Source organism: Collinsella sp. AF38-3AC (assembly GCF_003474365.1).
In the GTDB taxonomy this organism is placed as follows: domain Bacteria; phylum Actinomycetota; class Coriobacteriia; order Coriobacteriales; family Coriobacteriaceae; genus Collinsella.
In genome coordinates, this window is the sequence record NZ_QROM01000001.1 from 190,683 (window position 1) to 248,353 (window position 57,671).

The 57,671-nt window shown below is 60.4% G+C and carries 42 protein-coding genes (2 of these 42 cut by a window edge); 31 read left to right on the top strand and 11 right to left on the bottom strand.

Annotation, left to right across the window (positions count from 1 at the left end):
- From DW029_RS00730 to DW029_RS00765, 8 genes are all read left to right on the top strand, one after another.
- On the top strand, window positions 1-569 hold the 3' portion of the coding sequence (locus DW029_RS00730; protein WP_199582423.1) for a hemolysin III family protein. It extends 115 nt beyond the left edge of the window; 569 of the gene's 684 nt are visible here — the last part of the coding sequence; its start codon lies beyond the left edge, outside the window; its stop codon occupies window positions 567-569.
- A gap of 113 nt (window positions 570-682) precedes the next feature.
- Window positions 683-2,056 (top strand): hemolysin family protein, encoded by a 1,374-nt coding sequence (locus DW029_RS00735; protein ID WP_118098220.1) that lies wholly within the window; start codon window positions 683-685, stop codon window positions 2,054-2,056.
- 24 nt (window positions 2,057-2,080) lie between these two features.
- Window positions 2,081-2,914: a hypothetical protein gene (locus DW029_RS11610; protein ID WP_233543753.1), complete on the top strand. Its 834-nt coding sequence runs from the start codon at window positions 2,081-2,083 to the stop codon at window positions 2,912-2,914.
- 136 nt (window positions 2,915-3,050) lie between these two features.
- Window positions 3,051-3,440: a YtxH domain-containing protein gene (locus DW029_RS00745; RefSeq protein ID WP_117742967.1), complete on the top strand. Its 390-nt coding sequence runs from the start codon at window positions 3,051-3,053 to the stop codon at window positions 3,438-3,440.
- Window positions 3,440-4,195: a PRC-barrel domain containing protein gene (locus DW029_RS00750; protein ID WP_117735636.1), complete on the top strand. Its 756-nt coding sequence runs from the start codon at window positions 3,440-3,442 to the stop codon at window positions 4,193-4,195. Before DW029_RS00745 ends, DW029_RS00750 begins: the two co-directional genes overlap by 1 nt.
- Window positions 4,196-4,267: 72 nt before the next feature.
- Window positions 4,268-5,674 (top strand): polysaccharide deacetylase family protein, encoded by a 1,407-nt coding sequence (locus tag DW029_RS00755; protein WP_233543754.1) that lies wholly within the window; start codon window positions 4,268-4,270, stop codon window positions 5,672-5,674.
- Between the two features lie 435 nt (window positions 5,675-6,109).
- Window positions 6,110-7,954 carry a magnesium transporter gene (locus DW029_RS00760; RefSeq protein WP_118345023.1) on the top strand — a complete coding sequence of 615 codons (1,845 nt, stop codon included), beginning with the start codon at window positions 6,110-6,112 and terminating at the stop codon, window positions 7,952-7,954.
- A gap of 74 nt (window positions 7,955-8,028) precedes the next feature.
- On the top strand, window positions 8,029-9,225 hold the full coding sequence (locus DW029_RS00765) for an Nramp family divalent metal transporter (protein WP_055252163.1): 1,197 nt from the start codon (window positions 8,029-8,031) through the stop codon (window positions 9,223-9,225).
- Window positions 9,226-9,735: 510 nt separating this feature from the next.
- On the opposite strand, the gene DW029_RS00770 is transcribed toward DW029_RS00765, so the two are convergent.
- A complete protein-coding gene (locus DW029_RS00770) occupies window positions 9,736-11,952 on the bottom strand; it encodes an acyltransferase family protein (protein ID WP_118345024.1) in 2,217 nt (738 codons plus the stop codon).
- A gap of 186 nt (window positions 11,953-12,138) precedes the next feature.
- Here DW029_RS00770 and DW029_RS00775 point away from each other — a divergent pair, with 186 nt between their 5' ends.
- The 9 genes from DW029_RS00775 (at window position 12,139) to DW029_RS00815 (ending at window position 21,730) form a co-directional block, all read left to right on the top strand.
- A complete protein-coding gene (locus DW029_RS00775) occupies window positions 12,139-13,134 on the top strand; it encodes a ribokinase (protein ID WP_118345025.1) in 996 nt (331 codons plus the stop codon).
- A gap of 4 nt (window positions 13,135-13,138) precedes the next feature.
- Window positions 13,139-14,113, top strand: a complete 975-nt coding sequence (locus tag DW029_RS00780; RefSeq protein ID WP_118345026.1) for a nucleoside hydrolase — start codon at window positions 13,139-13,141, stop codon at window positions 14,111-14,113.
- A gap of 203 nt (window positions 14,114-14,316) precedes the next feature.
- Entirely contained in the window at window positions 14,317-15,327 is a 1,011-nt protein-coding gene (locus DW029_RS00785) for a LacI family DNA-binding transcriptional regulator (RefSeq protein ID WP_117763308.1), read from the top strand.
- 257 nt (window positions 15,328-15,584) lie between these two features.
- Window positions 15,585-16,985: an L-fucose/L-arabinose isomerase family protein gene (locus tag DW029_RS00790; RefSeq protein WP_117763309.1), complete on the top strand. Its 1,401-nt coding sequence runs from the start codon at window positions 15,585-15,587 to the stop codon at window positions 16,983-16,985.
- A 2-nt stretch (window positions 16,986-16,987) separates the two neighbouring features.
- Window positions 16,988-17,824: a transketolase gene (locus DW029_RS00795; protein ID WP_199568381.1), complete on the top strand. Its 837-nt coding sequence runs from the start codon at window positions 16,988-16,990 to the stop codon at window positions 17,822-17,824.
- Complete coding sequence (locus DW029_RS00800) at window positions 17,817-18,758, top strand: transketolase family protein (protein WP_117735643.1); 942 nt, start codon at window positions 17,817-17,819, stop codon at window positions 18,756-18,758. The genes DW029_RS00795 and DW029_RS00800 overlap by 8 nt, the downstream gene beginning before the upstream one ends.
- A gap of 56 nt (window positions 18,759-18,814) precedes the next feature.
- On the top strand, window positions 18,815-20,305 hold the full coding sequence (locus DW029_RS00805; protein ID WP_118345027.1) for a glycerol kinase GlpK: 1,491 nt from the start codon (window positions 18,815-18,817) through the stop codon (window positions 20,303-20,305).
- Between the two features lie 147 nt (window positions 20,306-20,452).
- Window positions 20,453-20,941, top strand: a complete 489-nt coding sequence (locus DW029_RS00810) for an S-ribosylhomocysteine lyase (protein ID WP_117758595.1) — start codon at window positions 20,453-20,455, stop codon at window positions 20,939-20,941.
- A gap of 144 nt (window positions 20,942-21,085) precedes the next feature.
- Entirely contained in the window at window positions 21,086-21,730 is a 645-nt protein-coding gene (locus DW029_RS00815) for a DUF4867 family protein (protein WP_118345028.1), read from the top strand.
- Window positions 21,731-21,846: 116 nt separating this feature from the next.
- Here the strand turns inward: DW029_RS00815 and DW029_RS00820 are convergent, their stop codons facing one another.
- On the bottom strand, window positions 21,847-22,953 hold the full coding sequence (locus DW029_RS00820) for an ATP-binding protein (protein ID WP_118345029.1): 1,107 nt from the start codon (window positions 22,951-22,953) through the stop codon (window positions 21,847-21,849).
- 617 nt (window positions 22,954-23,570) lie between these two features.
- Between DW029_RS00820 and DW029_RS00825 the strand changes: the two genes are divergently transcribed.
- From DW029_RS00825 to DW029_RS00865, 9 genes are all read left to right on the top strand, one after another.
- A complete protein-coding gene (locus tag DW029_RS00825; protein WP_158572579.1) occupies window positions 23,571-24,422 on the top strand; it encodes a PRD domain-containing protein in 852 nt (283 codons plus the stop codon).
- Between the two features lie 82 nt (window positions 24,423-24,504).
- Window positions 24,505-25,872, top strand: a complete 1,368-nt coding sequence (locus tag DW029_RS00830; protein ID WP_118345031.1) for a PTS transporter subunit EIIC — start codon at window positions 24,505-24,507, stop codon at window positions 25,870-25,872.
- A 146-nt stretch (window positions 25,873-26,018) separates the two neighbouring features.
- Window positions 26,019-28,244 carry a beta-glucosidase BglX gene (bglX, locus tag DW029_RS00835; RefSeq protein WP_118345032.1) on the top strand — a complete coding sequence of 742 codons (2,226 nt, stop codon included), beginning with the start codon at window positions 26,019-26,021 and terminating at the stop codon, window positions 28,242-28,244.
- Window positions 28,245-28,291: 47 nt separating this feature from the next.
- A complete protein-coding gene (locus DW029_RS00840) occupies window positions 28,292-29,743 on the top strand; it encodes a family 43 glycosylhydrolase (protein ID WP_118345033.1) in 1,452 nt (483 codons plus the stop codon).
- Between the two features lie 393 nt (window positions 29,744-30,136).
- A complete protein-coding gene (locus DW029_RS00845; RefSeq protein WP_118345034.1) occupies window positions 30,137-31,567 on the top strand; it encodes a 6-phospho-beta-glucosidase in 1,431 nt (476 codons plus the stop codon).
- 135 nt (window positions 31,568-31,702) lie between these two features.
- Window positions 31,703-32,971: an ATP-binding protein gene (locus tag DW029_RS00850; protein ID WP_233543755.1), complete on the top strand. Its 1,269-nt coding sequence runs from the start codon at window positions 31,703-31,705 to the stop codon at window positions 32,969-32,971.
- A gap of 368 nt (window positions 32,972-33,339) precedes the next feature.
- Window positions 33,340-35,223 (top strand): histidine kinase N-terminal 7TM domain-containing protein, encoded by a 1,884-nt coding sequence (locus DW029_RS00855; RefSeq protein ID WP_118345035.1) that lies wholly within the window; start codon window positions 33,340-33,342, stop codon window positions 35,221-35,223.
- Between the two features lie 2 nt (window positions 35,224-35,225).
- On the top strand, window positions 35,226-36,719 hold the full coding sequence (locus DW029_RS00860) for a sensor histidine kinase (RefSeq protein ID WP_118345036.1): 1,494 nt from the start codon (window positions 35,226-35,228) through the stop codon (window positions 36,717-36,719).
- Window positions 36,716-37,339 carry a response regulator transcription factor gene (locus tag DW029_RS00865; RefSeq protein ID WP_118273255.1) on the top strand — a complete coding sequence of 208 codons (624 nt, stop codon included), beginning with the start codon at window positions 36,716-36,718 and terminating at the stop codon, window positions 37,337-37,339. Before DW029_RS00860 ends, DW029_RS00865 begins: the two co-directional genes overlap by 4 nt.
- Before the next feature lie 193 nt (window positions 37,340-37,532).
- Here DW029_RS00865 and DW029_RS00870 read toward each other — a convergent pair whose 3' ends face one another.
- The 4 genes from DW029_RS00870 to DW029_RS00885 all read right to left on the bottom strand — a co-directional run bounded on the left by DW029_RS00870 (window position 37,533) and on the right by DW029_RS00885 (window position 41,824).
- Window positions 37,533-38,372: a hypothetical protein gene (locus tag DW029_RS00870; protein WP_118345037.1), complete on the bottom strand. Its 840-nt coding sequence runs from the start codon at window positions 38,370-38,372 to the stop codon at window positions 37,533-37,535.
- An 80-nt stretch (window positions 38,373-38,452) separates the two neighbouring features.
- The gene (locus tag DW029_RS00875) at window positions 38,453-39,691 is read right to left on the bottom strand and encodes an SPFH domain-containing protein (RefSeq protein WP_117798884.1); all 1,239 of its coding nucleotides are present in this window, start codon (window positions 39,689-39,691) and stop codon (window positions 38,453-38,455) included.
- 48 nt (window positions 39,692-39,739) lie between these two features.
- Window positions 39,740-41,062, bottom strand: coding sequence for a hypothetical protein (locus DW029_RS00880; RefSeq protein WP_118345038.1), 1,323 nt, complete (start codon window positions 41,060-41,062; stop codon window positions 39,740-39,742).
- A 24-nt stretch (window positions 41,063-41,086) separates the two neighbouring features.
- Entirely contained in the window at window positions 41,087-41,824 is a 738-nt protein-coding gene (locus DW029_RS00885) for a DUF4428 domain-containing protein (protein ID WP_117763326.1), read from the bottom strand.
- A 405-nt stretch (window positions 41,825-42,229) separates the two neighbouring features.
- On the opposite strand from DW029_RS00885, the gene DW029_RS00890 reads away from it, so the two are divergent.
- Both DW029_RS00890 and DW029_RS00895 read left to right on the top strand, forming a co-directional pair.
- Window positions 42,230-43,558, top strand: a complete 1,329-nt coding sequence (locus DW029_RS00890; protein WP_118345039.1) for an ATP-binding protein — start codon at window positions 42,230-42,232, stop codon at window positions 43,556-43,558.
- Between the two features lie 250 nt (window positions 43,559-43,808).
- The gene (locus DW029_RS00895; RefSeq protein WP_233543756.1) at window positions 43,809-45,344 is read left to right on the top strand and encodes a helix-turn-helix domain-containing protein; all 1,536 of its coding nucleotides are present in this window, start codon (window positions 43,809-43,811) and stop codon (window positions 45,342-45,344) included.
- 99 nt (window positions 45,345-45,443) lie between these two features.
- Here DW029_RS00895 and mgtA read toward each other — a convergent pair whose 3' ends face one another.
- Window positions 45,444-48,212 carry a magnesium-translocating P-type ATPase gene (gene mgtA / locus DW029_RS00900; RefSeq protein ID WP_118345041.1) on the bottom strand — a complete coding sequence of 923 codons (2,769 nt, stop codon included), beginning with the start codon at window positions 48,210-48,212 and terminating at the stop codon, window positions 45,444-45,446.
- 439 nt (window positions 48,213-48,651) lie between these two features.
- Here mgtA and pyrE point away from each other — a divergent pair, with 439 nt between their 5' ends.
- The gene (gene pyrE / locus DW029_RS00905) at window positions 48,652-49,332 is read left to right on the top strand and encodes an orotate phosphoribosyltransferase (protein ID WP_117640525.1); all 681 of its coding nucleotides are present in this window, start codon (window positions 48,652-48,654) and stop codon (window positions 49,330-49,332) included.
- Between the two features lie 397 nt (window positions 49,333-49,729).
- Here the strand turns inward: pyrE and DW029_RS00910 are convergent, their stop codons facing one another.
- Window positions 49,730-51,241 carry a nucleoside hydrolase-like domain-containing protein gene (locus tag DW029_RS00910; RefSeq protein WP_118345042.1) on the bottom strand — a complete coding sequence of 504 codons (1,512 nt, stop codon included), beginning with the start codon at window positions 51,239-51,241 and terminating at the stop codon, window positions 49,730-49,732.
- Window positions 51,242-51,506: 265 nt separating this feature from the next.
- Window positions 51,507-52,844, bottom strand: coding sequence for a prolyl oligopeptidase family serine peptidase (locus tag DW029_RS00915; protein WP_118345043.1), 1,338 nt, complete (start codon window positions 52,842-52,844; stop codon window positions 51,507-51,509).
- A gap of 487 nt (window positions 52,845-53,331) precedes the next feature.
- Here DW029_RS00915 and DW029_RS00920 point away from each other — a divergent pair, with 487 nt between their 5' ends.
- A complete protein-coding gene (locus DW029_RS00920; RefSeq protein WP_118345044.1) occupies window positions 53,332-54,759 on the top strand; it encodes a PTS transporter subunit EIIC in 1,428 nt (475 codons plus the stop codon).
- A 225-nt stretch (window positions 54,760-54,984) separates the two neighbouring features.
- Window positions 54,985-56,298, top strand: a complete 1,314-nt coding sequence (locus DW029_RS00925; protein WP_118345045.1) for a DUF4038 domain-containing protein — start codon at window positions 54,985-54,987, stop codon at window positions 56,296-56,298.
- Between the two features lie 150 nt (window positions 56,299-56,448).
- Here the strand turns inward: DW029_RS00925 and DW029_RS00930 are convergent, their stop codons facing one another.
- Complete coding sequence (locus tag DW029_RS00930; RefSeq protein WP_118345046.1) at window positions 56,449-57,303, bottom strand: MurR/RpiR family transcriptional regulator; 855 nt, start codon at window positions 57,301-57,303, stop codon at window positions 56,449-56,451.
- A gap of 100 nt (window positions 57,304-57,403) precedes the next feature.
- Window positions 57,404-57,671, bottom strand: partial view of a glycosyl hydrolase gene (locus DW029_RS00935; RefSeq protein WP_158572580.1) — the 3' portion only. The gene runs 2,348 nt beyond the window's last position; the window shows 268 of its 2,616 coding nt (coding positions 2,349-2,616); its start codon lies off the right edge, out of view; the stop codon is at window positions 57,404-57,406.

Below are 57,671 nucleotides of genomic sequence, written 5' to 3' on the forward strand. Positions count from 1 at the left end.
GCATTGCGGGCCTGGTGCTCCTGATCGTATTCGCTGCCCTGCGCGGCGGCGGCCCGGCCCACATGGCTGCGGCAATCGTCTATGGCGTCAGTATTATTCTCGAATACCTCGCTTCCACGCTCTACCACGCCATCGCTCCGCAGGCCGCCAAGCGCGTCTTCCGCGTGATCGACCATTGCGGCATTTACGTGCTCATCGCGGGCAGCTACACCCCGTTTTGCCTCATCACGCTCGCAAACGACGGCGGCCCCGCGCTGTTCTTTGCCGTGTGGGCCATCGCCATCATCGGCATCGCCCTCGAGTGCTTTATGCGCGAGCGTCAACCGCACTGGGTATGCGGCCTGGTCTACCTGCTGATGGGCTGGCTTGTCGTCTTTAAGTTGCCCGAGCTTGTGGCGCTGCTGAATCCCGTGGCGCTTGCCCTGCTCGCCGTCGGCGGCGTGTGCTACACCGTGGGCGTGCCGTTCTATATCGCCAAAAACGTGCGCTATCTGCACAGCGTGTTTCACCTGTGGGTGCTCGCCGGCAGCATCTTCCAGTTCATGGCGGTGATTCTCTTCGTAATCTAGCGATCGCGTCTGTGCCCGCGGACCCATCCAGGCGGCCACCGGGCGCAACTGCCCTATCCGTTACCAACGTTTTAACCTGACGTCCCGAATCTTGGAGGTTCGAGAAACTCCCGATGGACATAACCATCTCCCTTATCACCACCCTCGTTTTGACCCTCATCAACGGCTACTTCTCCATGTCGGAGATGGCGCTCACCACGGCCAAGCGCGCCGTGCTGGAGCACGAGGCCGAGGAAGGCGACAGGCGCGCCGAGCGTGCCATTAAGCTGGCTGCCGACTCCGACCAGCTGCTCGCCACTATCCAGGTCGCCATCACGCTCGTGGGATTCGCCTCGTCCGCCGTCGCCTCGACGAGTCTGTCCGACCCGCTCGCCACGTGGCTCATGAGTTTTGGCATCGCGCCGCTCTCCGCCATCGCGCGCGGCCTGGCGCCGGTCATCATCACCGTCGCGGTCGCCTTCGTGTCCATCGTGATTGGCGAGCTTGTGCCCAAGCGCATCGGCCTGGCCAATGCCGAGGGCGTGTCCAAGCAGGTCGTGGGGCCGTTGTCGTTTTTCCAAAAGATCGCCCGTCCGCTCGTGTGGCTGACTGGCGCTTGCTCCGATGGCCTAGCCCGCATCCTGCGCATCAAGAGCGCCGACGACCGTCAGAACGTCTCGGAAGAAGAGATCAAGTACATGGTCTCGGAGCAGGACGACCTGCTCGACGAGGAAAAGCGTATGATCCACGAGATCTTTGACTTGGGCGACACCGTTGCCCGCGAGGTCATGGTGCCGCGCGTGGACACCACCATGTGCGAGGATGACGAGACGGTCGCCAGCGTGCTATCCACCATGCGCCAGACCGGCTTTAGCCGCATCCCCGTCTATCACGAGGACCCCGACAACGTCGCCGGCATCGCGCATATCAAGGACCTGATTCAGCCCGCGCTCGACGGCAAGGGCGACCAGCCCATCGCCGGCTTTTTGCGCGACGCCACCTTTGTGCCCGACACCAAGGACATCCTGCCGCTGCTGTCCGAGATGCAGACCTCGCACGACCAGATCGTAGTGGTCGTGGACGAGTACGGCGGCACGGCCGGCATCATCACCATCGAGGACATCGTCGAGGAGATCGTGGGCGAGATCGAAGATGAGTTCGACCCCGACAACAAGTACCTCACGCGCCTTTCGCGCCGCGAGTGGCTCGTCGATGGGCGTTTTTCGTGCGATGACGCAATTGAGCTTGGTTGGCCGCTCGAGGAAAGCGATGATTATGAGACCATCGCCGGCTGGATTTTGGAGCTTTGCGACTCGGTGCCCGACATCGGAGAGGTGTTTGAGGTCGCGGGGTACAAGTTTAAGGTGCAGTCGATGCGTGGCCAGCGCATCTCGCTCATTCGCGTGATCGCTCCGGCCGAAACCGAAAAGAAGGATTCCGAGTCCTCGGCAGATAAGCCGGCAGCGTCGGGTGCGGGTTCTGCGAATCCGCACGACGGCGACGAGTAGGGCAAGGAAGAGTAGGGGAGAGTTATGGCAGGCCTGTTCAACATCCTTAAGGTCACCGTCAGCGAGGACAAGATCTGCGCGCATGTGCTGGTGAACCCCGGCATGCCGCTGATGACCTCGGAGGATATCGAGGCCACGGCGCGCGTGTACTACCTGGTGCCGGCGATTGCCAAGCACCTGTGCCTGGGCGATTCCGGCCGCGAGTTCCAGGATTGCATGGGTCAGACCGAGCTTTGCCACCTGCTGGAGCACGTGACGGTCGAGCTCATGGACGAGACCGGTCTTGCCGGCAGCATCTCGTGCGGTCGTACGCGCGTAAGCGAGCACGACGAGCGCGTCTTTGAGGTTGAGCTTTCGTGTCCCGACGACGCGCTGGCCATTGGCGCGCTGTCTTCGGCCACCTTTATGATGGACTGGGCCTATCTGTACGCCGACCAGCCGGCTCCCGATGTGGACGGTACGGTCGCGGGCCTGCGCAACCTGGTGCTGGGCATGCGCGCCGAGGCCGAGGGCAAGGATCCTCACGAGGCCGTCGCCGCCGCGAATGGCGAAGATGCTGCCGAGGACGAGGGCGCTGACGAGGGCGATGTGCCGGTCGACGCCGAGCCTGTTGCCGATGCGACCGCCGAGCCCGTTCCCACCGAGCCCCAGGGCGTCCCCAACTTTGACGACGAGCCCCAGGTGGCGATTGATACCGAGGGTGCGGTTGCCGAAAACCACGAGGCTTCCGCTGCCGTCTTTGGCGGTGCGGCGACGGTTCCGGCGGGACCTGCGCATGAGGGCGGCCTGCCGCTCGTAGACGGCGCCGGCGAGGACCCGGGTGCCACGGTGGCCATGCCGGCTATGCCTCAGGAGTAGGCCTACGCGTTTATTACCATCACGGACCTGCGCCTTTGCCGTACGCAGATGAGCGGAGCGGCAAGTGATGCGCTGCGGGTATAATGGACAGCATTCAAACGGTGGGCACCGACGTGCCCGCAGGAGAGGAATGATCATGGGTAAGACTTTCAGCTTTGTCTCCGGCGCACTTTTTGGTGCCGCTGCCGGCGCTATTATCGGCGTTGCTCTGGCCCCGCGCTCGGGCGCCGAGACCCGCGCCATGGCTGCCGATATCGCCAACGACGCCTGGGACAATATGCGCGACACCTACGAGCACGGCGCCGAGGAGGCCCGTGCTGCGGTCAACGATTTTGGCCCGATGGTCGACGCCAAGACCGACGACCTGCGCGCCAAGGTCGACCTGGCCCGCGAGCGCATGGACCAGCTGCGCGAGCAGCTCAACGACGCCATTTCGGGCGGCAACGTGACGCCTGCCGCCGACGTCGTGGTCGAGAACGCCGTCGAGGCTGATACCGAGGCTGCGGAGCCCTCGACCGAGGCATAATGCGCGCCGGGGATTTTGTCGGCGCCAAGATCTATCGCAAGCCTACCGAGGACAAGCGCATCAAAAAGGACGGCACGCCGCGCAGCCCTAAAAAGCTCGGAAAGATTCACTTTCCGGTTTTTACCCCGGGCGGTACGCGCGTGGTCGGCTTTATGGTCCGCCAGTCCGATATCGCGGGCATGATCGAGCGTCCCGACCGATTCGTAGCGCTCGACGCCATTGGTGTCTACGAGGGCGCCATTGCGGTCGATGACGTCAAGGACACGTACGATGCCGCCGCCGCCAAGCGCCTCGACATCAACCTGGACGATTGCATCATCTGGGTCGGTATGGACGTACGCACGGAATCGGGCGACGTCGTGGGCTATTGCTCGGACGTTGAGTTCAAGCCACGCTCGGGCATCGTGCAGGCATTCTATGTGACCGCCGGTGCTGCTTCGAGTGTTTTGGTTGGTGACACGCAGGTGCCGCCGACGATGCTGCGCGGCTACGAGAACGGCGCGATGGTCGTCTCGGACGAGGTCAAGTCGCTCGGGTATTCGGGCGGTGCGGCTGCCAAGGCCGCTGAGGCCAGCGTCGTGGTGGGTGACAAGGTCAAGAAGGGCGCCAAGGTGCTCGATGACAAGGGATCGGTCGCCGTGGACAAGGGCAGCCGCGCACTGGGCAAGCAGCTCGGCAAGACGCGCGGTATGTTCAAGGCGTTTAAGGACGAATATCAAAAGGCGAGCGGGGGCTCGTCAAAAGCTAGCAAATAGCGACGTACCAAATGATGGGAGGCGAGCCGGAGACCTGTTGCTCCGGCTCGCTGTGTTTATGGGGGAGGGCACATGCGCCAAAACGGATCTAACTTAAACGGGCGCTCGGGTGCGCGTCCGACGGCGCGCCGCGACCTGGGGCAGCTGCCCAGCGGTCAGCGTCGACGTCGCCGTAAGCCAGGCGCGATGTACCTCAACCATAGCCGTGGGTTTAGCGATCGCAGCGCGCGTATCGGCAACGGGCGCTCACCGCGCCGACCGTCCCGCCTGCCCTATGCGCTCATCGCCGTGGGTTGCGCGCTCGTACTGTTTATCGCTGCCGTCGTGGGCTACGTAAACCGCAGCGTGGACGTGGAACTCAACGGGCAAAAGACCGCGGTGCGCGTGGGCTCTACGTTGCAGAATCTTATCGACGACCAGGAGTTGGCTGACACCTACGACGCAGGCGACCTGTTGGCCGTCGACGACAGCGTGCTCAAGCGCCATGGGGGCGAAAAGCTGTCGGTGAAGGTCGACGGCAAGCGCGTGAAGCAGGGCAAATGGGATAGCCGCGAACTTGAGGGCGGCGAGAAGGTGACGGTCAAGGATGGCCGTAACACCTACGAGAAGCACGAGGTTCAGGCTACGGTTATCGAGCCCAAGCTCAAGGTCGAGGGCACGGGTGCTATCGAGTATGTGCAGACGTGGGGTGTCCAGGGCCGCTCCGAGGTGTGGGTTGGTGAGCGGTCGGGCAAGACGCAGGACCGCGGCGAGGTCGTGCCCGCCACCGACTGCGTAGTCGAGTGTGCAAGCGTGGCGCCCAAGGGCAACGAAAAGTACGTGGCCCTGACATTTGACGAGGGTCCGAGCGGCGCCACCAAACAGATTTTGCAGGTGCTCAAGGAAAAGGGCGTCACCGCGACGTTCTTCCTTTCGGGCGATGCCACGGAAGCCTCGCCCGCTACTGCCAAAGCGATTGCCGATGCCGGGTGCGAGATTGGCTCCAACAGCTACAGCGATGATTCGCTCAAGGGCGAGGATCGCGAGACGGTGCGCAAGCAGATCACGAAGGGCACCGAGGCGATTAAGTCGGCGACCGGCGTCGAGACGATGTTGCTGCGTGCCCCCTACGCCGCGTTTGACGAGCAAAACTGGATCGACTCGATGGACCTGGTCTCCGCCGTGGTCTCGTGGAATATCGATTCGGGTGACTGGCTGCTCAACGGTGCCGACGAGCAGGTCTCGACGGTGCTCGATTCGGTGACGCCAGGCAATATCGTGCTGCTCACCGATAGAGACGAATGCGCCGAGCAGACGCTCGAGGCGCTGCCGCAGATTATCGACGGGCTTATTGCCGACGGCTACAAGATCGTGACGCTCAGCGATCTGGTCAAGACGGACACAGCGCTGAGCAAAAAGCTCACCTCGCTCACCAAGGTTTCCATGCCCAAAAACGCTGTGTTCCCCCAACTCCCCGAGGACGACGACACCACAGAGTAGCTCAAACGAGTGGCACGGTGGGACAAAATTATCAGTAGTGTTTGTCCCAGGTGCGAAAGGCGCATCGGGCTTGTCGTCGCAAGCGACCCTGGGACAAACACTACTGATAATTTTGTCCCACCACTTCGCTGCGGACGACTATGTCACGGATGCGTCAGCGTTTGGTATGCCTGCAATGTGCAGCGCATAAATTCGGTGCCGCAGCGCGATGCTGATGCTATAGTTACTGCGGTTAATAAGGGTCAAGAGAAAGGTTACAGGTGAAATCCAAACCTCGACCATACAGTCGATGACCCCATGCAGGTGCTTTCTGCGCATGCACGGGGTGTAAGCGTCGAGCGGCGTGCCGCCCGCGCATGCGTATACATATCAAACAGTCCACGGATAGCGTGCCCGTCCGGCCGCGGTCCGCAGGGATAATGATGGGGAGCACCATTGAATTATCTGAGTGAGATGCTCAAATTGCCGGTCTTGGACATCGACGGCGAAAAGCTCGGCGTTGTGAACGATTTTGGCATTGCAACCGGCGAAGTTTTTCCGCACGTGACGTCGCTTGCGTTCCGTGGTCCCGGCAAGACGCCGTTTATGATCAGCTGGCGCAAATGGGTCGACCGTATCGACGAGACGGGCGTGTATCTCAATACGTCTGCCACCAACATTCGCTTTTCGTACCTGCAGCCGACCGAGCTCCTGCTGGCGCGCGATGTTCTCAATAAGCAGATCGTCGATACGCAAGGCATGAAAGTCGTGCGTGTCAACGACATCAAGTTCTCCATGTCGGGCGAAAATCAGCTGCGTCTGCTGGGTGCCGAGGTCGGCGCCCGCGGTCTGCTGCGTGCAATCGGTCCCGCGCTCGAGCATATCGTCGAGGGCTTTATGAAGCACTTGGGCAAGCCGCTCAGCGAGGACATTATCGCCTGGTCTTACATGGACCTGCTCGACCGCTCGACTAAGAACATCCAGCTCTCGGTGTCACACAAGACGCTTGGCGAGCTGCATCCTGCCGACATCGCTGACATCATCGAGCAGCTCGACCCGCGCCTGCGCGCGCAGGTGTTCGCGCAGCTCGATACGGCGCAGGCCGCCGAGGCCATCTCGGAGTTCGATGATGACGAGCTCATGACCGAGATGCTCGAGGGCCTGTCCGATACCGACGCATCGTCGATGCTGGCCATGATGGACCCGGACGACGCTGCCGACCTGATCGACGAGCTCGATTATGAGAAGGCCGAGAAGCTCCTGCGCCTGATGGGCGTCAAGGAGGAGAAGGCGATTCGTAATCTGTTGGGCTACGAGGACAACACCGCCGGCCGCATCATGACCTCGGAGTTTGTCTCGCTGCCCGCCACGGCGACGGTCGGCGATGCCATCGAGGCAATTCGCAAACTCGACGAGGATTTTGAGAGTGTCTATTACGTCTATACCGAGGATCCGAGCGGCATGCTGACGGGCGTGCTTTCGCTGCGCACGCTGATCGTGGCCGACCGCGACGCCACGCTGGGCCAGCTGGCCTATCGCGACCTGGTCTATGTGTCGCCCGACGAGGACCAGGAAGACGTGACGGATGAGATGACCAAGTATGACCTGGTAGCTATCCCCGTCTGTGACGAGAACCGCCACATCCTGGGTATCGTGACCTTCGACGACGCCATGGACGTTATTGCCGAGGAGCACCAGGAGGACCTGCAGATCGCCGGTGTCGGTTCGGGCGATAGCGCATCGGACGACTCGACGAACGTGCTCAGCTGGTTTGTGCATCGCCAGTACTGGGTCGTCGTGTGGGGCATTGCCTCGTGCATCATGGCGACGGTGCTGGGGACGGCGCTGGGCTCCGCGTATCTGGTGGTGTTCCCCATGTGCGCCATGCCGCTCGTGCTGCTGGCTGCCTCGCGCATGGTGTCGTTCGTCAAGAACTACTTCCTGGAGTACGACGGCCATGACGATGAGCCCAAGCCGTATCTGGGGTTCTTCTTCCAGAGCACGGGTATGGGCCTGATCCTTTCGCTTGTTACTTATCTGTGCGCGCAGCTGGTGCGCACCGCCGCGTTCCCCGATGCCCCTATGTTTGAGGAGCAGCTCTTTACCGGCTGCTTTAACATTGCTGCCATCATCTGCCTGGTGGGCAACATGAGCGCCGTGATTTATCTGATGGTGCTGTTCTGGCGCGATGAGCACGACCTCAACACGTCGGGTACCGCTATGAACGTCATCGCCGTCATGATCTCGTGTGTGGCGTACTGCATCGCCGCGGTGCTGCTCACCATGTCAGTCATGGGTTAGGTGGTCTCGTGGAAAACACGAAACAAAAGGCGAGCGCCAAGCAAAAGCTGACCATCGCCGCCATCTTTGGCGCTATGGGCCCCGGTCTGCTGGCGGCGCTTTCGGGTAACGACGCCGGCGGTATCGCCACGTATTCCAGCGCGGGCGCCAGCTATGGCTATAAGATGCTCTGGATGCTTCCCGTCATGACCGTGCTGCTTATCGTGACGCAGGAGACCGCGGCGCGCTGCGGCTGCGTCACGGGCAAGGGCCTGGCGTCGCTCATTCGCGAGCGCTTTGGCGTGCGCAAGAGTGTACTTGCTATGGCGGCGCTGTTGATCGCCAACACAGCTGTGACCATTTCGGAGTTTGCGGGTATCGCCAGCGGCCTTGCCCTCTTTGGCGTGCCGGCGAGCATCTCGGTGCCGTTGGTGGCGCTGCTGGTGTGGATGCTTACCATGTCGGGTAGCTTCCAGCGCATCGAGAAGATTCTGCTGCTGGTAAGCTGCGTCTTCGTGACCTATATTGTCGCCGCGTTTATGGCCGGTCCCAACTGGGGTGAGGTCGCGGTCGACTTGGTCGTCCCCAATATTCAGAACGATCCCAGCTACGTGTCGCTCGTGGTCGCAACGATCGGTACCACCATCGCGCCGTGGATGATTTTCTTGGCGCAGAATAACGTGGTCGATAAGAATGCGGGCGAGGACGATATCGTGCTGCAGCGTATTGATACCGTGAGCGGCTCGATCGCTGCTGATATCATTGCGGGCTTCATTATCATCACGACCGGTACGGTGCTGTTCCCGGCGGGTATTCAGATTAGCGATGCCGCCGATGCCGCCCGCGCGCTGGAGCCCATCGCGGGTCAGTGGTCCACGGTGCTGTTTGCCTCGGGCCTGGTCGCAGCGAGCTTTTTGGCTGCCTGCGTGCTGCCGGGCGTTACGTCGAGTGCCATCTGCGAGGCTTTTGGTTGGGAGCGCGGCGCCGATCGCAGCTGGGACGAGGCTCCGGTATATCGCGGCATCATTACGGCCATCATCGGTATCTCTGCCGTACTAGTGCTTATGCCTGGTGTCGATCTGTTCCAGATTATGATGACCTCGCAGGTCATCAACGGCGTGCTGTTGCCCGTGGTTTTGGTGTTTCAGGTGGTTATTGCCGCCGATCGTCACATTATGGGCGCCAACCGCAACGGCCGCGTGTGGAATGTGCTTACGTGGGCGACTATCGGCGTGATCACGGTGCTGACGGTTGTCATGTTTGTCCTGCAGGCGATGGGTTACAGCGCTTAGCGCCTCTTTTGGACTCCAAACAGGCCGCCGCCATGGGTTGCGGCCTGTATTTTGCCTGTTATAGGGGGTTAGTAATATGCGGGTGGACAAAAAATGCCAAATATGAGTACTGTTGCCTGGCCGATAGCATTTACAACTAAGAAAATAATAAACATATCTAAAAATCTGTTCATTAAAAGCGGAGCTCCAAGTCCTAAGCCGGCCATTCTGGTCAACTGGAAGGGTCGCGCGCTACCGCATGGGCGCCATTTTGGGTGGTTTTGCCTGCTATTAAAATTGTAACAGTACTCATATTTGCCTCTTTTTGTCCACGACCTCTTGGAGCCGGCTCGAAAAGAGTGATTTTGGGTTGTTTGCTGCGGGTGTGGGCTTGGAAACAACGCTCGGGGTGGCGAGGCGTCCAGAATTCGGTCGCAAGGAGGGCGTTCCTCGGCTGTGTCAGGAGTGTCCCTAGGTGCCGGCACATAAGGAACGTCCCTAACTGCCGGAGGGGGGAGTTTGCGCTGCAGGTTACTTGTCGGTGCCCAGCTTGTGCGGCTTGAGAGCGAGGGCATTGACGAGTGTGTCGGCGGCGGACTTGACGGCTGCCGGCTGCGGATCGTTGACGTGGTCCTCGGGATGCACGGGCAGGTCCTTCTTGACCGCATCGTGGATCAGGTTGAGGTACTCGGTCACGCCGGTAGTCGACAGGTGCGTGCCGTCGCCATCGAACAGGTCGTTGCGGTTGGCACTGTGCCCGTACCAGTCGATAACGCGTACATTCTTGTAGCGCGTGGCGGCGTTGGCGATGGCCTGGTTCGTGGACCCGACCCACGGCTGCGGGCTACGCGTGTTTACAAACACGACAATACGCTTATCTCCCGCATCGGCCATGATGGCGTCGACCTGGGCGTCCGTTACCAAACCGTTTGTGCCCAGCGCAAAGACCACGATCTTGCCGGCAAGATTCTGCTGGATATAGCCCTCAAATGTCGCGCGGCCCGCATCAAACTGGCGGCCCTTTTCGGCATCGATATGGCTGTGAGGAAACACGCTGTCAAAGGAATCAACGGCGCGCAGCGACACGGAGTCACCGATCATCAACAGGTCGTAGGAGCCATCGGGGAAGCCGTCGTTGTCCTTGTCGGTGTCCTCGGCCGCCTGCTGGTCGGTGGGCGCGGTGTTTTTGGCTTCCTTGTTGAGGACTTCGGCGCCCTCACCGCTCAGCGCGGAGGTCTCCGGCACAAAGATCAGGCCGCCCAGCGCGATGACAAGCACGATCCCGCAAGTGGCGCACACAGGAATATGCGCGCGCACCCAGTTGGCGGGTGTGGTGGTGCCGTCGCGGAACTCGGCGACGGTACGGCCGAAGGCGCCCTTTCTAAACGGCGTCTCGATAAAGCGATACGAACATTCGGCCACGGCGATCACCAACAACACCTGCAAGATGTACTGCCACCAGGGCGTGTCGTTGATGTTGGCGACCGGGTTCATGAGCAACAGCAGCGGATAGTGCCACAGGTAGATGCTGTACGAGCGCTTGCCAACCCACACGAGCGGTTCGGCGGACAGCGCGCGGGCAACCATTCCCTGGGGCTGCACGCAGGCGGCAATGACCATGAGCGTGAGGATCGAGCACAGCAGCGTGCCGCCGCGATACTGGAACGCGGTGTAGCCGTTGGTGAGCGCGACCATGGCGGCAAGGCCAACCAGACCCACGACGCCCAACACATCGATGGATGCGGGCGAGGACCAAAAGCGCACGAGGGCGCTCGGCTGTGCCGGGGCGGTCTCGGCTGCTTCGTCGGCCTTCTCGCCAGACTTGCCCTCGGCGTTCTTGCCGTGCTTGGCGGCGCCAGCCAGGCGATTGAGCCCCAAACGATGAGCGAGACGCACCGGCGCCAGGTCGCGATCGGGGATAAAGGCCATCCAGGCACCCAGCAGCAGCGAGAACACGCGGGTGTCGGTGCCGTAGTATACGCGGCTGGGGTCGGCGGCAGGGTTGTAAAGCGCCATCATGGCGAGGGCAGATACCGCGGCAAGGCCCAGAACCACGCGGCGCGTGTTGGGCTTGCTCACATGCATGGATACCATGGCAAACGGCAGTGACGGCCAAATCAGGTAGAACTGTTCCTCGATGGCAAGCGACCAAAAGTGCGTGAGCGGCGAGGGGTCGCCCAGAGCATTGAAGTACGAGACGTTTTGGGCAATCTGCCACCAGTTGTTGAAGAACAGCAGCGACGGCAGGATGTCGGGGCGCATCTTGGTGAGCATCACGTGGTTAAAGATGGTGCACAGCGCGCAGGTCACGAACACTACCGTTACCACGGCGGGGACCAGGCGACGGATACGGCGGATCCAGAAGCTCTTGAGGTCGATGCGGCCGGTCTTAGCGACTTCGTTGAGTAGCAGGCGTGTGATCAGATAGCCCGAAAGCACAAAGAAGATCGTGACGCCGAGCAGACCGCCCTGCGCCCACGTGAGGTTGAGGTGATAGAGCACCACCGCGACGACGGCAAGCGTGCGCAGACCGTCGAGCGCAGGGATATAGCGGGACTTGGGGCGAGCAGGCGTCTGCTCCGCGGCGGGAGTGTTGGCGCGGCCCTCGTTGTTGGCGGAAGCGCGATGGGGGCTCGCGGTGCGTCGCGGCTCGTTGGCACGGCGTTCGCCCTTCACGCGTTCGTGCGGCGCCGGCTCGTTGCCCGTGCGGCGTCGGCCGCGCGAGCCCGATTGCGAGAATTGTTCCATAAAACATCATCCAATGACGAGAATAATCAGCACGTATTCATTGTAGCTGCCTGCTCCTGTGAATGCTTGCTGCTGGCGCAAGCTCAAGCGCGCGTCCACATCAAAGTGAATTAAAGTTATGGAGGTGCGAGAGCACACAATTGACGGCCGACAGCGGGCGCAGAGCCCACGGACGAGGAGGTTTCCATGGCGGATCACAGCATCGTTGCGGTGTTCGGCAGCATGAACATGGACCTTTCGGTGGCGTGCGAGCGCATGCCGCGCGCGGGCGAGACAGTCGGTGGCAGCGGTTTTATCACCAACGCCGGCGGTAAGGGCGCCAACCAGGCCGTCGCCGCCGCGCGCATGGGTGCGCACACGTGCATGATTGGCGCTGTTGGGCGCGATACCTTTGGCGATGTGCTCGTGGCGGGGCTTCAGGATGCTGGCGTGAGCGTTGAGTTTGTGACACGTCTCGATGGCGTGGAGACCGGTACCGCGACTATCATTCGCTGCGAGAGCGATAACCGCATCGTGCTGTCGCCGGGCGCCAACCATGCACTTGCGGGCGAGGACGTTGCCCGCGCACTGAGGCGCCTGGTGGCCGACGAGCTCGACGGCGACGCCAGAGAGATTGCCCCGGCTGCCGGAAGCGTCTTTATCGCCCAGGGCGAATGTGATCTGATGGCAACGGCCGCGGCGCTCTCTTGCGCTCACGAGCTGGGATTCTATACGATCTTTAACCCGGCACCCGCCTGCGATCTGCCGGCAGGAGCGTGGCCTGCGGTCGACCTGGTCTGCCCCAACGAGACCGAGTGCCAGGTGCTGACGGGCATTCTGCCCACGGATGATGCGAGTTGCGTCGCCGCGCTCAATGCGCTGGTCGACAAGGGCGCCGGGGCTGCGGTCATCACGCTAGGCGGTGCCGGCTCAGTTGCACTTGGCGATGACGGTGAGCTGCTGCGCATGCCGGCACTTTCGAGCGAGGTGGTCGACACCACGGCTGCGGGCGATACGTTTATTGGTGCGCTTGCGGCGGCTCGTCTGGAGGGCCTGCCGCTCTTTGAGTGCATGGCGGCGGGCGCACGCGCCTCGGCGGTGACGGTGTCGCGCCTGGGCGCACAGCAGTCGATTCCCACGCGTGCCGAAGTTGAGCGCGTGTTTGATTTAGACGATTTGGTACAAGACGGAGAAGCGGAGTAGAACTATGGCGATTAAGAAGCTGATCCTTGATCTGGATATGGGTGTGGACGATGCAATGGCGCTCGCCTATGCCATCGCGAGCCCCGAGGTGGAGCTCGTGGGCATCACCACATGCTTTGGCAACGTGCGCGTCGAGCAGTCGGCGCACAACTGCCTGGCGGTGCTCGACCTGTTGGGTCGTCCCGAGGTGCCGGTGTACCTGGGTGCCGACCGTCCTCTGCAGGCGACCGAGCCCTATACGCCGCCGGCGTCCACCACGCTCATTCACGGTAAGAGCGGCATCGGCGGCGCGAGCGTGCCCGCATCGCCGTACGAGCCGGTGGGGGCGACGTCGGCCGATGGCAACGCTGCGGTCGATTATCTGACCGATGCCGCGCGTACCTATGGCCCCGACCTGATCTACGTGGCGACCGGCCCGCTCACCAATCTGGCGCTTGCCCTGGAGCGTGATGCAGCGGCGATGATGTCTATCGGTCGCGTGGTCGTGATGGGCGGTGCGCTCACCGTGCCCGGCAACGTGAGCGCGGGCGCCGAGGCCAACATAGCAAGCGACCCCGAGGCCGCCGACGCCGTGCTGCGCTCGGGCCGCAAGCTCACTATGGTGGGTCTGGATGTGACGCATCGCGTGGTGCTCACGCGTCGCGATATTGCCGGCTGGACGGGCTCGGGCACCATGGCGGGCTGCGCATTTGCGAGCATGGTCGAGCACTATATTGGCTCGTACGAGATGAACGCACCCTACCTGGGCGGCTGCGCACTGCACGATCCGCTGGCGGTTGCCGTGGCGATTGACCCCACGCTTGTGGGTGCGCTCGGCTGTAACCTGCGCGTCGACCTGCTGGGCGAGTACCGCGGCCGCACCATCTGCGACGAGCACCGCCTGTCCGATCCGGACAAGAGCGCGCTTGTGGCGCTGACCGTCGACGCCCCGCGCTTCCTCGCGGAGTTTAAGGCGCGTATGGCCCGCGTCCTAGGTTAAATGTTTTTCACGCCCCGTCCCAAATTAGCTACCGAGTAAATGTGCCCGTTGGGGGAATAGTCGCACCACTTCGCTTGACAACAGGCTAAACTAGCTATTAAACATTTACTATTCTGTTTAGATTGAATTTGCGGTCGTTTAGTTGTCGAGTCACGGGGCGGTCAGGCCACGTTGCTCGACCGCGACCGTTACTAGGGGGAACAATGGCTAAAGCAAGTGTTCGCGAGATCAGCCGCATCACCGGTTTTTCGCCTGCGACTGTGTCCAACGCGCTCAACCGCAAGCGCAGCGTGAGCGAGGAGACCGCCAAGGTCATCCTGGAGTGCGCGCAATCGCTCGGCTACCAGCAATCGACACAGCTCGAGAGCATTCAGTTTGTGCTCGCGCGCAAGACGGGCGCCATCCTGGACGAGAGCACCTTTCACCCCGCGGTCATCGAGGGCGTGGAGCGCCAGGCGCGTCGCCACGGCATGAGCACGAGCTTTGTCTCGCTCGACTTTAGCGACTTGAACGCCGTGCGCCCGCAGGTCGAGGGCCTTATCGCCGACCCGGCTGCCGCCATCGTGCTGATGGGCACCGAGTTGGGTGAGGAAGATTATGCCTTGTTCGCCAACACTGCCGCCCACCTGATCGTGCTCGACGGCTGGAGCGACCGCCAGTACTTTGATGCTGTAGTCATTGCCAACACCGATTCGGTGCTGCGTGCCGTGGATTACCTTATCGAGAAGGGTCACAAGCAAATTGGCTACCTAGCAGGCGACCTTCGCATCCGCAACTTTAAGGATCGCGAGCGCGGCTATCGCCAAGCGCTAGAGGACGCGGGCCTTGACGCCAATCCGACATGGCGCGTCACGCTGGGAACCACGCTCGAGGGCGCTTATCGCGACATGGGCGCGTGGCTCGACAGCATCTCGCGCGACGACCTGCCGACGGCTTTCTTTGCCGAGAACGACGTGCTTGCCGTGGGCGCCATGCGCGCGCTGAGCGAACACGGCGTACGCGTGCCCGAGGATGTCTCGATCATCGGCTTTGACGACCTGTCTCTGGGCGCCTTCTCAAACCCGCCGCTCACCACGGTGCACGTTCCCAAGCACGAGGTGGGCGAGATCGCGGTGCGCCGACTGGTGGGCAACATCCGCAATCCCAAGAGCTATACCTGCAAGACGGCCGTATCGACGTATTTTGTCGAGCGCCAGAGCGTGCGCGAAATCTAGGCGAAGGCAGCATCGCTCGCGGCGCGTCAAAGCGCGCGAGGGCAGTAAGTGCAACACCGTTCAAAAGGGGGGTCCTTCGGGACCCTTTTTTGTTCTCCTTGTATGTTCAGTTTGTTTACATACCGTTTAGGCTTATTTCTCTACCGCCTGTGGGTATTTCGCGCTAAACTTCTAAACAGAATAGTAAAACATTTAGTAAACAGAACAAAACGAAACAATCGTCTGTTTACTGAACATGTGACTAGGGGAGGACGTACATGGATAAGATCAAGCTCGGCTTTGTGCCCACGCGCCGAAGCATTTTTAGCGCGCCGGACGCGATCAAGTATCGCGGCCTGACGGCTGATCGCCTGCGCGAGATCGGCGTCGACATTGTGGACATCGACGACATCAACGACGAGGGACTGCTGTTTGACGACAGCCATATCGAGCCTATCGTCAAGAAGTTCCGCGCCGAGGGCGTTGACGGCATCATGCTGTGCCACGCCAACTTTGGCACCGAGTACGTTTGCGCCCGCCTTGCCCGTGAGCTCGGCCTGCCCGTGCTGCTGTGGGGCCCGCGCGACGAGCGCCCCGAGCCCGACGGCACCCGCCTGCGCGACAGCCAGTGTGGCCTGTTCGCGACCGGCAAGGTCCTGCGCCGCTTCCAGGTTCCCTTTACCTATATGACCAACTGCCGCCTGACCGACCCCGAGTTCGAGCGCGGCGTCTGGGACTTCCTGGCCGTGTGCAACGTGGTCAAGACCTTCAAGCACACTCGCATCCTGCAGATGGCCACCCGTCCGTTCGACTTCTGGTCCACTATGTGCAACGAGGGCGAGCTGCTCGAGAAGTTCAATATTCAGCTTTCGCCCATCCCCATGACCGAACTTGTTCAGGCCGTGCGCGACGCCCAGGCCGACGAGCAGGCCATGGCCGCCATGCTTGCCCACATCAACGATAGCTTTGAGATCTGCATTCCCGAGGACAAGGTCCCCGCGGTCGCAGGGCTTGCTATCGCCATGAAGCGCCTGGTCGATAAGTACGGCTGCAACGCCGGCGCCATCCAGTGCTGGAACGCCCTGCAGGACGAGCTGGGCATTATGCCCTGCGCCGCCAACGCCATCCTCAATGAGATGGGTATCCCCGTCGTGTGCGAGACCGATATCCACGGCGCCATTACCGCGCTGATGGTCGAGGCCGCCGACCTGGGCCGTCACCGCGGCATGTTCGCCGACTGGACCGTGCGCCATCCCGATAACGAGAACGGTGAGCTGCTGCAGCACTGCGGCCCCTGGCCCTGCAGCTGCGCGGCTGTCAAGCCCAAGCTCACCTACCCACTGGCTTTCGATCACCCCGGCGCACTGACGGCCGAGGCCAAGCACGGCGACCTCACCCTTGCCCGCTTTGATGGCGACAACGGCGAGTATTCGCTGCTGCTCGGCAACGCCCGCGGCATCGACGGGCCGGCCGGCATGGGCACCTACCTGTGGGTTGAGGTCGACAACCTCAAGCGCCTCGAGGCCAAGATCGTCGAGGGCCCCTACATTCACCACTGCGTCGCCATTCACGCCAACGTGGTACCGGTGCTCTACGAGGCGTGCAAGTACATTGGCATCCAGCCCGACTTGTACGACCCGATTGAAGAAGACGTCAAAGCCTACCTGCGAGGAGAGTAGAAATGGCAACTATCGAAGAGCTTGAGTCCCTGCGTTGGGATCTTCGCCGCGATTGCGTCGATATCATCATGGCTGGCGCCGGCGGCCACATCGGCGGCGACATGTCGGTGATCGACGCCCTCATGACCCTCTATGCCAACCACCTCAACATTTCGCCCGAGACCGTCGACGACCCCAACCGCGACCGCTTTGTGCTCTCTAAGGGCCACGCCATGGAGGCCTACTACGCGGTGCTGTGCCACGAGGGCTATCTGGACCTCGATGACGTCAAGGCCCGCTTCTCCAAGTTCGGCAGCCCCTACATCGGCCATCCCAACAATAAACTCAAGGGCATCGAGATGAACTCCGGCTCGCTCGGTCACGGCCTGCCCGTGGCGGTGGGTATGGCGCTCGCCGGCAAGATGGACGGTCGCGACTACCGCGTCTACACCATCATGGGCGACGGCGAGCTTGCCGAGGGCTCGGTCTGGGAAGGCGCCATGAGCGGCGGCAACTACCAGCTCGATAACCTGTGCGCGCTCGTGGACCGCAACCGCCTGCAGATCAGTGGCAGCACCGAGGACGTCATGAAGCAGGATTCGCAGGAGGAGCGCTGGGCCGCCTTCGGCTGGAACGTGCTGTCCATTCCGGGCAACGACGTCCAAGCCATCGATGCCGCGCTGACGTTGGCCACCGAGACCAAGGGCAAGCCCACGGTCATCATCCTCAACACGGTGAAGGGCTATGGCTCGCCCGTTATGGAGGACAAGGCCGCCTGGCATCATCACCTGCCCAACGATGAGGAATATGCCCAGATCATCGCCGATTTCGCTGCTCATAAGGAGGCCATCAATGGCTAACAAGATCGCCAACCGCAAGGTTATCTGCGACACGCTGCTCGAGGCCGCGAAGACCGATAAGGACATCGTCGTCCTGTGCTCCGACTCCCGCGGCTCCGCATCGCTCACGCCGTTCTTTGATCAGTATCCCCAGCAGTCCGTCGAGGTCGGCATCGCCGAGCAGGACCTGGTGAGCATCGCCGCCGGCATGGCTTCGTGCGGCAAGAAGGCCTGGGCCGCCTCGCCGGCGTCCTTTGTGACCACGCGTTCGTATGAGCAGTGCAAGGTCGATGTCTCGTACTCCAACACCAACGTTAAGCTCATCGGTATCTCGGGCGGCGTGTCCTACGGCGCCTTGGGCATGAGCCATCACTCCGCGCAGGATATCGCTGCCATGAGCGCGATTCCCAACATGCGCGTATATCTGCCGAGCGATCGTTTCCAGACTGCCGAGCTCGTGCGCGCCCTGGTTGCCGACAACAAGCCGGCCTACATCCGCGTGGGCCGCAACCCGGTCGAGGACGTGTATACCGAGGACGAGTGCCCGTTCCAGATGGATCGCGCCACCTGGGTGCGTCGTGGCACCGATGTGACGATTGTCGCCACCGGTGAGATGGTCCGCCATGCCGTGGACGCCGCCGACCTGCTGGCCGAGCAGGGTATCTCCGCTACCGTGCTCGACATGTACTGCGTCAAGCCGCTCGACGCCGAGGCCGTAATTGAGGCCGCCGGTGCCACGCGCGCCGTCGTGACCGTCGAGGAGCACAGCCCCTTTGGCGGCTTGGGCTCCATGGTCGCGCAGGTCGTGGGCGAGCATTGCCCTCGTCCGGTTAAGTGTCTGAGCCTGCCCGACGCGCCGGTCATCACCGGCACGAGTCCCGAGGTCTTTGCGCACTATGGCCTGACGGGTGCCGGAATCGCGCAGACCGTCGCCGAGTTCCTTCCCGCAGAGTAATTGGAATGTGACAAAGGGACAGTCCCTTTGTCACATTCATTTTGAAAGGGGTGGCCATGGGCCGCTACATCATCGGAATCGATCAATCCACGCAGGGCACCAAGGCGCTGCTGGTGGACGAGGGCGGCCATCTGATTCATCGTGCCGACCGCGCGCATCGCCAGATCGTCAACGAGGCCGGCTGGGTGAGCCATGATCCGGCCGAGATCGCGGCCAACGTTCTGGCCGTGGCGCGCGCCGTGGTGGAGGAGACCGGGGTCGACCCGGCCGACGTCGCCGGCATTGGCATTTCCAACCAGCGTGAGACCACCGTTGCCTGGAACCGTGCGACGGGCGAGCCGCTGTGCGACGCCGTGGTGTGGCAGTGCGCCCGCGCCCGTGAACTGTGTGACGAGCTGGCCGCCCGCGAGGGCGTGACCGAGCTGGTGCGCGACACGACAGGTCTGGTGCTCTCGCCCTACTATCCGGCGGGCAAGATGGCTTGGATCCTCGCGAACGTTCCGGCGGCTGCCGAGGCCGCGGCGGCGGGCGAGCTGTGTCTGGGCACCATCGATACTTGGGTGGTCTGGACGCTCACGGGCGGCGCGGAGTTCCGCTGCGACTGGTCCAATGCCAGCCGCACGCAGCTCTTCGACCTGCGCCGTGGCTGTTGGAGCGAGCCGGTGTGCGAGGCCTTTGGCATTGATCCGGCGTGCTTGCCGCAGGTGACCGATTCCGACGGCCTGTTCGGCACAACGGACCTGGGCGGCTTTTTGCCGGCCCCCGTGCCGGTGCACGGCGTGCTGGGCGACAGCCATGCGGCCCTGTTTGCGCAAGGCTGCCACAGCCGCGGCATGGCCAAGGCGACCTATGGCACCGGCAGCTCGGTCATGATGAACGTCGGCGACGAGTTTGTCGCGAGCTCGCACGGGCTTTCGAGCTCGCTTGCATGGCGTATGAACGGCGTGACCGAGTATGTGCTCGAGGGCAACGTGAGCTACGCCGGCGCCGTCAAGACCTGGCTGCGCGACGACCTGGAGCTCATCAACAACCCCGAGGAGGTCACCGACCTGTGCTACGCCGCCAATCCGGCGAGCCGCGTCTACTTTGTGCCGGCGTTTACCGGCCTGGGCGCGCCGCACTGGGCAAGTGATGCCGAGGGCTGCGTCTTTGGCATGACGCGCACCACGGGTCGCGCGGAGTTCGTAAAGGCCGCCGATGAGTCGATCGCCTATCAGATCTTCGACGTCATTGATGCGATGGTCGAGGATTCGGGCGCCGCACTGGCCGAGCTTCGTGTTGACGGCGGCCCCACGCGCGATGCGTACCTGATGCAGTTTGAGAGCGACTTGGTCGGCTCGCCCATCCGCATTGCGAGCAATGACGAGATGAGCGGTCTGGGCGCAGCTTGGGCCTGCGGCATTGCGCTGGGCATGTACGCGCGCGATGTCGTTGACGTCTATGGCGCCCGCGGCATCGTGGAGCCCACCATGTCCGTCGACGAGCGCGCCAAAAAGATCGCCGGCTGGCGCCGCGCCGTCGACGCTACAATCGCGTACACGGCCTAGGATGATTTTTCTGGGGGTTAAAAACTCATTGATCCCCGTCCTAGGCAGCTCATTTGGGATGGGGCTTTTTTGACTGGTATGATTGGTGCGACCATTCGAACCAGCTAAAAGAGCCCAGTCCCAAATTGACTACCGAGAGGATCTGCCATGGAGCGCATCGCGAGTTTTTCCGTTGACCATCTGCTGCTCGAGCCCGGCGTGTATGTGAGCCGCATCGACCGCGATCCGGCGACCGGCGCCGCCGTCACCACCTTTGACCTGCGCCTGACCACGCCCAACAAGGAGCCAGTTATGAACACGGCGGAGTGCCACACCATCGAGCATCTGGGTGCCACGTTCCTCCGCAATCATGCCGAGTGGTCGAGCCGCATTGTCTACTTTGGCCCCATGGGCTGCCGCACGGGCTTTTACCTGGTTGTCTTTGGTGAGCTGACGAGCGAGGAGATCTTGCCGCTCGTGCGCGAGCTGTTCGAGTTTGTTGCTGGTTTTGAGGGCGATATCCCCGGCGCCGCTCCCGAGGAGTGCGGTAACTATCTGGACCAGAACCTCCCCATGGCAAACTGGCTCGCGCGCCGTTATCTCGACCGCGACCTGGCCAATATCGACGAGAAGCACCTGCACTACCAGCAGGCGTAAGGGCTTTATCGCCCAAAGCGCGCGCATTGGGCGCCTTCGCTTATGCGGGGGCGCCTTTTTGTTGAGTGGTCGGGACGAGCGTTCAAAATCGCTCATGTTTGTTCTAGAATGTTCGTATAGTCACATTTACGAACAGGAGCGAACATGCACATCTATTCTGTCAACGATCCCGAGTTCAAATCCTATGGCAACGTTTGGGATGACGTTCCGTCCGAGCTCACGTCGCTCGTGCTCGAGGCGCTCTCTGCCACGCCCATCCCCGAAGGCAGCAAGTACGTAGCAAGCGCGCCGGAGCTCGAGAGCGTCAAGGGTGCCGATAAACTGGGCTTTCTCATGTTTGGCGGCCGCCCCTTCCAGCTCGGCTGGTGCAACGGCCACAACACGCAGCTCAACTGCCTGGAGTATCACCGCGCCAGCGAGTTTAACCTGGGCGCTCGCGACTTTATCCTGCTCGTGGCGCATCGCTGGGAGATCGAGGACGGCAAGCTCGACACCGCGTGCGTCAAGGCGTTCCGCGTGCCGGCGGGTACGGTCGTCGAAGTCTTCAACACCACGCTCCACTACACGCCCTGCATGGTCGACGACGGCGGCTTCCAGGTGATGGTGGCGCTGCCGGCGGGCACCAATGGCCCGCGCCCCGAGGCCGCAGCCGACATGCCTGCCGCCGGTGACAGCTACTGCTACTGGAAGGCCGACAAGTGGGTCCTCTGCCACGCCGACAGCCCCAAGGCAGCCGAAGGCGGCTACGTGGGCCTCGTCGGCAAGAACCTCGACATCACTGTGGACTAGAATCTTCCGTCTCGATCTGTAACATCTAGCGGGCTAAATCGTTGCTACCTGTTACAGATCGAGATAAAACGGGCCCAAACCACCACAAAGGTGCCTGTCCCCATTGTGGTGGCTGCCTAGAACTGGCTGCGAAGGTAGTCAGCCATATATGGTACGGCGAAGCGCACGTAGCCGCGGCGAGCCTGTTCGATCACGCCGGCGTCAATAAGGCGCCGGCGATACTTTTGCGCATAGTCGGGCGTGACCGACATTCGCTCGGCAATATCGGAGATGCGCGACGCAGCGTCTTCGTCGTCAGCCATTGCGGCGAGAAACGCGACGTCTTGGTCAGATAGCGCGGCGAGCGTCGTTTCGCAGACATCGTTTTCGAAATCGACCTTCGACGCTTCGATGGCTCCGTCAATTTGCCCTTGCGCTGCGCGTTCTCCAGCCTTGCAGCGATTGGCGATGTTATAGCCGATCAACTGCAGCATATAGGGCGAACCTTGGGTTGCGTGAGCGGCGCGGAGGCGAAGGTCGCTTGGAATATCAAGGCCGAGCTCCTCAAAAGCCCGCTGATAATAGGCATCGACATCTCCGACTGAAAGCGGATCGAGCGTGACCTTGCGAGCGCGGTTGAGAAATGTCAGCACGCGGTCATTGAGTGTTGCGCAGACGGCTCCCGGAAGGCCCGCCATGACGAGCGCGACGTTGAGTCGCTCGCCGACCAGCTCTTGATAGGCAGTGACGAGCTGTCTAATCTCGGGCGAATTTGCCTGGAGCTCATCGATAAGGATGAGGATGCCATGGCCCTGCTCGGTCAGTTTGCGCGCAAGCTGCGTGAGTTTAAACTGAAAGCTCTTGGTCTCCTGCACGTCTCGTGTGAACTCGAGGCCTGCCGAGAACCCAAAAACACTCAGGCTGCCACCCGTGAATTTGGGAAGACAGCGTTTGTTGACGTAAGGCTCGCCTGCCTCTTGGATTTTTTCAACAATGCGCTCGAGCATATCCTCGGAGGCCACGGTGGGCGTGGCGACAACGAAGCCGAGCTTACGAGCGCGATCGGCAAGTTCCCACAGAAGAACCGTCTTGCCGCTGACTCGCTGTCCAAGCATGAGCATGGCTCGGTCGCGATTGCCCGGTTCCTGCTCAAGGCCGGATATGAATGTCGAAATTACCGTTTCGCGCCCGACTAGATAAGAGGGGCGATTTCCAAATGAGGGGGAGAAGATGGGTTCAGTCATAAGTCTTCTTTCCTTTTTTTCCTATTTTTTCCTTTCTTTCCTATTCAGTCAAATGGTCTGTCACCCGAAGGCGGCTACGTGGGCCTCGTCGGCAAGAACCTCGACATCACCTGCGACTAGGGGCTTCCTGTTTGTCTCGATCTGTAACATCTGACAGGCTAAATCGTCTCTTCCTGTTACAGATTGAGATAAACCGCAGAGGGTGCCCGAAAGATCTCGATCTGTAACACCAGGCCCGGTTTTGGCGGTCTACCTGTTACAGATCAAGACAAACCCCAACCACCACAAAAGCATCTGTTCTCTTGCGATTTGGCGACTTGCGATGGAATGCGAACTGATCCGGTTTTGCAAACTGGAAAACAGTTCGTATTTAACCGTAGCTGAGGCTGTGGACGCCTGCATTGCCCGGTCCGCAATACATTCTGCAGCTGTGAGCGGTAGATTATCGTCCGTGAACGGTTTTTTTCGATTTAATCACTTCACATAGAATTGAATGTGTGCATACTATTTCTGCACCGCGTTACTCCTCGGGAGGCGCCACGAGCATCATATAGATAACGTCCTGCGGAGAGCGGGGCATGCTGGATGCTAGAAGTGGAGCCAGAGGAGTTTTTTTCATGCTGATAACCAAGGCCATAAACAATAACGTCGTTCTCGCCGAGGACGAGAACGGGCGTGAGCTCGTGCTGTTTGGCAAGGGCCTTGGCTTTCGCGGCGCCCCTTCCTATATTGAGGACGAGTCCAATATCCAACGCAGCTTTCGCGACGTAAGTCCTGAACTCTATGATGCACTTGCTTCGCTTACCGATGACGTGATTATTATCGCGTCCGGCATTGTGGACATTGCGCGCCAAGAACTCAACTGCAAACTTAACCCCAATCTTATCTTTACCATCGCTGACCACCTTCAGTTCGCGATCGAGCGCGCTCGCAACGACAAAGTGATCCCCAATCCTCTTTCCGAGGAAGTTCGGTTTGTGTATCCCCGTGAGTATGAGGTGGGCCGTCGCGGAGTGCTGCTCGTCAAGGCGATTGATGAGGACGTCGACTTTCCCGACTTTGAGGCAGCGTCAATTGCACTGCATGTCGTGAACGCAGAGAGTCTCGACGAGGGCGGCTCGGAAGCGTTGAGCCGCAATATGAGTCTCGTGGTGAAAAGTGCCGAGGTACTCGAGGCCGTTACCGATATCGTCCAGCGGACCCTCGATATCGAGATCGATCGTTGCTCCTATAGCTACGTTCGCTTCGTTACGCACATGCGTTTTCTTATCGGCCGTCTTATGAAAGGCGAGATCGAGCAGACGCGCAACAGCTCGCTTTTCCGTCAGGCAACCCATGATTTCTCGGACGCGTACATTTGCGCTCGAACCATCGATGAATATCTGCGCACCAAGCACGGATGGAATTGCTCCGACGAGGAACTTCTGTACTTGATGATGCATATCAACCGCCTTTGCCCGGGGCACTAACCGGGCCTGTGATCGCTGTTTTGCCCCAAGGCGCCGGGGCTACAGATATTTTTCAATCGCTGTGAAACAAGGAGGTTTCACCATGGCAAAGGACTACACGCAGCTCGCGTGTTCGATTATTGAGCTGGTCGGCGGTGAGGAGAACGTCATGAGCGTCTCCCATTGCATCACTCGCCTGCGTTTCAGGCTCAAGGACGAGAGCAAGGCCCAGACCGAGAAGCTCAACCAGACCGAGGGCGTTATCTCGGTCATCAAGAGTGGTGGGCAGTATCAGGTCGTTATCGGCAATCACGTCACCGACGTCTATGACGCGATCCCCCGGGTTTCGAATATCGAGCTAGGTGGCGAGGTCGAGGATGAAGGGCAGGGCGGCAGCCTGGTTAATCGCGCGATCAACCTGATCTCGGGCATCTTCATGCCGATGCTTCCCGCCATGAGCGCCGCCGGCTTGCTCAAGGCGTTCGTCATTATGTTTAACACGTTCGGGGTCCTTGATTCGGCGACCACCACCTATCAGATTCTTTACGCCATGGGTGATGCGGTTTTCTATTTCATGCCCATCTTCCTGGCGCGTACGGCTGCGCAGAAGTTCAAGTGCAACGACTGGACTGCGATGGCCATCGCTGCGTTCTTCTGCTACCCGACGCTCACCACGCTCTTTAACGGTGCCGATCCTGTCGACCTGTTCGGTCTGCCGGTTACGCTCATCAGTTACACGTCCTCGGTCCTGCCCATCATCGTTGCCGTGTGGGTGCAGTCTTGGGTTGAGCGTGCGCTCAACAAGGTCACGCCTGACATGCTTAAGGGTCTTATCGTCCCCCTGCTCACCGTCTTCGTTGCGTGCGTTGTCACGATCTTTGTCGTCGGTCCCGTTACCGATATCATCGGCAAGTTGATTGCCAACGCCCTGGTCTCGCTGCTCAATACTGCTCCGCTTGTCGCCGGTTTCCTGCTCGCCGCCCTGCACCCCACCCTCATCATCTTCGGTATGCACTGGGCCTTCATCCCGATCATCGTGAGCAACATCGGTACGCTCGGCTATGACGTAACTCTTCCCATCACGGTGGGCACCAACTTTGCCGTGGGCGCTGCCACGCTGGCCGTCTTCCTTAAGACCAAGGACACCGACCTCAAGGAGCTTGCTGCCGCGAGCGCGGTGTCCGCACTGCTCGCTGGCATCACTGAGCCTGCCATCTACGGCGTCGTGCTCAAGTACAAGCGCCCATTTGTGATTATGGCCCTTTCCTGCGGCGTCTGCGGCGCCATTGCAGCGACGGGTGGCCTGCAGCAGTCGGTTCTCATAACCACGTGCGTTCTCACCATTCCCGCGATCGGCGGCATGGTTGGCTGGCTCGACGTCATCGCGCTTGCGGTTGCTGCTGTAATCACGTTTGTCGCGACGCTTGCCTTTGGCTACAGCGACAAAATGCTGCTCGAGGCCGACAAGTAATCTGCTAACAAATTTGCACCCCAATCCCCTTACTGGCCGGGGGCCCGGCAATGCGTCGGCGCCCCTGGTCCTGCTTGCCGAAGACGACACATCGCTGCCTGGTTGCAAGCCGATGTGTCGTTTTGGTCAAACAGAAAGGACTATTCATGCGAGACGACGAGGTTTTGGGTCTCCTGGGCCAAATGACGCTTAAAGAGAAAATCGGTCAGCTTGTGCAACTCGATGGCGGCTGCTTTGGTACCGATGCCGTGGCGGTGGGTCCGCGTGCCAAATTGGGCGTGACGCAAGAAGACGTTGACGTATGCGGCAGCGTACTTAACGTATTGGGTGCCGAGGAGGTGCATCGGATCCAGGATGCCTATCTCGAGCGCAACCGCCTCAAGATTCCCTTGGCCTTTATGGCTGACGTGATTTATGGCTACCAGACGTGCTATCCGATTCCTTTAGGGCTCGGTGCGACTTGGGATCCCGATTTGATCTGCGAGGACTACAAGCTGATAGCCGAAGAGGCCGTTGCCGACGGATGCATGGTGACGTTTAGCCCACCGGTCGATGTGGTGCGCGACGCCCGTTGGGGTCGCTGTCTCGAGATGCCTGGAGAAGATCCGGTTTTAAGCTCCCGATTTGCCGAAGCCATGGTCGAGGGGTTCAAGGGTGACGGGTCGCCGCGAGGTAGCATCGCCAGTTGCGTTAAGCACTATGCAGGGTACGGCGCTCCCGAGGCCGGCCGCGAATACAACACCGTTGACATGAGCGAATGGCGTCTCCGCAACGAATATCTTCCGCCCTACAAAGCCGCAGTCGATGCCGGTTGCGATTTGGTGATGACAAGCTTCAACACTATTGATGGCATCCCTGCCACTGCAAACAAATGGCTTATGGACGATGTCTTGCGCGGTGAGTGGGGTTTCGACGGACCGATTATCACCGACTATGCTGCCGTCTCCGAGTTAATCGGCCACGGCGTTGCCGCCAATCAGCGCGAGGCCGCCAAGCTGGCCATGGATGCGACGGTCGATATCGATATGAAAACTCCGTGCTACGCGCACGAGCTCGAGGGCCTTGTCGCCGACGGCGAGATCTCCATCGAGCAGATCGATGCCGCCTGCCTGCGCGTGCTGCGCCTTAAAAACAAACTTGGCCTGTTCGAAGATCCTTACCGCACCTGCTCGCCCGAGCGTCGCGATGCCGTGACCTGCTCACCCGAGCGCCTCGAGAGTGCTCGAAAGACCTGTGATGAGGCGCTCGTGCTACTCAAGAACGAGGACGGTATGCTGCCCCTCGCTACCGGCGCCTCGGCGCCGCGCGTGGCGCTCATAGGGCCTTATGCAAACAGCCACGATATCATCGGTATGTGGGCTATCCATGCCGATAAGTCCCGCTCTGTCACCCTGGCCGAGGCATTTGCCGAGGTGCTCGGCGAGGACGGTTTTGTCTGGGCTCAGGGCTGCAACATGCTTGACGATTATTCGGAGCTTGGCGAGTTTGGCAAGATTCCAGCGTTTGGCGTCGCTGCCGACGATTCCGATCCAAAGAAGCTGGAGGCCGAGGCGCTGGAACTTGCCGCTGCATCCGATGTGGTGGTTATGGCGCTCGGGGAGCATATGCTCCAGAGCGGAGAGGGCGGCGCCCGCACGGACATTACGATTCCGACGCCTCAGAAGCGTCTTCTCAAGAAGGTGCGTGCTCTGGGCAAGCCGGTGGTGCTCGTGCTCTTCAACGGGCGCCCGCTTGCCCTGACGGATATCTTGGATGACTGCGATGCAATTCTGGAGGCTTGGTTCCCCGGCACGGCAGGCGGTCGCTCGGTGGCAGACGTGCTATTTGGCAAGGTCAATCCCTCGGGCAGGCTTACCGTGAGCTTCCCGTATAACGTCGGTCAGGAGCCTCTGTATTACGCTCAGTTCTCGACGGGTCGCTGCGCCAAGACGTCGATCCACAGCGGAAGATTCGTCTCGCGCTATATGGATTGCCCCAACGGTGCGCTTTTCCCCTTTGGGTACGGCCTTTCCTATCACAAGGCGCGTTATGAGAACCTGCGCCTTTCGTCTACGCGGATGGTGACGGGCGAGCGTCTGCTCGTTTCGATTGACGTGGAGAATGAATCCGAGATCGCCGGTGTCGAGACCGTCCAGCTCTACTTCCATGACAAGGTGGGCACGCGCGTGCGTCCCCTGCTCGAGCTGTGCGATTTCAAGCGGGTGTCGCTTTCTGCGCACGAGCGCAAGACTGTCGAGTTCGAGCTCGGCGAGGAGCAATTAAGATTCTGGACACCTGAGCATGCTTGGGCGAGTGAGCCCGGTGAGTTTGAGGTGTTTGTCGGGCCCAACAGCGAGGATCTGCTCGGTGCGGAGTTCCAACTTGTCGATTGACGATAGCCGACATCACCTATTTTTCACTTACGTTTGAAAGGATTGGCATGCAGCACGTTGTAACAAATCCTTACTTACCGGGCTGGGAGTATATCCCTGACGGTGAGCCGCATGTGTTCGACGGACGCGTGTATGTGTATGGCAGCCATGACGCCCCCGATGGCACGGCATATTGCCCCGGTGACTATGTCTGCTGGTCGGCTCCTATCGATGACTTGGGGGCATGGACCTTTGAGGGTGTGGTTTGGCGCAAATCGGATGACCCCGCCAATGCCGATCTTGCTGGATACGGTGCGCCCGATGTATGCAGGGGAGCCGACGGCAAGTACTATCTTTTTTATTTTTGCATGGCAACACCCGATGGCCCGATCATATCGGTTGCCGTGTGCGACGATCCGGCGGGCCGTTATCGCTATCTCGGACCCGTGTGCACGCCCGATGGTAAGCGGTTTACGGCGGCATCGGGATACGGTCTTCCGTTCGATCCAGCGGTGCTTGCGTGCAAAGACGGCGGATGCTGGCTCTATTACGGCTTTGGTGCCAAGAAGTCCGGCGGGCGTCTGCCCTCTGCGGCGACCGAGGGCAGTTTTGTGGTGCGCCTTTCGGACGATATGCGTTCGATGGCAGGTGCCCCTGTGCGCCTGGCGCCGGGGTATCTGCAGGCGAATGGGACGGGCTTCGAGGGACATGCGTTCTTTGAGGCATCGAGCATCCGTGAACTCGATGGGCGCTATTACTTTGTGTATTCCAGCGAGGTGGGCCATGAGCTCTGCTGGGCAACGATGCCCGCCCCCGATGGCCCCGTGACGTACGGTGGCGCGCTTGTCTCCAACGGCGACGTGGGCTTGCCTGGTCATGAGACCGAGGACAAGGCCGTTATGGACCTTGGCAACAACCATGGAGGCATGGCGCGCATCGCGGGGCGCGATTACATCTTCTATCACCGTCACACCCACGGTGCCCAACATGCGCGGCAAGGCTGCGCGGAGCCGTTGCTTATTTCAGCCGACGGGTCAATCGAGCAGGTTGAAATCACGAGCTGCGGACTTAACGGGGCGGCGCTGCCCTGTGGTCGCGTTTACCCTGCAAGCATTTGTTGCCATCTAGTCGGTCCCCATGGCGCGGTTCACTATCGGGGGGATCTCGAGATCGCGTCCGATCACCCCGTCATCGATCAAGAGATCGACGCGGGCTGCGTGACTTCTGCTCGGACATATGTTGCGAACCTCTGCCGTGGGGCATCGGTTGGATACAAGTACTTAGCCTTTACGGGAACGGAGCATGCGTTGCGCTGCGAGGTGCGCGGCACGCTGTGCGGTGCGGTCGAGGTGCGCGTAGATGCGCCCGGCGGGCCGGTTGTCGGCCGCATCTCATGCGAGCCGAGCGTTGACTGGCATGAGATCGCTGCTCCCATTGAGATGCCCGCCGGCGATCATGCTGCGTATCTTTCGATCGAGGGCGATGGCTCCCTCGATCTCTCGACACTCTGTTTTAAATGATGAGTTCGGTGACAAGTGTGAGTTCGATTCCCAGACTCGAGAAAAATAAAGCGGGACGCTGGTCGCTGATGGTCGACGATCGGCCGTTTGCAACGTTGATGGGGCATCTTGCCGATGTTATAGCCGATTAGCTGCAACATATAGGGCGAGCTTGGGGGCACGCGAGCGGCTGCGTGTCTGTTACAGATCGAGACAAACCTGCCCAAACCACCACAAAGGTGCCTGTCCCCTTTGTGGTGGTTGGGGCTGGCGGGTATCAAGAAGTGTCAGGCGGGGCGGCTGCCGGGCCGCCGTGTGCGAAAAGAAGTGTCGGCCTGCGCCGCTGCCGTTGAGTAGCGCGCTGCTTGCGGGGATACTGAAGCCACGACAAACAGCGTATGAAAGGATCGATGCATGGCTTTCCGTAAAGACTTCCTGTGGGGCGGCGCGACGGCTGCCAACCAGTGCGAGGGTGCCTACGACGTGGACGGGCGCGGCCTGGCCAACGTGGACGTAGCCCCGCACGGCCCCGAGCGTTACGCGGTGGTCTCCGGCCAGCGCAAGATGCTCGACTTCGAGGACGGCTATTACTACCCCGCGCAGACCGGCATCGATTTCTACCACCACTACAAGGAGGACATTGCCCTCTTTGCCGAGATGGGCTTTAAGACCTTCCGCATGAGCCTGGCCTGGACCCGTATCTTCCCCAACGGCGACGAGACCGAGCCCAACGAGGCCGGTCTGGCTTTCTACGAGGACGTGTTCCGCGAGTGCCAAGCGCACGGCATCGAGCCGCTCGTGACCATCACGCACTTCGACTGCCCGATCCACCTCATCAAGGAGTACGGCGGCTGGCGCAACCGCAAGCTCATCGACTTCTACAAGAACCTCGCGACCACGATCTTCACCCGCTACAAGGGTCTGGTGAAGTACTGGCTCACCTTCAACGAGATCAACATGATCCTGCACCTGCCGTTTATGGGTGCCGGCCTTGTTTTTGAGGAGGGCGAGAACAAGGAGGCCGTCGAGTACCTGGCCGCCCACAACGAGCTCGTCGCTAGCGCCTGGGCAACCAAGATTGCCCACGGGATCGACCCCGAGGTCAAGATCGGCTGCATGCTCGCTGCCGGCACCTACTACCCCTACAGCTGCCGTCCGGGCGATGTGCGCCAGGCGCAGCTCGACAACCAGGACAACTACTTCTTTGTCGACGTCCAGAGCCGCGGCTACTACCCGGCCTATGCCGTCAAGAAGCTCGAGCGTCTGGGCATCGACGTCGGCATGACTGACGAGGACCGCGAGATCCTGGCCGAAAACACCGTCGACTTCATCAGCTTTAGCTACTATTCCACCCGCTGCTCCGCCGGTGCCGATAACCCCGATGTCGAGAAGACCAAGGGCAACGCCTTCGCCGGCGCCAAGAATCCCTATCTGCAGGAGAGCCAGTGGGGCTGGGCCATCGATCCGCTGGGCTTCCGCATTACCCTCAACGACCTGTACGACCGTTATCAGAAGCCGCTGTTTGTGGTCGAGAACGGCCTGGGCGCCAAGGATGTTGTCGAGGAGGATGGCTCCATCAACGACGACTACCGTATCGACTACCTGCGCCAGCATATCGCCGCGATGCGCGACGCGGTGACCGAGGACGGCGTCGACCTGCTGGGTTACACCACCTGGGGTCCGATCGACCTGGTCTCGGCCGGCACGGGCGAGATGTCCAAGCGCTACGGCTTCATCTACGTGGACCGCGACGACGCCGGCAACGGTACCCTCAAGCGCTCCAAGAAGAAGAGCTTCGACTGGTACAAGAAGGTTATCGCCACCAACGGCGAAGACCTGGCCTAAGGGCACTGAGGCACTCAACCTTGGGGCTCCAACCCTCCTCGCGTACCTAAAGTACGCTTCGTCGGGCTTGTCGCTCCCAATCTTGAGCACCTCAGGCCCTTAGGAGGTGGACCTGACCGCCGCATTTCGAAAGTTATGCTTTATAGCTTCCTAACCAAGGCGCCCGGCGAGCAGTTTATGCCCGCCGGGCGCTTTGTTAAAAGAAGTGAAAGAAAGCAAAAGAAGTTAAAACTTGCAAAAGAAGTTAAAACTTGCAAAACTAGTGAAAGCAGGATAGAGCTGACGGGGGAGTGTTCCATGGATGTGCCCATTAATCCGTTTACGCCGACATTTGGCATCGTCCCGCCAATTATGGCCGGCCGCACGTATCTTATTGATGATGTTGTGCGAGCGCTCGACCGCGGACCCGGCGATCCCAACTTGGCAACAATCTATGTTGGCGCACGAGGAACAGGTAAAACGGCCCTGCTCTCATACCTTAGCTCCGAGGCGCAAAGGCATGGTTGGATTTCGGTCGGCGTGGCTGCTGCTCCTGGAATGTTGGAAGACATTTACGAGCAAACGCGTGAAGTTGCGGCTGAATATATCGATAGCGGCTTAAATCCTAGGCTCAGAGGTTTGAGTGTGGGCCAGCTATTTAGCGTGGAATGGGAGCCGGAGCAGGCACCTTCGGCAAACTGGCGCACGCGGATGACTCGCCTTATAAAAGCTTTGGACAAATATGACATCGGTTTGCTGTTCACGATCGATGAGGTGTCGGCTTCGTTCGATGAAATGATTAGTTTTGCCTCTACGTACCAGATGTTTGTGCGCGAAGGCCGACGTGTGGGAGTGCTGATGGCGGGGCTGCCGCATCAGGTGTCAATGCTGCTGTGCAACCAGTCCGTTTCATTTTTGCGTCGATCAGTTCAGCACCACTTGGGGAATATTAGCGACAAGGAAATTGCCGTTGCATTGAAGGAGACCATCGAGGGCGGTGGCAGGCGCGTGAGTGCTGACGGCCTTCAGAAGATGGTAGATGCCATCGGCGGTTTTCCGTTTCTTATGCAGCTCGTCGGTTTCCGCTCTTGGGATATACGGCCTCAGGCAGAAGAGATAACCGCCCAAGATGCTGCAAGGGGCATTGCGCTTGCGCGTTCTGACATGGAGCAGCGCGTGTTGGCGCCGACGTATTACGAACTGTCCGAAGGCGATAAATCGTTCTTGGAGGCAATGCTTGCAGACGGGGGCGAGAGCAAGATTGCGGACGTTGCAGAGCGAATGGGCGTAAAGAGCAATTATGCGTCGCAATACCGCGCTCGCCTGATTGAGCAAGGGATTATTGGTGAGCGCGGCCGAGGAAGGGTTGGCTTTGACCTTCCGTATTTTAAGGAATACCTAGAGGAGACCCTCGCTGTCGATTAGTCATTGGGGGACGTTCTTGTTTGACTGGTCGTTTAAGAACGTCCCCAATGACTACTTGCCTAATTATCACCATTGTTTACCAGCGCGTTTAACCGAATTTACAGTTACCAATTAACCAAATATCAATTTTTTGGTTAACCATATTTACGCATTTCAATTAACGAAACAGATTAAACATGTACTGTTTGAGTTGGCACTTGGGGACGTTCCTTTTCTGTCGGCACCTGGGGACACTCCTGAGAGGTAGTCATTGGGGACGTTCTTAAACGACTAGTCGTCAGGGACACTCCTTGCGCGCCCTGCCGTCTGCGGATTTTGGGACATGCGGCCCGCTTTTTTAGCCCATCTGTCGGTACACTAAAAGCACTATGGGTACCCGCGAGCGACATATCGGTCACGCGGCCGCCCGATCCGCACCCGCGGCGGATCCCAGGGGCGGCAAGCTCTTTGCCATGCCGCGATTCCTTGTTGGCATATCGCATCGTGTATACCGCCGCCGCGTCTTTGCTATCGCCGGCGCCATCACCGCGCTGTTCCTTATGCTTTTAGCGGTCTTGCCGGCGCTGTTCGCCTCGGACCCCAAGCTTTCCAACACCGTGCCCGTCTATGGTGAGGTGTCCAAAGAGGTCGCGGACGAGCTTGCCCATACGAGCTCCTTTCCGCTACTTGTCGCCGCAGTCATGTTTTCAATCTGGGGCGTTCTCGCTTACCTGCGCTGCCTGGACTATATGTTGCGCCGCCGCCTTGTTGCTATCGCTGCCATCTGCCCCCTGTGGATGATCGAGGTCATCTTTAAGTACAACTCATTCACGCCAACTTACGCCACGCTGCTTTGGTACCTGTACTACGTGCCCATGACGCTCATCCCGCTGCTCTTTCAGCTATGCGGCATGCGCCTCGTGGGCGTGGAGCAACATCGCGCGGGCCGCCGCTACCGCACGGCCTTGTGGATTGCGGCAGCCCTGCTTATCGCGTTTGTGCTCACCAACGATTGGCACCGGCAGATATTCCACTTTGACCGCGCAAGCGAAACCTGGAGCAACGACTACACGTATGGCTGGGGTTACTTTCTCTTTCTGGCGTGGACGGCTTTTAACGTCGTTGCCTTTTTTGTCCTGGTGGGACGGTCCTCGTCTTATAGAATCCAGCGCTTTTCAGGCACGGCAGCACTCGTGTTGCTGGGCGGCGCGTTCTTTGCCGCTTCGTATGCCCTGCGTGTGCCCTGGGCGTGGAAACTCAACTTTTCGCTGGTCTATTGCGTGCTGTGCGTGGTAACACTCGAGATTTGCCTCGATTGTGGCGTTATCCCGTCGTATCACGATATCGCCGGCATCTTCGATACCCTGCCGCTCGATCTCAAGGTTCTGACGCGCGACTTGCAGGTGGCATATGCCACGCCGATGTCGGGACCAATCACGCCAGATGTGCGCGAAGAGCTTCGTGCGCAGGAGTACGGGCGTGCCCACGCCTTTACCGTGGCGTCTGCCCCCGATGTGATGTATCGAGCTTTTCCGCTGCTGGGCGGGTCGGCTCTCCTTGCCCAGGAGGTCTCGGAACTCAACGAGCTCAATCGCGAGCTGGCGTATCGGCGTATGGAACTGCAACGTCAAAACGAACTGCTCGCGGCCGACTATGACCTTAAGGCGCATTTGGCAGACCAGGAGGCCGAGGCGCTGCTGGTTCAAGATGTGGACCGGGCGCTTGCCCGCGCGCTCGATGAGATGTACAGCCTGCTGAGCTCGCTGCCTCCGCTTACCGACGAGGCATCCTCGCATGAGCGTTACCGCATGCTGCAGTGCGCCAAAATGCTCGTTGCCTATTGCAAGCGCAAAGGGTCGCTCACGTTGGCGCAACACGAGGAGAGCGGCTTTGACCGCGACCGTATTCAGCTGATTGCCAACGAGCTCGCAAGCGATCTGCGCACCATCGATGTCGACTGCGCCTCGATTGTCGCCATACGCCGCCCACTGCACGCCAGTACGGTAAGCGCCCTGTACGACTGCGTGTATGACTTTGCGTTTTTTGCCTACACCACCGACCATCCGGCGCTTATGTATCACTTGGGCGACCATGACCGGTGCAGTGTCGAGCTGCGCGCCGCGCTTTTTTCCAACGATGATGAAGATCTTTCGCAGACGCCCGCTGCACAAGAGCTCGAAAGCGCTCTGCAAGGGCGCAACGTGGCATACCGCCTTGAGGGCGAGCCCGGCCAGCTGCGCATGATCGTCTTGATGCCGCGGACGGGTGAGTGACCATGCAGATTCCGCTTATCCTTCCTCAGATTGTTGCGCTCGACGTTGTCTTTGCCCTGGCTGCGTGTCTGCAGACGATCCACGTCCCGCTCATCGCGTCGCGGCGCTCGTCCTATAACCGCAAGGTGATTTGCGCCTACGAGGCGAGCCTTGTGCTTCACCTGATGATTTCGGCGCTCATCTTATTCGCGTCGTCTGGCTCGTATCTGGTGGCGCCGCTTGACGTTTGCGCCAGGGCAATGGGCGGAGTGCTGTGGCTCAATGCCGCGATCTTTGCCTATGGCGTGGTCCTTATGGTGCACTATCGTCGCCCTGTCATGCTGGCCGAGCTGCTGCTTGTTGTCGCCGTTACACCGCCGGTGGTTTTTGCCATGGGCTCGGCGTGGGCCGTTGTCCTTATCGCAGAGGGAGCGTTCTTCCTGTTCCGCTCCATCGCAGCGCTTTTGATGGACGTCCGTAACCGCCAGGAGGACATCACCGCGTTCTCGACGATTGAAACCATCAACGTGATTCCCGTGGGCATTCTGTATCTAGACCCGAGGGGCCATCCGCTGCTCATGAACCGCTGCATGCGCAAAAACCTGGTGGAGCTTCATATGCCCACCGACCTAGGCGATATGAGCGGTACATGGAACGATCTGCGCAAACTCAGTATGCAAATGCCCGAAAGCAGCCAGAGCCGCGTGCGTATCAATTTAGACCGCTTTGGTGAGGCGCGCGTTGTGGTCGAGGTTTCTCCCGCCGAGATTCGCCTGTTTGTGTGCGATGACGTTATGGTCTCGGGCCGTTCGTTCGAGCGCATAATCGGTCTGGATGTGACAGAGTATGCGCATGCGCATGACCGCCTGGCGCAGGCCAACCACCTGCTTGAGCTTGCGGGCAAAGAGCTCCAGGCTCAGATCGAAGAAGTCAAAAAAGTTGCCGACAACGCGGCTTATCTGCGCATGCGTGCCCGCGTTCACGATGTGATCGGCCAGCGCCTGTCTATCCTCCATCGCTATCTGGAGGAGGGGCGTTTGGACGACGAGTCGCTCGAGCAGATTGACCCGTTGCTGCGCTCAATCGCCGCCGATCTGCGCCGTGGCGGTGCCGGCGAGCCTTCGGAGCAGCTGGGCGATATCGTCCACGCCTTCGGCCTGGTGAGCGTGCAGATCGATGTCGAGGGTGCACTGCCCCAGGATGCACGTGTCGCCGCAGCATTCTTGCAGATTATCCGCGAAGCCTCGACCAATGCTACCAAGCATGCGCAGGCACATCAGGTCCACGTGCGCCTGTGGCAGGAGGGGACGGATGCTGGTGCCGTCGCGCACATGACTATTTCTAACGACGGGTCCCCAGCCCCCGTATCGTATCGCGAAGGAACGGGTATCCCAGGTATGAGGCGTGTCGCGCAAGATCTGGGCGGCAGCTTGGAAGTCCGTCCCGCCCCGCCCTTTACGCTTGCGGTATCCATTCCGCTGCACTCCAACGCCATGGTCCAAAGGAGAAGCTCATGATCCGCGTGCTCATCGTCGAAGACCAGGCCATCTTGCGCGAGAGTCTCGCACGCTCCGTTGGCGACCAGTCCGATATGACCGTTGTCGCCGCGATAGCCGATGCTTCCGAAGCCCTCGATGTCGTGCTCAAGGAGCGCCCGGACATGATACTGATGGACGTGTGCACCGAGCACGATTCCAATGGCATCGTGGCGGCAGCGCGTATTAAAGAGGAACTGCCCGAGTGCCGTGTCATCATTATGACGGGTATGCCCGAGATCACCTTTGTCGATCAGGCGCGCGAGGCGGGCGTCGATAGCTTTGTGTACAAGAATGTCGGTATCGACGAGCTGTTTGGCGTGATGCGCTCCACGCTGGCGGGCTACTGCACGTTTCCCAAACCGCCCGAGAGCATTTTCTCGGGCACGGCGGCCCTCGATGATGTTGAGCTGTCGATTTTGCGCCTTGCCTGCGAGGGCAAGAGCCGTCGCGAGATTGCGGGCGAGCTGTTTATGAGTGAGGGCACCGTCAAGCGCCGCATCTCGGAGATTCTGAGCAAGACCGGCTACGACAATATCATGCGCCTGGCAGTGCATGCGGTGACCGAGGGCAGCATCGTCCCCAATATGGAGCGTCCGTAATCGATGCTCTCGACCGCGCTTCGACGCTAAAAAGCAGGCCGCCCGCCGCATCGCACCTGGAAGCGGCGGGCGGCCTGCTTGCGTGGGCAGAGCGTTGCGACGCAAAGCGACGGGGCCGCAGGATCATTTCCTGCGGCCCCGTCTGGTACGCGCGCGGGTTTGTCCGCCAATCCGCGGCTGTCGATGTCTGTCGCTACGCGATGGTTGCGCTGTAGGAAGCGACGTCCTCGTAGGAATCGGTCAGGTAGGCGTCGATGCCGATGGTCGTGTTGACTAGGCTGTCGAAGCTGTCAAGCGTGCCGTTCGAGAAGGTGAACTCTTCGGTGGCGTTGGTGCCGGGCATCAGGTGGGCCGAGAACCAGGCTTCCTTCATGGTGCCGTTGACGTTTGTCTTGCCGGTGGGGGCGTAGAAGGTCAGGTCCTTGTCGCTCTTGTTGACGATGTTGACGACAAAGCCGATGTCGCCCCAGTCGTCCTGGAACTTCTCGGTGATGGTGATGGTGCACAGGTCGTCATCGGCGACAGTGACGGCGGGGGAGATTTCGACGCTCTGGACATCGCCGTCTTCGACGGCCTCCTCGACTTCCTCTTCCTTCTCGGTGGTCTCGCGATCCTTCTTCACGGTACCGGACAGGTCCTTATCGGACTTGCTAAAGATGAGCTTGTCCTCGCCGTCCTCAAGGACAAGCTTGCCGTCCTCGAGCTTCACGTCGGTCGTCTCCTTGTCGACGGTGATACTCGCGGTGGTAGCGTCCTTGGCCTCCCACTTTAGGTCGGAAACTTCGGAGAACAAATCGAGGCTGCCCGTGCCGTCTTCGTCCAGGACCAAGATGCAGCTGATGCCCCATTCCTCGAACATATCCATATACTCATCGGTCAGCTCTTCGCCCTCCGTGGTTCCACCCGAGAGCTTCCAGCTGCCGACAAAGTTGGCCTTGGGGTCTTTGCCGCCGCTGCAGCCCGTGAGGGCAAAGGCGAGCGCCAAGACGCATGTCAGAAATGCGAGTGCGGACTTTTTGAACGTTGTCTTCATGGTGTCCTCCTTCTTGTGTGAAAACCCATAGAAGCAAATGCGGGGGTGGCGGATCCCCCGCCAATTACCAGATAAAGGGGTTAGGGCCTAGGCGTTCCGCAGTTGCTGCAGAACTTGCCGCCGTTTTCGCTACCGCAGTTGGGGCAGAACCACTTGGCCGGCGCCGGGGCGGGTGCGGGACTGCCGCACTCGGAGCAGAACTTGCCGGTGTTGGTGGCGCCGCAGCTGCAGGTCCACGTGCCGGCCGCAGGTGCGGCGGGAGCCGGTGCGGGAGCGGGTGCCGGAGCCGGCTGCGGGGCGGTCTGCTGCTGCGCCTGGCCGGCGGCGAACAGCTGGCTGGCGTTCATGCCGCCCATGCCACCTGCCATGCCCATGCCCATAAAGCCTGCCATCGCGCCGTTGGGGTTGGCCGCCGCGGCACGCATCGCGTCGCTCTGGGCGCTGGCGATGTTGGCGGCCGCCATGGTGGGGTCGCGCATGACCGCTGCCTTCTGCAGATCCTTGATCATCTGCTCGTCTTCTTGCGAGGCGGCGATGGAGTTAACGCCAAAGCTCACGATCTCGACGCCGCGCAGGTCACGCCAGTCGGCAGAGAGAACCTCGTTGAGCGCGCGGGCGAGCTCGGTGGTGTGGCCGGGGATGGCGCTGTAGCGGATGCCCATCTCCGAGATCTTGGCAAAGGCGGGCTGCAAGGCGGTGAGCAGCTCGGACTTAAGCTGGCTGTCGATCTTGTCGCGCGTGTAACTATCGGTCACGTTGCCGCATACGTTGGTGTAGAACAGCAGCGGGTTGGTGATGCGGTACGAATACTCGCCGTTGCAGCGCACGGAGATGTCGACGTCCAGGCCAATGTTGTTATCGACCACGCGGAAGGGTACGGGCGAGGCGGTGCCGTACTTGTTGCCGATGATCTCCTTGGTGTTGATGAAGTAGACGCGCTGGTCCTTGCCCGCGTCGCCGCCAAAGGTAAAGCGGCTGCCGATATTGGCGAAGGTCTCCTTGATGGAATCGCCCAGGTTGCCGCTAAAGACGCTCGGCTCGCTGCCGGTATCGAAGACGAACTCACCGGGCTCCAGCGCGACTTCGATGATCTTGCCGTTTTGCACCACGAGCATGCCCTGGCCGTCGTTGACGGCGATGACCGAGCCGTTGGAGATGACGTTGTCCTCGCCGCGCGTGTTGGAGCTGCGGCCACCGGTGCGTTTGCTGCCCTTGCAGGCCAAGACGTCAGCAGGCATCGATTCGCAGTAGATATATTCCTTCCACTGGTCGGCCATGACGCCGCCGGCAGCTCCCAATCCAGCTTTCAAGAGTCCCATGGTGATCTTCCTTTCTCGTCAAAGGCCGGGTGGTATTGGTTGGATTGCTTAGTCGTCCTTGTCGTCTTTCATGACAACGGTGGTCTCGGTGTGGCTGAAGGTGTCGTGCTTCTCGGTCAGGTCGAGCTCGCCGCAGTACTCGTCGGCGTGGGTGGCCTCGTTGGCCGTCTTGAGCTGGCCTACCAGTAGCACGTCTCCGATAATCACGATGATCAGCGGCGCGATGATGTTGATGAGGATGCCTTCGATGTCAAAGGTGAGGTAATTCGGATCGAAGGCGTTCTCACCCATAAAGAGAATCTGGGAGAGGATAAATCCGATCACAAAGAACAGCACCGAGGCAACAGCGAGCTTGGGCTTGGAGCAGGGAAGCTCGCCGACCATGCGGCCGGTCTGGCCGTTCATGGCAAACAGGTAGCGCTTGCCGTTCCATGAGGTGGAAAGCATCCAGACGGGGAACAGAGCGTAGTCACTGTCTTCCCAGGTGTAATCGAGCTGCTTGCTTTCGACCGTGGCGTCGTCATATTCGTCGACGACAGTCTCACGCAGGGCCGAGACCGTGCTTTCTTCCATACGGCGCTCGGCGCGCGCCTTGCACGTCTCGCAATCCTCATCGTAACGGTTGGCGATGTAGCCGGGCATATAGGCGACCGAGAACGGGCGCAGAGCCTCGTAATCAAACGGCTCGATGGCGTCCATATGGCCGTCGGGCATCTTGGACGATCCGTCGACGGGCACGCGCTTAAACGAGATATTGCCCTTGCGATAGGCATCGTAGTGGTCGGTGGTCGTGACGGTGCGGTCGGATTCCTCGGTCACGGTCTCGTTGGTCGCGTCAAAGTACACTTCGCCGTCAACGCGGGCGCCGTAGAGCCAAAACGGCACGTAGACACCTTGGACCTCGTCGATGTGGTTGCCGGTGACAAAGTTCTTGGGCAGCAAGATCTTGCCCTTGTAGTGCTCTTTGAGTGCGGCCATAACGTCATCGCGCCCGAGCTTAAACGGGATCACCAGGTCGGGCGAGAAGTCGCCCGAGAGCTGACCGGGTGCCACGGCGGGGTTGCCGCAGTATGGGCAGGTGGTAACGGCGACCGTGCCGTCCGAGACCAGCTCGGCGCCGCACGACGAGCAGATATAGCCGGCGTTTTGGGCAAGCTCCTGTACCGCGTCGTCGACAGCGGGCTTGGACGCCGTGGCCGCGGCGTCGGCTTTGGCATCCGCCTTGCCCTGGCGCTCGCGATAGAGAGCCTCGACCTCTTCGACTTCAAAGCGCGAATCGCAGTAGTCGCAGACGAGCTTTTGCTCGGCGCTGGCAAAGTGAAGGGGGCCGCCACACGCAGGGCACTGATAGTTGACGCTCTCGAAGGCCATGATCGGTCCTTTCTGCGCCGGGGACTATGCGCCGATGGCGCCGCCGCAGTATTCGCAGCGCCCACTGGCATCGGGAATCGTGGTTGCACCACAGAAGGGACAGGTGACTGCAGTCTTGGGAGCCTTGGCGGCCGCGACGCTATCGCGCGTCTCCTGGCGCAGCTGCACCAGCGCGTCGCGGACTTCGGTTGCCTGGCGCTTGGCCTCGCGGTACTCAACGGATCCGCGCTGCTCGATGGTGGAGTCGTTCACGCGCAGGCCGATCTCGGTAAAGTACGGCGTGTTGACGTGGATGGTCAGGTTAAAGTCGTAATCCAGGTCGTAGCGCGGCGGGTCGTAGCTCTTGCGCTCGCCGTCCTTGGTCTCGCGATAGACCTCGGTGCGATGCTCGTCGATGTCCATGTCGCAGCCGAGTACCTGCGAGAACTCGATGATGTCGGGGTTGGCGTCGCGCCAGCGGCTCTGCGAGGTAATGATCAGCTGGCCCGCGTCCTCGTCGAGCATGATGTTGGTGCGTCCGGCAGAAAGCGTGCGCGTGGGGTTGAACGACGCCAGGCGTTCGGCATTGGCCTCGCGGTAGGCGAGCTGCTCGCGGATGTCGTCTGCGGTGCTGGAGCGCCAGCCGCTAAAGAAGGGGGAGAGCTTGCCGGCGCACTCTTTGCACAGGTAGCCTTCGTTGATCTTGGTCTTTCCCAAAAGACCCAGCTCGGTACCGCAAATCGCGCACTCTTTCTTCTCGAACATCTTGTCAAAGAAGCCCATGGCTGCCTCCCATCAACTGGTAGCGTGTGTCACTTTTGATGATGGGTGAGTGCGCGGCCTTTCACGATACCCAAGCGGCTCAAGAAGTCTCCACAACTGGGACACATGGCCCATTTTGGGCAGTCATCGGGGACGTTCTTAAACGACTAGTCGCCGGGGACACTCTTTGCCAAAGGGTGGCACTTGGGGACGTTCCTTTCTGCCGGCACCTGGGGACACTCCTTGTGGGGGGCTCTTCTCGAGAGACAGGTTGGTTATGGCCCCACCCGCTGTCGGAAATTCGATCAACGCTTTCTAAAAATGTTCAATAGAGGTCAATTCCAATTGAGATTATGTTGAAATATATAAATACTCAATTGGAATTTTGCAGTTATCCCAGTTAAAATAGGAAAAGGGAGGCAAGTTATGCTCAAGCGTAAAATAATCGAGAAAATTGAAAGCTGGAAACAGACTAAAACCGGGCAGGGACTGCTTATTACCGGTGCTCGACAAGTTGGCAAAACAAGCGCTGTCGAGCAGTTCGCCCGTGACAACTATAGAAGCTTCCTGAAAATCGACTTCGTGGAGAGACCCGACGCGGTCGAGCTCATAGGGGAGGCAAGGAGCCTCGATGACCTCATTGTGAGAATCACCGCACTGGCTTCATCGCCCATCGCTTTGGATACAAAGACGCTTCTGTTTTTTGATGAGGTGCAGCGTTGCGGAGACGCCATCACCTGGATGCGTTATCTTGCGCAAGACGATCGTTTCGATGTCATTTACTCCGGCTCCATGCTCGGGATTGAGGCGTTCCATTTTCGGTCGTTGCCGGTAGGTACTATCGATATCCTCGAGATGTTTCCCATGGATTTCGAGGAATTCTCCTGGGCTCTGGGAGTCGACGAATCATTATGGGATGTCGTTCGTGCCTGTTATCGCAAACGGGAACAAGTGCCTCCGTTTATTCATGAACGGTTGATCGAGACGTATTATCGGTATGTCCTTGTGGGTGGCATGCCTGAGGCCGTTCAGCTGTTCGTCTCAACTCATGATACACAGGCGATGCGCGCTCGTCAGCAGGGCATTCTCGAAGCATATCGCGCAGATATCGCACGGTACGCCGAAGCCCCCGCGCATGCTCAACGGATCAGGACGATCTACGATGCCATGCCCGCGCAGCTCAATAAAGAGAACAAGCGCTTTCTCGTTACCGGGATAGACAAGCGGAAACGATTTTTGGATTTGCAGCCTGATTTTGACTGGCTTGTTAATGCGGGCGTTGCGATCCCGGTTAAGAGGGTGAGCGAGCCCATGTTCCCCTTGGGTCTCTCGCGGGAAGACAGTTTTTTCAAGTTCTACCTGAGCGATGTGGGGCTGCTGTTCTCTACTTTTTCTCCCGCTGATGTCGAGGCCATTGTTGCGCAGCGGGAATCGATCAACTTTGGGCAGGCTTTTGAGAATGCGGTCGCCCAGGAGCTGCGCGCATGCGGCTACTCTTCGTTGTTCTACTTTAACGCGGCCAAGGTTGGAGAAGTCGATTTTATTATCGAGGATAAGCGGAGCCCCGTCGTTTTGCCTATCGAGGTCAAATCGGGTAGGTACAGCACAAAGCACGTTGCCCTCGATCGCCTGATGAGCGTCGAAAACTATGGATTGGCTCGGGCGGTCGTGCTTCACCGGGACAACGTGGTGGATGGAAAGGCGATATTGTATTTGCCCCTATATATGGCGGGCCTGCTAAAAGAAATGCCATAGATGAAGGGTTGAGAGCTCTAGGGTAGTCATTGGGGACGTTCTTAAACGACTGGTCGCCGGGGACACTCTTTGCCGAGCAAGCAGTCCACGTCGTGCTCCTTCTGGGACAGACGGCTCAAAAACGCTGCACGCCGTGGACTACTGGGGTCAAATTCGCGGCATTTCGAGCTTGGCTTCGTTATCGGGACTGATTCTTTATTAAAATTGAAATCCAAACAGTTGAGCGGCGGGGGGGGGATTCATGAGAGGCATGGGAGACACAGCCGCATACTTACGTCGGGGCATTCGGGAGATTATATGCCTAGCGCTGTTCTATTTTACGTATTTGGCTGGCGAGTATCTTTTTGACGTGCGCGTTGCCGAGTTTGTGCCGCCGAGCGAGGTCGTTGTCTACGAGAGCTTCATCGTCGGCGCGAGCGCAATCGGCTTTCTTGTGCGTCCCCTTCTGTACTACCGCCGTCCCCGTGCGATCGATACGACAAGCGACATCGCGGGCGTGTTGCTGGCATCGGCGTTGCTGCTGTTGATGATGGCGGCTCAATTTGAGATGCTCATTGCCGGCGGGTTGCTGACGTTCTGCACGCTGGGCTACTGCGGATCGACCGCCCATGCCAACTTTGCGCGACGCTTTGCACGGACGCCGTATTTGGCGCGCGTGTTGGCACTTTCGTATGCTTTGGGCGTTTTGCTGCAGGTGCTCAACCATATGGTGATGCCTGCGGGGATTCCGCAGCAGTTTGTTCTTGTTGCCTGTGCGGTTGCGCAGGTGGTACTGCTCCACAACGTCCGTCGCGCCAAGCTACACGGTGAGCCTGAGGTTGGGCGCGAGTCCGATATCGCCGAGCTTTCGGTGGATGCGTCGGAATTTGGCGCCAAGTGGCAAGACGATTCTGAATCAACGGCGGCTTTTCGGCGCGCCGTGGTGCGTCTGACGGTCGCAACCGCCTGCCTTACCGGTGTGTTTGCCGCCCTCAATGCAGGGCTCACGACCTCGCATGCCGCCGGGGCCATCGATTTGGGCGATTGGCCGCGCCTGTTGATGGCGGCGAGCGCTCTAGCTGCCGGCGCCTTGTTTGACCTGCACGGTCGTTCGTATATGAACATCACCATGACTTGCACTGCCATGTTGTCCACGCTTTCGTTCTTTGTCTTGCTCGTCGACGGCAATGGCGGCAATGTGCTTGCGGCCATGGCGATTTTCTATCTGGGTTCGGGCTTCTTCGTGGTGTTTTTTACGACGAAATTTGCTGCCATTTCGGTTTATGCGCACTGGTCGTATCTGTGGCCGTGCATGGGTCGTGTCATCAGCAACATTTGCGCGATGCTCGTGTCGGCGCCGGCGGTGGCGATTATCTCGAGCCAGAACGTGCTGCTGGCGGTGGGTGCGGTGCTCGTACTGTTTGTGGGCATTGCGATTTCGCTGCTGGGACAGTTTGGGCATCGGGCAGATGACGCTGCGGTGCCCGGCGAGCTGGCGTTTGCTGCCGATGATCTTGGCGCGGATCGCGCGTCTGCTCAGAGCGAGCCCGCTTCCGCGGAGGTGCCGGAGCTCACGCTCGACGAACGTCTCCATGCCTTTGTCGCCGCCTTTGAGCTTACAGAGCGCGAGCGCGATATTTTGGAGGCCTTGGTCGCATCGCACGAGAGCGTTCAGGATATCGCTGCAACGCTCTTCCTTTCGCGCTCTACGCTCTACCGTCATATCGCCTCAATCAACAAAAAGACCGGTGCCGCCTCGCGCGTGGCCCTCATTAACTTCTTCTGGTCCTGGACGCCTCAAGACTAGCTAATTTGGGACGGGGCTTTTTTAGCTGTTTTGGGCCGCTGCGGCCAGCAGGGGTGGGTCGCGACGGCCCAGACATTCTTGACGATGGTGCCGGCAACGCTACAGCAGCTCGCCGTGGCGGGCGATGTAGCGGCGCTTGGCCAGCTGGGTGAGCGCGACGTAGGAGCCGACGATGCCGATGAGCAGCGCGAAGAAGCTCGTTGGCAGCGGCATGAGCCCCAGTGCATCGGCGATGGGGCTTGCCGGCAGCCAAGTGACGAGCGCCAGGCCCAGCACGGTGAGAACGCACAGCGCGGGCGCGGCGTGGTCGCGCGGGCTCGGCAGGCGCGGGGAGCGCAGCATGTGGATCACGAGCGTCTGCGACCACATGGACTCGACAAACCAGCCACTCTGGAAGAGCGCCGCAAAGGTCGCCATACCCGCGACGTCGCCCGCGGCGGCAAGCTCGGACCAGCTTGCGCCCACGGCGGCGGGGCACACCACAAAGAAGAGAGCGGCGAAGGTCACGATGTCAAACAGCGAGCTCACGGGGCCCAGCTCGAGCATAAAGCCCTTGATGGACGCAGCGTCCCAAGCGCGCGGGCGGGCAGTCCAGGCGTTGTCGACGGTGTCCCACGGCAGTGCGATGCACACGATCTCGTAGACCAGCGACAGCAGCACCAGCTGCAGAGCGCTCATGGGCAAAAACGGCAAGAACAGGCTCGCAGCGGTTACGGACAGCACGTTGCCAAAGTTGGAGCTCACCGTGGTCTTGAGGTACTTGAGCAGGTTGCCGTAGGTGCGGCGGCCTTCGATGATGCCGCGCTCGAGCACGCCCAGGTCCTTTTGGAGCAAGATGATATCGGCGGATTCCTTGGCGATATCGACGGCGGAGTCGACCGAGATGCCGCAGTCGCTCGCACGCATCGCGGCGGCGTCGTTGATGCCGTCGCCCATAAAGCCCACGGTGTGGCCGAGCAACTCGCGCATGACGCGCACCAGGCGCGCCTTCTGCAGCGGCGAGAGCTTGGCGAAGAGGTGGGTGTTCTCGGCGCGCTCGGCAAGCTCGGCGTCGTCGAGCGCATCGATCTCGGAGCCCAGCAAGACGTTGCTCGCGTCGATGCCGATCTGCTCGCAGACGGTGGCGGCGACACGGTCATTGTCGCCGGTCAGGACCTTAACGGCGACGCCCTTGGCCTCGAGGGTGGCGACGGCGCCCGCGGCACTTGCTTTGGGCGGATCGAGGAAGGCCAAAAAGCCCATCAGCACCATGTCGCACTCGTCGGCGATGCCAAACTCGCCCACGCAGCGCGGATCGGTCTTCTGCGCCACAGCAATCACGCGCAGGCCCTCGGCGTTAAGCCCAGCGACCTGCTTGCGAATCTGGGCGAGCTTCTCGTCGGTGAGCGGCTGAGCGATGCCATCGACCTCGACAAAGGAGCAGATCTCGAGCATCTCCTCGGCAGCTCCCTTGGTAACCATCTGGGTTTTGCCTTGGGCGTCGGCTACAACTACGCTCAGGCGACGGCGCGAGAAATCGAAGGGCACCTCGTCGACCTTGGCATAGCGGTCACGCAGGCTCTGGCCCAGCATGGAATCGGGCGCGACGGTCGAGGGCGTCACGTCGGCGCGGTCGATGACGGCCAGGTCGATAAGGTTCTTGAGGCCAGTCTGGAAGAAGCTGTTCAAAAACGCATGGCGCAGCACGCGTGTGTCCTCGTTGCCGTCGGTGTTGAGGTAGCGCTCGAGCACGATGCGGTCTTCGGTGAGGGTGCCGGTCTTGTCGCAGCACAGGACGTCCATCGCGCCGAGGTTTTGGATCGCCGGCAGTTCCTTGACGATAACCTGACGACGGGCGAGGTCCTTGGCGCCCTGCGACAGGCTCGTGGTCACGATGACGGGAAGCATCTGCGGCGTGATGCCCACGGCCACGCTCGTGGCGAACAGCAGCGCGTCGATGACGTTGCCCTTGGTGGCGGCGTTGATGGCAAAGACGGCCGGCGCCATAACGAGCATGAGGCGTACGAGCAGCATGGAGACGCTCGAGACGCCGCGGTCAAACGCGCTCTTCTCGCCGCGCCCGTTGAGCATCTTGGCGATGCCGCCCAGGTAAGTGTCCGAGCCGGTGGCAACGACAAGTGCCATGGCGGTGCCGTTTTGCACGGAGGTGCCGGTAAAGACGATGTTCTTGCAGGCAGAGAGCGGCAGCGCGGAGCTGTCGGCGCCCTCGATAACCGTGGCGGCAGCGGTTTTCTCGACGGCCTCGCTCTCGCCGGTGAGCGCGGACTCGATCACAAACAGGTCGCGCGCGGCGATGATGCGGGCGTCGGCCGGCACCATATCGCCGGCAGAGAGGCGGATCACATCGCCGGGGACGAGCTCGTCGAAGGGAATCTCGAGACGCTCGCCGTCGCGCAGGGCGCAGCAGGTGTTGGAGACCAGGTCCTTGAGGGCCTCGGCCGCATTGCCGCCGCGGGCTTCCTGGATAAACTTCATGCCGCCCGATACCAGCAGCATGATGCCGATGACGATGACCGTGGAGGGATCGCGCTGCGGCTCGGGCACGGCGAGCACGTCGATGTAGAGCGAGACCAGCGCGAGCGCGGCGAGGATGCCGGCGAAGGGATCGATGAATGCGTCGGCGATGCGGCGGGCGAGCGTCTTGGTCGGCGCCTCGATGGTGTTGGGGCCGGCGGCGTCCAGGCGCTCGGCGGCGTGCTCGGCAGTGAGCCCGTCGGCCGTGGCGTCGAGCAGCACGAGGGCGTCATCGGCGCTATGGGTGGCGGCGAATATGGTGTTCTTGGCAAGGCCGGTGTGAGCGGCAGGGCGCGCCGTGCGGCGGCGCTTGGAGATGGCTTCGAGTACCGTGGCGGTTTTGAGCATCAGCATAGGGTCCTCCTTGTTGAAGGGAGTTAGCGTACGTGTCGTATTTGCTTCAAAAAAACCTAGATGTCGCTCACGTCATGCTTGCGAGCCACCACAAAGGGGACAGGCACCTTTGTGGTGGTTTTGACGATCGGCTATTGGTGCTTATGCGTGTGCGGAGTCCTCGCGGCGTGCCGAGGGCGGCATGCAGGTTTTTCGACTATGACTGCCTTCCATGGCACACCTCCTTATGGACGGGCGCAGCGCGCTTTGGGTATCTCGTACCCGTTTTAATCCGCCCGTATTCTTGATGAGGGGGTTTGACATGTCAACCCCCATTGTTCGGAAAACCGTTGCCCCTGACAAAGCCTTTACAGAATGCCGTGGCCTCAAAGCGCGCCCGCATCGACGCTTCGCCTGCGCTAAACTGGAAGGCACGTACGCGATTACGAGAGGAGCCCGCATGGAGGCTTACAAGCAAGAGTTCATCAAGTTTATGGTCGAGTCCGACGTTCTTAAATTCGGCAGCTTTACGCTCAAGAGCGGCCGTCAATCCCCGTTCTTTATGAACGCCGGCGCTTACGTGACGGGCTACCAGCTCAAGAAGCTGGGCGAGTATTACGCCCAGGCTATCCACGATAACTTTGGCGACGACTTTGATGTGCTGTTTGGGCCGGCCTACAAGGGTATTCCGCTGGCCGTCGTGACCGCCATTGCCTACCACGAGCTGTACGGCAAGGAGGTCAAGTACTGCTGCGACCGCAAGGAGGCCAAGGACCACGGTGCCGATAAGGGCAACCTGCTGGGTTATGAGCCCCAGGACGGCGACCGCGTGGTCATGGTCGAGGACGTCACCACCAGCGGCAAGTCCATCGACGAGACCTATCCCAAGGTCAAGGCTGCTGCCGATGTCGAGATCAAGGGCCTGATCGTGTCCCTCAACCGCATGGAGGTCGGCAAGGGCGGCGTGACCACCGCGCAGAAGGAGATCGAGGCCAAGTACGGCTTCCCTGTCGCGAGCATCGTCTCCATGGCCGAGGTCGTCGAGACCCTCTACAACCACGAGATCGACGGTAAGGTCGTCATCGACGACGAGCTCAAGACCGCCATCGACGCCTACTACGAGCAGTACGGAGTTCGTTAGTTACGCGGGTTTACCAACCCGCGTAACCACTTGACGCTGCAAACCCGCCAGAGCGGCAATCTGCCTTTCAACTTCGGCGGCATGACCAGAAGGTCAATGCCGCCTCGTTTCAAGGCACCTTGCTCGCTCTGGCGGGTTTTCGCTGTCGTTGCCAAAACATCGGCGGTGCCGTTGCCGTGGGGGTACTCATTGGGGACGTACTTAAATGAGTGCCCGTAGAGTGAGAGTGGATAATCTCCCGTTTTTGGTCTGTTTGCGGGCTCAAAGTGGGAGATTATCCACTCTCGTCATTTGAGTGTCCAAAAATCCTCGCTCGGCGAACAGGCGGCACTTGGGGACGTTCCTTTTGTGCCGGCGCCTGGGGACACTCCTTGCCGAATGTGGGCGCCGTCGGTTGCTACGCGACGGTGATGGCGACCTGGGCGTAGCGGCTGCAGGGGCGCTCGGCGCGTGTCTGCACGGTGAGGGTGAGCGCGAAGCGATCGCCGGGCCGTGCGTCGGCGGGCACGACGAAAGTGGTGTCCGGCGTGCATTTTTGCCACAGCGACAGGTCTTGGGCGCCCGCATAGCTCGACGGGTCCACGGCGACATCCCAATGCGCATCGAAGCCCTTGTCGTCGGGGTCGACGATGGTCGCTGCAAGGGCGACGCGTTCGCCGGCTACGGCACTGCGATCGGCCACAGCTTCGACAACATGCGCCGGATGCGAGCAGGCTGCCGGATCATGGGCACACCATTGCGCGCGGGCGGCAAAGTCTTCCTGATAGGCGCGCAGGTAGGGATTGGGGTTGTCGTCTGCAGGCGTGCTGATGGCGGCAAAAACGGTGGGTGCGTCTGCATCGGGGCGCCCATCATGAAACATGCGGCCGAGTAGCGTATCGAAGTCGGGGTCGTCGATACCGCGCAGGCCAAACGGCAGCAGCGGAATATAGGTCATGCTGTCGCCTTCGGCCATAAAGTCGCCGCGCTCAAACTGCATCGCGGGCATGCCCTCCAGGCCCCAATCCAGACGGGCATGCTTGCCAAACTGAAAGCGCTCGGGCTCGTTTTCGTAGACCTTGCCATCGCCATAGAGCACATAGCGCGCCATGAGGGGGCCGTTTCCCTGCGTGAGATTCTGCTCGGGCCAAGGGGCCTTAAATAGCGGCAGCGTATCGGGCTGAGCCGTCTTGGCGTCGATATAGCCGCCGTACCTATAGGGCACGCGCCAAAAGACGAGCTCGGGAAAGAGCTCGCGCCCATGGTCGAGCCATGAGTTGTCCTGCCCTACGCCATCGGCAACACCCATCACGCGCACCTTCTGATGGACCCTCTGCTGCACGGCGGGCCACTCGGGTGTGTTCTGCCATTGTTCGGCGATGGACATGAGGGCGCGAACGATAGTGTTCATACCGCCCCAGGAAAGGAGCCACAGCGCGCGGGGGTCATCATCCATGATGGCGTTGGCGATGACGCGCGAACCGGGCGTTTCCTCGCGTACGTCGCCCTCAAAGGCGGCGTTGCCCATATAGGTGCGCTCGATCATCTGAGCGGGCGTGGGGAAGGACGGCTCGCCGGCGGCAGCGGCATTGGCCTGCAGCTGCGGCCAGGCCTGGGCATACTCGTTGCTCCACAGGCTTTCGATCCAACCCTTGGGGAATGGGCGGTACTCCATGAGCGAGCCAGCTTCGGGGTCGGGCTCGTGCGGAACGACGTCCCAGGTATAGGAGCGCACGCCTTTGGTCCGCCAATGCGGATTCACCTCGCCCAGCGTATGGACACCATCGCCAAGAAAGTGATATTGCGAAGCCGTGTACACCACAGCCTGCACATCGAGCACATTGAGATACAGAGCCAAATGAACCAGAGAGTTCATATCATCGACTTCCATATCGGTGGTAACAATCACTCGAGTCAAATTCTGAGACATAGGAACAACTCCAGCCAAGATTTTTTTTCAGCCAGTTACGCGCAAGGCAAGACGGGACCCACGCCCCCATCGCCACCGACCCGGTGGTCCGCCGGAAGCGCTCGGCCAGGGCCAATGACAATGGAAACGCAGCGGGGACCGGGGCTTAGCTTTGCAAACATTCCGCAGGGGGCATGGGGCGGCGCAGCGCGAAGCGCAAAGCGCCGGCCCATGCATGCCCGAGGACGTTTGCAAAGCTAAGCCCCGGTCCCCGCGCTGGGACAGATTACCGTTCGACCCTGGCCGACCACTCCCAGCAGCCCACCGGCTCGCCGTCGATGAGTACGTTGCCCCCGTCGAAGTCTTGATAACACAGGTCGTTGAACTGGTGGATCCACACGCCGTGATTGAACGTCTTCTTGGGCGAGCCGTCGGCCTCGCGGTACACGCCGGTCAGGTCCTCGACATGGCTAAAGTAGGTGAGGTGCACGTTGGCGTCGGCATCACGCAGGCGCGCCGTGAGCGGCAGCACCGTCTGCTGCGGGCACACGAGCTCGTCGCCCTTGGAGTGCGTAAACCACAGCGGCGTCTTGGAGAGTGCGGCCACGTCCTCGTCCGTGGCGTTGTACCACGGCGCGCAGCAGGGAAGGCCCGCGGCGAAGAAATCGGGGTAGTCGGCGCACAGGCGCAGGGTCATAAAGCCGCCGTTGGAAAGGCCGGCGACCACGATACGATTGGTGTCGATGCGGTCGGCATGCTCGGCGACAAACTCGTCGATGAGCGCCTTGAGCACGGGGGAGTAGATGCTCTGGTTGGAGCGACCGAGCTGCTCGACGCCGTTGTCCATCCAAAACGTGGGCGACTGCGGCACAAGAACCCAGGCAAAGCCGCCAAAGTAGCGCTGAATCTGCTTTTGCGAGAGCGCTGTCACGCGGTTGCCGGTGTAGGCACGCGTTGCGCCCTCGCCCTGTGTGGCGCCCTTGCCCTCGCCGGCGCCGTGCAGGTACACGATCAGCGGCGCCTTCTCGACGGCGGGCGTGTCCTTGGGCGCAAACGGGTTGAAAAGCGCGGAGTCAGCGGGCTCAAAGCTCGGCTCAAAATAGCCGTACTCGAGCGCGATGCCGTCGACGGGCGTCTGCTGCACGGCGTTATGCCAGCCCTTGAGCGCGGGGCAGATATCGCCACGGCAGGTGTCGAAGACGAGCCCCACGGTGGGGTCGTCGCCGTCGTTGCCGGGAAGAGCCGCGAGCTGCGTGATGCGCATCTGGTCGTCGAGCATGCGCGAGCCCATGACGCCGCCTTCGATCTTTTTGGTCAGGCGCTGCTCGGCGACCTCAAGCGCCGCATGGGTGCTTACGGCGAGTTTGCGCCCGTTCTCGTCACACGGATATGCGGCGAGAACGTCGATGTAGCCCACGGAGGGCGCGGCATGGTCGGCACCGCGCTCCTTGCGCATCAGGACCTCGCCCGTGCGCTCGTGACGCTCTGCATATATATGGAAGGTGTTCGCGTCGATATCGTTGGCGCGTACGGTGCAGGGCAGGTCGAGTACGACCTTGCTGATCCAGGGGCCAAAGTCGCCCAAGGTGGTGACGGTTGCGTAGGTACACGATTTGAGTTCCATAAGCTGCTCCCTTGTGCCGCAAATACTAAACATAATCGGCAATACAATCTAAACATGTTTAGTTTAATCCAGAATTGTAGAACAAGCAGCTGAACTCGGTAAACGGCAAAAGTGAACGCGCAATCAACAGCTAAACACATATTTACTAACGTCTAGCATGGCTTTTGTTAATGAGTTAACAGGCTATAGAGGTGTTCATCAAAGTAAAAGCCCACGTAATTAGCCAAATACCAATACGGAACCAAATAGACGCTCTTCTGCTGTTCAAATACGTTCACCCCCGATTTCCTACCGTTCACCGGACTCCAGACGGCAAAATTGCCACAAATCAGGCACTCCGTGTAAACTAAAGCCCGTAAACGTTCAGTAAACAAATTGTTTACGACAGCGTATCCAAGGGTTCGGCAACCGTAAGGGGTTATAGTCGCCGAGCCAAAGGCGTGCTTACACAAGCGAGTAGGCACACGAAGATATGGGGAGGGGTCCCATGGCAGTAGATAACAAGCAGATTGCCACCGATGTCCTCGAGCTCGTGGGCGGTGCGGAGAATGTTACCGTCGCCACCAACTGCATGACGCGCTTGCGTCTGACGCTCAAGGATAACAGCAAGGCCGACGTGGAGAAGATCAAGAAGGTCAAGGGTGTTCTGGGTTGCCAGTTCGCCGGCAGCCAGCTCCAGGTCATCATCGGCCAGAACGTGCCCAAGGTGCTCACCGAGTTCGTCGCCATCTCCGGCGTCAAGCAGGGTGCCGCCGTTGACGAGAATCTCGATGCTCCCAAGGAGAAGTTCGAGCTCAAGAACCTGCCTAACATCATCCTCGACTATCTGTCCGGCTCCATGACCCAGCTCATCCCGCTGCTCATGGCTGGCGGTCTGTTCCGCACCATCGCGGCCGTCCTCGGCCCCACCATGCTGGGCGTTATTTCGGACACGGACCCGACTTATACGTTCCTCTACACCACACTGTATGAGGCCACGTTTACGTTTATCCCGATCTACCTGGGTTATGCTGCGGCTAAGAAGCTCGGCGCCAGCCCCGTTCTCGGCATGCTTCTCGGCGGTGCCCTTATGGCCCCGTCCGTGGTGAGCGTCGCAACCCAGGAGGGTGGCGGCATCATCTCGGTCTACGGCATTCAGATCGCCGCTGCCAACTATCAGCAGTCCGTCCTACCGATCATCCTTTCGGTGCCGGTCCTCTACTTCATCGAGAAGTTCTTTAAGAAGGTCATGCCCGACGTGCTCTCCACGGTCTTCACGCCGTTCTGCACCATGATCGTCACGATTCCCATCGCTTTTATCGTCCTCGCTCCGATCGGCAACGAGCTCGGCAGCCTCATCGCCAACATTCTTTTCGGGCTTGCTGACCTTGGCGGCATCGGTATCCTGATCGTGATGGCCATCCTCGGCGCCTTCTGGCAGCTCTTCGTGGTCTGCGGTATGCACATGCCCGTTATCCTGCTCGCTCAGGTGCAGATCATCGCTGCTGGCTACGATCCCTTCGTCTTCGTTTCCACCAACTGCGCTATGGCCGCTGTCTGGGGCTGCGCCTTCGGTGCCTTCCTCAAGATGAAGAACGTTGACGAGAAGAGTCTTGCCCTGGGCTACGTCATCTCCGCCATCGCCGGCGGCGTCACCGAGCCCGCGCTCTTCGGTATCCTCATGCGCTTCCGCCGCACCATGCTCGGCATGTTCATCGGCGGTGCCATCGGCGCTGTGTTCTCGGGCCTCATGGGCGTCACCTATTACCTCGCAGGCGGTGCCTCCAACTTCCTGGTCTTCACCAACTACCTGCAGGGTGGCCAGATGAACACCGTCTGGGCTATCGTCGGTATGGCAATCTCCTTTGCTATTGCCGCTGCCGTCGTCTTTGTCACCGGCTTCTCCAAGGAGGAGCTCGCCGAGATGGAGGCCTAGTCGCCCCGGCCTTGGTCTAAATAAGACCCCCTACACGACAGGCCCCGCTTGGCATAAGCCCGGCGGGGCCTTCCTGTAGACTTTTTAGGAGAGACGTAAGGGCCCTGTGCTTCGCGTGCGTTCAATTTGAGCTGAGCAACTGCAGCCGCAGACCCTACTGTGATAATGCGGCAGGCGACTTCTTTACCTCCCTCCTAGCAAGTCTCCCCAAGAGAAAGGTGCCATATGAGCTTGGGAAAACTGACCGTCAATACCCGTGAGGACGGGTTCCTCTGCGACGGCAAACCATTCTTTTGGTTTGCCGATACGTGCTGGAGTGCCTTTACGAGCATCACCGAGAACGATTGGGACTACTACCTCACCCGCCGTGCCGAGCAGGGTATGAACGTACTGCAGATCAACACCCTTCCGCAGTGGGACCGCTGCCTGCCCGACTTGGGCATTTGGCCCTATGCGAGCGAGGACGGCGTGCACTTTGATTGGAGTGCACCCAACCAGGAGTACTGGGACCGCGCCCGCCGCATGTGCCAGGCAGCCGTGGAGCACGGCATTCGCCCGGCGCTCGTGCTCATGTGGTGCAACTACGTGCCCGGTACCTGGGGCTCCGTGATCGCCGAGCGCCTGGGTGCCGAGGTCATGCCGCGCGAGGAGGTTCGCGCCCACGTTGCCCGCGTCGTCGAGAACCTGGGCGAGTTCGACCCCGTCTACGTGGTGACAGGCGACACCGACTTTAAGACCGACGAGGCTATCGCCTATTACGGGGATGCACTCGACGAGGTCACCAAGCTGGCTCCCGAGTCCTTGCACACCATGCATATCAACCGTGGCAACCGCGCCCTGCCCGAGCAGTTTGCCGATCGCTTGGACTTCTACATGTTCCAGCCCGGCCACAACTATAGCGGTCAGGAGGAAGCTTGGAAGCTGCCCGAGGATTTTCGCGCGCAGTATCCCAAAAAGCCGATGGTCAATTCCGAGCCCTGCTACGAGCAAATGGGCGCGAGCCGCAACGTGTACTGGCGTTTTACCGCGCAGGATTGTCGCGCGAGTGTTTGGTCGAGCATTCTGGCCGGTTCCAGTGCCGGCATTACCTACGGTGCGCACGGCGTGTGGAACTGGCAGACCTCTCAGAGCCGTGGCAGCGTCCTTGGCGAGGGCTTTGACATGCCGTTCCGCTGGCAAGAGTGCCTGCAGTTTGCGGGCGTGTGGGACTTTGGCCTGATCGAGCACGTGCTGCGCGGCCTGGGTGCCACGAGCGCGGATGGGGCGGTAGCTGTTGAACCCGCGCAGGAGCTGCTCGACGATGCACGCGAAGCCATCCGTGTGGCGCGCGTGGGCGAACGCGTGGTGGTCTATCTGCCGAGGACCACGGCCGTCAAGCTCAAACTCGAGGGCGGCGCCACCGCCTGGAATGCTGTGGCGTTTGACCTGGAGAATAAACGCGTGGCCAACCTGCCGGTTATGTCCGTCGACGATGCCGTGCGCGTGGCCCAGCATCCCTTCGAGCACGATGCACTCCTGGTGGTCTCGCCCGCTCAGTAGCGCGCGGTTCCAACGCGACCAGCGGCAAAAGGGCCCGAGTAACGACTACAGAATGAGGGTGGATAATCTCCCGTTTTTGGCCTGTGCGCAGGCTCAAAGTGGGAGATTATCCACCCTCGTCATTTAAGTGTCCAAAAATCCTCTCTCGTTTTATTTGAGCCCGGGCAGCTTGGTAAAGGGGAAGGACTGCTCGAGGAACTCGGAGCAGCGGGCGTAATCTTTGGCAAAGTAGCTGCTGTAGAGCGAATCGAGCACGTATTGCACGGCGATGTGACTGGCAAACTGCGTGATGCGGTGGCTCAGGCTCTCGATATCGCCCACGGTGAGATAGGCGGCAAAGCCGGGGTGAATGCGGGCACAGTATGGCGTGCCGATGACGATGACCGGGACATGCCGACTGCTAAGGATCGGCAAGATCTCCTTGAGGTTGGGGGCAAGGCCGCTGTAGGAGATGACGATTGCCGTATGGTCGGGGCCCGAGGCGAGCGCCGTGCGCACTTGGGCCTCGATATTGTCGTAGCACGTCGAGCTCTTACCGGCGGAAAGCAGGCGATCGCGGAACATTCCCGCCGGATACAGGTTATGCGAGCCCGTGTAGATGTCCACGGTGTCGGCGCGTAAGACGAGCTTGGCGGCGTAGTCGAGCTGTGCCGGGTCGAGGATCTCGCGCGTCTCGGAAAGCGTGGTCTCGTACAGTCGCGCCATGCGCTCGGAGATCTCCTGGGCGCTGGAGGTCGCATCAAAGGGAAAGTTGATATCCACCTCGGGGGCGGAGTCTGCGCGCGAGGCTGCGCGCATCAGCTCGACCTTGAGTTCTTTGAAGCCCTCGAGGCCGAGCTTTTTGCAAAAGCGGTGGATGCTCGCAACGGAGACATTGGCTTGGCGCGCAAATTCCTTAATGGAGAGCCCGCGGACGTCCTCGCCCATGGCAAGAACCGTCTGCCCGAGCTGCTGCTCGGTGGGGGTGAGCTCCTTGCCCTGCGTGATTTTGCGCTTGATGTCCATATGACTCCTATGCGTTCGTATTGCGATGTATCAATCATAGCGGTAAACAAAACGCCCGGCTTGGCTGGGGAGAGCAAGCCGGGCGTCCCGTAAAGGACCGTTACCCGAGCAAGCGGACGGGGCCGAGCAGGCCACTGGGCTCGGAGGGTTCGGTGAGGGCGAAGATGTCGGTGATGGCGTGGTCGAGGGTGTTGATCACATCGATTGTGAGCGCATGTTCGCCGGCGGCAAGGGTGCCGAGCTCAAAGCGGTAGGGCGGACAGATGCGGCAGCCCAGATCCGCGCCGTCAAGCGTGATCGTGGCGGTCTCAAAGACCTCGCCCAGGTCGAGCGCGGCGCCGGCGAGGTTCTCAGCAACGGCAAAGCTT

Excerpts from the sequence above, each read along its gene's own strand:
- DW029_RS00735 (WP_118098220.1), top strand. The coding sequence starts at position 683 with ATGGACATAACCATCTCCCTTATCACCACCCTCGTTTTGACCCTCATC.
- DW029_RS11610 (WP_233543753.1), top strand. The coding sequence starts at position 2,081 with ATGGCAGGCCTGTTCAACATCCTTAAGGTCACCGTCAGCGAGGACAAG.
- DW029_RS00745 (WP_117742967.1), top strand. The coding sequence starts at position 3,051 with ATGGGTAAGACTTTCAGCTTTGTCTCCGGCGCACTTTTTGGTGCCGCT.
- DW029_RS00750 (WP_117735636.1), top strand. The coding sequence starts at position 3,440 with ATGCGCGCCGGGGATTTTGTCGGCGCCAAGATCTATCGCAAGCCTACC.
- DW029_RS00755 (WP_233543754.1), top strand. The coding sequence starts at position 4,268 with ATGCGCCAAAACGGATCTAACTTAAACGGGCGCTCGGGTGCGCGTCCG.
- DW029_RS00765 (WP_055252163.1), top strand. The coding sequence starts at position 8,029 with ATGGGCCCCGGTCTGCTGGCGGCGCTTTCGGGTAACGACGCCGGCGGT.
- DW029_RS00770 (WP_118345024.1), bottom strand. The coding sequence starts at position 11,952 with ATGGAACAATTCTCGCAATCGGGCTCGCGCGGCCGACGCCGCACGGGC.
- DW029_RS00775 (WP_118345025.1), top strand. The coding sequence starts at position 12,139 with ATGGCGGATCACAGCATCGTTGCGGTGTTCGGCAGCATGAACATGGAC.
- DW029_RS00780 (WP_118345026.1), top strand. The coding sequence starts at position 13,139 with ATGGCGATTAAGAAGCTGATCCTTGATCTGGATATGGGTGTGGACGAT.
- DW029_RS00785 (WP_117763308.1), top strand. The coding sequence starts at position 14,317 with ATGGCTAAAGCAAGTGTTCGCGAGATCAGCCGCATCACCGGTTTTTCG.
- DW029_RS00790 (WP_117763309.1), top strand. The coding sequence starts at position 15,585 with ATGGATAAGATCAAGCTCGGCTTTGTGCCCACGCGCCGAAGCATTTTT.
- DW029_RS00795 (WP_199568381.1), top strand. The coding sequence starts at position 16,988 with ATGGCAACTATCGAAGAGCTTGAGTCCCTGCGTTGGGATCTTCGCCGC.
- DW029_RS00800 (WP_117735643.1), top strand. The coding sequence starts at position 17,817 with ATGGCTAACAAGATCGCCAACCGCAAGGTTATCTGCGACACGCTGCTC.
- DW029_RS00805 (WP_118345027.1), top strand. The coding sequence starts at position 18,815 with ATGGGCCGCTACATCATCGGAATCGATCAATCCACGCAGGGCACCAAG.
- DW029_RS00810 (WP_117758595.1), top strand. The coding sequence starts at position 20,453 with ATGGAGCGCATCGCGAGTTTTTCCGTTGACCATCTGCTGCTCGAGCCC.
- DW029_RS00815 (WP_118345028.1), top strand. The coding sequence starts at position 21,086 with ATGCACATCTATTCTGTCAACGATCCCGAGTTCAAATCCTATGGCAAC.
- DW029_RS00820 (WP_118345029.1), bottom strand. The coding sequence starts at position 22,953 with ATGACTGAACCCATCTTCTCCCCCTCATTTGGAAATCGCCCCTCTTAT.
- DW029_RS00825 (WP_158572579.1), top strand. The coding sequence starts at position 23,571 with ATGCTGATAACCAAGGCCATAAACAATAACGTCGTTCTCGCCGAGGAC.
- DW029_RS00830 (WP_118345031.1), top strand. The coding sequence starts at position 24,505 with ATGGCAAAGGACTACACGCAGCTCGCGTGTTCGATTATTGAGCTGGTC.
- bglX (WP_118345032.1), top strand. The coding sequence starts at position 26,019 with ATGCGAGACGACGAGGTTTTGGGTCTCCTGGGCCAAATGACGCTTAAA.
- DW029_RS00840 (WP_118345033.1), top strand. The coding sequence starts at position 28,292 with ATGCAGCACGTTGTAACAAATCCTTACTTACCGGGCTGGGAGTATATC.
- DW029_RS00845 (WP_118345034.1), top strand. The coding sequence starts at position 30,137 with ATGGCTTTCCGTAAAGACTTCCTGTGGGGCGGCGCGACGGCTGCCAAC.
- DW029_RS00850 (WP_233543755.1), top strand. The coding sequence starts at position 31,703 with ATGCTTTATAGCTTCCTAACCAAGGCGCCCGGCGAGCAGTTTATGCCC.
- DW029_RS00855 (WP_118345035.1), top strand. The coding sequence starts at position 33,340 with ATGGGTACCCGCGAGCGACATATCGGTCACGCGGCCGCCCGATCCGCA.
- DW029_RS00860 (WP_118345036.1), top strand. The coding sequence starts at position 35,226 with ATGCAGATTCCGCTTATCCTTCCTCAGATTGTTGCGCTCGACGTTGTC.
- DW029_RS00865 (WP_118273255.1), top strand. The coding sequence starts at position 36,716 with ATGATCCGCGTGCTCATCGTCGAAGACCAGGCCATCTTGCGCGAGAGT.
- DW029_RS00870 (WP_118345037.1), bottom strand. The coding sequence starts at position 38,372 with ATGAAGACAACGTTCAAAAAGTCCGCACTCGCATTTCTGACATGCGTC.
- DW029_RS00875 (WP_117798884.1), bottom strand. The coding sequence starts at position 39,691 with ATGGGACTCTTGAAAGCTGGATTGGGAGCTGCCGGCGGCGTCATGGCC.
- DW029_RS00880 (WP_118345038.1), bottom strand. The coding sequence starts at position 41,062 with ATGGCCTTCGAGAGCGTCAACTATCAGTGCCCTGCGTGTGGCGGCCCC.
- DW029_RS00885 (WP_117763326.1), bottom strand. The coding sequence starts at position 41,824 with ATGGGCTTCTTTGACAAGATGTTCGAGAAGAAAGAGTGCGCGATTTGC.
- DW029_RS00890 (WP_118345039.1), top strand. The coding sequence starts at position 42,230 with ATGCTCAAGCGTAAAATAATCGAGAAAATTGAAAGCTGGAAACAGACT.
- DW029_RS00895 (WP_233543756.1), top strand. The coding sequence starts at position 43,809 with ATGGGAGACACAGCCGCATACTTACGTCGGGGCATTCGGGAGATTATA.
- mgtA (WP_118345041.1), bottom strand. The coding sequence starts at position 48,212 with ATGCTGATGCTCAAAACCGCCACGGTACTCGAAGCCATCTCCAAGCGC.
- pyrE (WP_117640525.1), top strand. The coding sequence starts at position 48,652 with ATGGAGGCTTACAAGCAAGAGTTCATCAAGTTTATGGTCGAGTCCGAC.
- DW029_RS00910 (WP_118345042.1), bottom strand. The coding sequence starts at position 51,241 with ATGTCTCAGAATTTGACTCGAGTGATTGTTACCACCGATATGGAAGTC.
- DW029_RS00915 (WP_118345043.1), bottom strand. The coding sequence starts at position 52,844 with ATGGAACTCAAATCGTGTACCTACGCAACCGTCACCACCTTGGGCGAC.
- DW029_RS00920 (WP_118345044.1), top strand. The coding sequence starts at position 53,332 with ATGGCAGTAGATAACAAGCAGATTGCCACCGATGTCCTCGAGCTCGTG.
- DW029_RS00925 (WP_118345045.1), top strand. The coding sequence starts at position 54,985 with ATGAGCTTGGGAAAACTGACCGTCAATACCCGTGAGGACGGGTTCCTC.
- DW029_RS00930 (WP_118345046.1), bottom strand. The coding sequence starts at position 57,303 with ATGGACATCAAGCGCAAAATCACGCAGGGCAAGGAGCTCACCCCCACC.